Origin of the sequence: Staphylococcus nepalensis (genome assembly GCF_014635045.1) — a bacterium.
Classification (GTDB): domain Bacteria; phylum Bacillota; class Bacilli; order Staphylococcales; family Staphylococcaceae; genus Staphylococcus; species Staphylococcus nepalensis.
The window spans coordinates 1-57671 of record NZ_BMCF01000004.1 but is presented as its reverse complement, the minus strand read 5'-3'; the positions used below and the strand labels follow the sequence as shown (position 1 = coordinate 57671).

Annotated in this window: 56 protein-coding genes and 2 pseudogenes (1 of these 58 running past the window's edge); 49 read left to right on the top strand and 9 right to left on the bottom strand. The window is 32.7% G+C overall.

What is annotated here, in order from left to right; genetic code table 11:
• From yfmF to rny, 9 genes are all read left to right on the top strand, one after another.
• On the top strand, positions 1-604 hold the 3' end of the coding sequence (gene yfmF, locus IEU88_RS07390) for an EF-P 5-aminopentanol modification-associated protein YfmF (RefSeq protein ID WP_103372876.1). It extends 686 nt beyond the left edge of the window; only the last 604 of its 1290 coding nucleotides appear in the window; its start codon lies off the left edge, out of view; its stop codon occupies positions 602-604.
• Entirely contained in the window at positions 604-1890 is a 1287-nt protein-coding gene (gene yfmH, locus IEU88_RS07385; protein ID WP_096810046.1) for an EF-P 5-aminopentanol modification-associated protein YfmH, read from the top strand. The genes yfmF and yfmH overlap by 1 nt, the downstream gene beginning before the upstream one ends.
• A gap of 3 nt (positions 1891-1893) precedes the next feature.
• The gene (gene ymfI / locus IEU88_RS07380) at positions 1894-2598 is read left to right on the top strand and encodes an elongation factor P 5-aminopentanone reductase (protein WP_096810044.1); all 705 of its coding nucleotides are present in this window, start codon (positions 1894-1896) and stop codon (positions 2596-2598) included.
• A 141-nt stretch (positions 2599-2739) separates the two neighbouring features.
• Positions 2740-3570, top strand: a complete 831-nt coding sequence (locus tag IEU88_RS07375; protein ID WP_096810042.1) for a DUF3388 domain-containing protein — start codon at positions 2740-2742, stop codon at positions 3568-3570.
• Between the two features lie 30 nt (positions 3571-3600).
• Entirely contained in the window at positions 3601-3993 is a 393-nt protein-coding gene (locus IEU88_RS07370) for a helix-turn-helix domain-containing protein (protein WP_096810040.1), read from the top strand.
• 48 nt (positions 3994-4041) lie between these two features.
• Positions 4042-4620, top strand: a complete 579-nt coding sequence (gene pgsA / locus IEU88_RS07365) for a CDP-diacylglycerol--glycerol-3-phosphate 3-phosphatidyltransferase (protein ID WP_103372875.1) — start codon at positions 4042-4044, stop codon at positions 4618-4620.
• A gap of 230 nt (positions 4621-4850) precedes the next feature.
• Positions 4851-5996: a CinA family nicotinamide mononucleotide deamidase-related protein gene (locus tag IEU88_RS07360; RefSeq protein ID WP_103372874.1), complete on the top strand. Its 1146-nt coding sequence runs from the start codon at positions 4851-4853 to the stop codon at positions 5994-5996.
• Positions 5997-6167: 171 nt separating this feature from the next.
• Positions 6168-7223, top strand: coding sequence for a recombinase RecA (recA, locus tag IEU88_RS07355; RefSeq protein WP_096810034.1), 1056 nt, complete (start codon positions 6168-6170; stop codon positions 7221-7223).
• Positions 7224-7562: 339 nt separating this feature from the next.
• Positions 7563-9122 carry a ribonuclease Y gene (rny, locus tag IEU88_RS07350; RefSeq protein WP_096810032.1) on the top strand — a complete coding sequence of 520 codons (1560 nt, stop codon included), beginning with the start codon at positions 7563-7565 and terminating at the stop codon, positions 9120-9122.
• Positions 9123-9631: 509 nt separating this feature from the next.
• Here rny and IEU88_RS07345 read toward each other — a convergent pair.
• Positions 9632-9847: a hypothetical protein gene (locus IEU88_RS07345; RefSeq protein WP_096810030.1), complete on the bottom strand. Its 216-nt coding sequence runs from the start codon at positions 9845-9847 to the stop codon at positions 9632-9634.
• A 165-nt stretch (positions 9848-10012) separates the two neighbouring features.
• Here IEU88_RS07345 and IEU88_RS07340 point away from each other — a divergent pair, with 165 nt between their 5' ends.
• The 20 genes from IEU88_RS07340 (at position 10013) to hfq (ending at position 32934) form a co-directional block, all read left to right on the top strand.
• Positions 10013-10801: a TIGR00282 family metallophosphoesterase gene (locus tag IEU88_RS07340; protein ID WP_096810028.1), complete on the top strand. Its 789-nt coding sequence runs from the start codon at positions 10013-10015 to the stop codon at positions 10799-10801.
• Between the two features lie 115 nt (positions 10802-10916).
• Positions 10917-12677 (top strand): 2-oxoacid:acceptor oxidoreductase subunit alpha, encoded by a 1761-nt coding sequence (locus IEU88_RS07335; protein ID WP_103373196.1) that lies wholly within the window; start codon positions 10917-10919, stop codon positions 12675-12677.
• Positions 12678-13544: a 2-oxoacid:ferredoxin oxidoreductase subunit beta gene (locus tag IEU88_RS07330; RefSeq protein WP_103373195.1), complete on the top strand. Its 867-nt coding sequence runs from the start codon at positions 12678-12680 to the stop codon at positions 13542-13544.
• A gap of 206 nt (positions 13545-13750) precedes the next feature.
• Entirely contained in the window at positions 13751-14386 is a 636-nt protein-coding gene (locus IEU88_RS07325) for a poly-gamma-glutamate hydrolase family protein (protein ID WP_103373194.1), read from the top strand.
• Positions 14387-14490: 104 nt separating this feature from the next.
• Positions 14491-14874 carry an RrF2 family transcriptional regulator gene (locus IEU88_RS07320; RefSeq protein ID WP_096810020.1) on the top strand — a complete coding sequence of 128 codons (384 nt, stop codon included), beginning with the start codon at positions 14491-14493 and terminating at the stop codon, positions 14872-14874.
• Positions 14875-14946: 72 nt separating this feature from the next.
• A complete protein-coding gene (locus IEU88_RS07315) occupies positions 14947-15843 on the top strand; it encodes an NAD(P)/FAD-dependent oxidoreductase (protein WP_103373193.1) in 897 nt (298 codons plus the stop codon).
• 108 nt (positions 15844-15951) lie between these two features.
• Positions 15952-16248, top strand: a complete 297-nt coding sequence (locus tag IEU88_RS07310; RefSeq protein WP_096810016.1) for a thiamine-binding protein — start codon at positions 15952-15954, stop codon at positions 16246-16248.
• Positions 16249-16473: 225 nt separating this feature from the next.
• The gene (gene miaB / locus IEU88_RS07305) at positions 16474-18015 is read left to right on the top strand and encodes a tRNA (N6-isopentenyl adenosine(37)-C2)-methylthiotransferase MiaB (RefSeq protein WP_096810014.1); all 1542 of its coding nucleotides are present in this window, start codon (positions 16474-16476) and stop codon (positions 18013-18015) included.
• On the top strand, positions 18015-18374 hold the full coding sequence (locus IEU88_RS07300; protein ID WP_096823876.1) for a YlbF/YmcA family competence regulator: 360 nt from the start codon (positions 18015-18017) through the stop codon (positions 18372-18374). Before miaB ends, IEU88_RS07300 begins: the two co-directional genes overlap by 1 nt.
• A 34-nt stretch (positions 18375-18408) precedes the next feature.
• Positions 18409-18897, top strand: a complete 489-nt coding sequence (thiW, locus tag IEU88_RS07295) for an energy coupling factor transporter S component ThiW (protein ID WP_103373192.1) — start codon at positions 18409-18411, stop codon at positions 18895-18897.
• 386 nt (positions 18898-19283) lie between these two features.
• A complete protein-coding gene (gene mutS, locus IEU88_RS07290; protein WP_103373144.1) occupies positions 19284-21926 on the top strand; it encodes a DNA mismatch repair protein MutS in 2643 nt (880 codons plus the stop codon).
• 15 nt (positions 21927-21941) lie between these two features.
• Positions 21942-23903, top strand: a complete 1962-nt coding sequence (mutL, locus tag IEU88_RS07285; RefSeq protein WP_103373143.1) for a DNA mismatch repair endonuclease MutL — start codon at positions 21942-21944, stop codon at positions 23901-23903.
• A 13-nt stretch (positions 23904-23916) separates the two neighbouring features.
• Positions 23917-24450 carry a glycerol-3-phosphate responsive antiterminator gene (locus IEU88_RS07280; protein ID WP_096810004.1) on the top strand — a complete coding sequence of 178 codons (534 nt, stop codon included), beginning with the start codon at positions 23917-23919 and terminating at the stop codon, positions 24448-24450.
• 177 nt (positions 24451-24627) lie between these two features.
• The gene (locus IEU88_RS07275; protein ID WP_103373146.1) at positions 24628-25662 is read left to right on the top strand and encodes a S66 family peptidase; all 1035 of its coding nucleotides are present in this window, start codon (positions 24628-24630) and stop codon (positions 25660-25662) included.
• 172 nt (positions 25663-25834) lie between these two features.
• Positions 25835-26653 (top strand): MIP/aquaporin family protein, encoded by an 819-nt coding sequence (locus tag IEU88_RS07270; protein WP_096810002.1) that lies wholly within the window; start codon positions 25835-25837, stop codon positions 26651-26653.
• Between the two features lie 178 nt (positions 26654-26831).
• The gene (gene glpK, locus IEU88_RS07265; RefSeq protein ID WP_103373142.1) at positions 26832-28334 is read left to right on the top strand and encodes a glycerol kinase GlpK; all 1503 of its coding nucleotides are present in this window, start codon (positions 26832-26834) and stop codon (positions 28332-28334) included.
• A gap of 146 nt (positions 28335-28480) precedes the next feature.
• The gene (locus tag IEU88_RS07260; protein WP_096809998.1) at positions 28481-30154 is read left to right on the top strand and encodes a glycerol-3-phosphate dehydrogenase/oxidase; all 1674 of its coding nucleotides are present in this window, start codon (positions 28481-28483) and stop codon (positions 30152-30154) included.
• Between the two features lie 674 nt (positions 30155-30828).
• Positions 30829-31761 (top strand): alpha/beta hydrolase, encoded by a 933-nt coding sequence (locus IEU88_RS07255; protein ID WP_103373141.1) that lies wholly within the window; start codon positions 30829-30831, stop codon positions 31759-31761.
• A gap of 5 nt (positions 31762-31766) precedes the next feature.
• Complete coding sequence (gene miaA, locus IEU88_RS07250; RefSeq protein ID WP_103373145.1) at positions 31767-32714, top strand: tRNA (adenosine(37)-N6)-dimethylallyltransferase MiaA; 948 nt, start codon at positions 31767-31769, stop codon at positions 32712-32714.
• Between the two features lies 1 nt (position 32715).
• Entirely contained in the window at positions 32716-32934 is a 219-nt protein-coding gene (gene hfq / locus IEU88_RS07245) for an RNA chaperone Hfq (RefSeq protein ID WP_096809993.1), read from the top strand.
• A gap of 102 nt (positions 32935-33036) precedes the next feature.
• Here hfq and IEU88_RS07240 read toward each other — a convergent pair whose 3' ends face one another.
• Complete coding sequence (locus tag IEU88_RS07240; RefSeq protein WP_096809991.1) at positions 33037-33510, bottom strand: glutathione peroxidase; 474 nt, start codon at positions 33508-33510, stop codon at positions 33037-33039.
• A gap of 103 nt (positions 33511-33613) precedes the next feature.
• Between IEU88_RS07240 and hflX the strand changes: the two genes are divergently transcribed.
• The 8 genes from hflX (at position 33614) to IEU88_RS07200 (ending at position 40871) form a co-directional block, all read left to right on the top strand.
• Positions 33614-34849: a GTPase HflX gene (gene hflX, locus IEU88_RS07235; RefSeq protein WP_103373140.1), complete on the top strand. Its 1236-nt coding sequence runs from the start codon at positions 33614-33616 to the stop codon at positions 34847-34849.
• 15 nt (positions 34850-34864) lie between these two features.
• Complete coding sequence (locus IEU88_RS07230; RefSeq protein ID WP_103373139.1) at positions 34865-36097, top strand: methionine gamma-lyase family protein; 1233 nt, start codon at positions 34865-34867, stop codon at positions 36095-36097.
• Between the two features lie 252 nt (positions 36098-36349).
• Positions 36350-36718 carry a MerR family transcriptional regulator gene (locus IEU88_RS07225; protein ID WP_170006890.1) on the top strand — a complete coding sequence of 123 codons (369 nt, stop codon included), beginning with the start codon at positions 36350-36352 and terminating at the stop codon, positions 36716-36718.
• Between the two features lie 20 nt (positions 36719-36738).
• On the top strand, positions 36739-38079 hold the full coding sequence (glnA, locus tag IEU88_RS07220; RefSeq protein WP_096809985.1) for a type I glutamate--ammonia ligase: 1341 nt from the start codon (positions 36739-36741) through the stop codon (positions 38077-38079).
• Positions 38080-38499: 420 nt separating this feature from the next.
• On the top strand, positions 38500-38697 hold the full coding sequence (locus IEU88_RS07215; protein WP_096809983.1) for a hypothetical protein: 198 nt from the start codon (positions 38500-38502) through the stop codon (positions 38695-38697).
• Positions 38698-38939: 242 nt separating this feature from the next.
• Positions 38940-39488 carry a GNAT family N-acetyltransferase gene (locus IEU88_RS07210; protein WP_103373700.1) on the top strand — a complete coding sequence of 183 codons (549 nt, stop codon included), beginning with the start codon at positions 38940-38942 and terminating at the stop codon, positions 39486-39488.
• Between the two features lie 255 nt (positions 39489-39743).
• Positions 39744-40157: an SRPBCC family protein gene (locus IEU88_RS07205; RefSeq protein WP_103373699.1), complete on the top strand. Its 414-nt coding sequence runs from the start codon at positions 39744-39746 to the stop codon at positions 40155-40157.
• Between the two features lie 441 nt (positions 40158-40598).
• Positions 40599-40871 carry a hypothetical protein gene (locus tag IEU88_RS07200; RefSeq protein WP_103373698.1) on the top strand — a complete coding sequence of 91 codons (273 nt, stop codon included), beginning with the start codon at positions 40599-40601 and terminating at the stop codon, positions 40869-40871.
• Positions 40872-41634: 763 nt separating this feature from the next.
• Here IEU88_RS07200 and isaB read toward each other — a convergent pair.
• Both isaB and IEU88_RS07190 read right to left on the bottom strand, forming a co-directional pair.
• Positions 41635-42144, bottom strand: a complete 510-nt coding sequence (isaB, locus tag IEU88_RS07195) for an immunodominant staphylococcal antigen IsaB family protein (RefSeq protein WP_096809978.1) — start codon at positions 42142-42144, stop codon at positions 41635-41637.
• A gap of 285 nt (positions 42145-42429) precedes the next feature.
• Positions 42430-42621, bottom strand: coding sequence for a hypothetical protein (locus IEU88_RS07190; RefSeq protein WP_096809976.1), 192 nt, complete (start codon positions 42619-42621; stop codon positions 42430-42432).
• Between the two features lie 210 nt (positions 42622-42831).
• Between IEU88_RS07190 and nucI the strand changes: the two genes are divergently transcribed.
• Positions 42832-43362: a thermonuclease NucI gene (gene nucI, locus IEU88_RS07185; protein WP_096809975.1), complete on the top strand. Its 531-nt coding sequence runs from the start codon at positions 42832-42834 to the stop codon at positions 43360-43362.
• Positions 43363-43469: 107 nt separating this feature from the next.
• Here the strand turns inward: nucI and IEU88_RS07180 are convergent, their stop codons facing one another.
• Positions 43470-44333: an NERD domain-containing protein gene (locus IEU88_RS07180; protein WP_096809973.1), complete on the bottom strand. Its 864-nt coding sequence runs from the start codon at positions 44331-44333 to the stop codon at positions 43470-43472.
• A 285-nt stretch (positions 44334-44618) separates the two neighbouring features.
• Between IEU88_RS07180 and IEU88_RS07175 the strand changes: the two genes are divergently transcribed.
• Positions 44619-45065 (top strand): sugar phosphate isomerase family, encoded by a 447-nt coding sequence (locus tag IEU88_RS07175; protein WP_229719048.1) that lies wholly within the window; start codon positions 44619-44621, stop codon positions 45063-45065.
• A 111-nt stretch (positions 45066-45176) separates the two neighbouring features.
• Positions 45177-45770 carry a hypothetical protein gene (locus IEU88_RS07170; RefSeq protein ID WP_103372566.1) on the top strand — a complete coding sequence of 198 codons (594 nt, stop codon included), beginning with the start codon at positions 45177-45179 and terminating at the stop codon, positions 45768-45770.
• Positions 45771-45863: 93 nt separating this feature from the next.
• Here IEU88_RS07170 and IEU88_RS07165 read toward each other — a convergent pair whose 3' ends face one another.
• Complete coding sequence (locus IEU88_RS07165; RefSeq protein ID WP_096823874.1) at positions 45864-47231, bottom strand: aspartate kinase; 1368 nt, start codon at positions 47229-47231, stop codon at positions 45864-45866.
• Between the two features lie 192 nt (positions 47232-47423).
• Between IEU88_RS07165 and IEU88_RS07160 the strand changes: the two genes are divergently transcribed.
• From IEU88_RS07160 to tnpA, 5 genes and pseudogenes are all read left to right on the top strand, one after another.
• A complete protein-coding gene (locus IEU88_RS07160) occupies positions 47424-48707 on the top strand; it encodes a homoserine dehydrogenase (RefSeq protein ID WP_103372567.1) in 1284 nt (427 codons plus the stop codon).
• 5 nt (positions 48708-48712) lie between these two features.
• Entirely contained in the window at positions 48713-49774 is a 1062-nt protein-coding gene (thrC, locus tag IEU88_RS07155) for a threonine synthase (RefSeq protein ID WP_103372568.1), read from the top strand.
• Position 49775: 1 nt separating this feature from the next.
• Positions 49776-50696 carry a homoserine kinase gene (thrB, locus tag IEU88_RS07150; protein WP_096809964.1) on the top strand — a complete coding sequence of 307 codons (921 nt, stop codon included), beginning with the start codon at positions 49776-49778 and terminating at the stop codon, positions 50694-50696.
• A 45-nt stretch (positions 50697-50741) separates the two neighbouring features.
• Positions 50742-51545: a Cof-type HAD-IIB family hydrolase gene (locus IEU88_RS07145; RefSeq protein WP_096823872.1), complete on the top strand. Its 804-nt coding sequence runs from the start codon at positions 50742-50744 to the stop codon at positions 51543-51545.
• 244 nt (positions 51546-51789) lie between these two features.
• Positions 51790-52255 (top strand): annotated as a pseudogene (gene tnpA, locus IEU88_RS07140) (IS200/IS605 family transposase).
• 512 nt (positions 52256-52767) lie between these two features.
• Here the strand turns inward: tnpA and IEU88_RS07135 are convergent.
• The gene (locus IEU88_RS07135; RefSeq protein ID WP_103372569.1) at positions 52768-53406 is read right to left on the bottom strand and encodes an HD domain-containing protein; all 639 of its coding nucleotides are present in this window, start codon (positions 53404-53406) and stop codon (positions 52768-52770) included.
• A gap of 199 nt (positions 53407-53605) precedes the next feature.
• On the opposite strand from IEU88_RS07135, the gene IEU88_RS07130 reads away from it, so the two are divergent.
• The 3 genes and pseudogenes from IEU88_RS07130 to IEU88_RS07120 all read left to right on the top strand — a co-directional run bounded on the left by IEU88_RS07130 (position 53606) and on the right by IEU88_RS07120 (position 55214).
• The gene (locus tag IEU88_RS07130) at positions 53606-54058 is read left to right on the top strand and encodes a MarR family winged helix-turn-helix transcriptional regulator (protein ID WP_103372570.1); all 453 of its coding nucleotides are present in this window, start codon (positions 53606-53608) and stop codon (positions 54056-54058) included.
• A 17-nt stretch (positions 54059-54075) separates the two neighbouring features.
• On the top strand, positions 54076-54582 hold the full coding sequence (locus tag IEU88_RS07125) for a GNAT family N-acetyltransferase (protein ID WP_103372571.1): 507 nt from the start codon (positions 54076-54078) through the stop codon (positions 54580-54582).
• Between the two features lie 15 nt (positions 54583-54597).
• Positions 54598-55214 (top strand): annotated as a pseudogene (locus IEU88_RS07120) (FMN-binding negative transcriptional regulator).
• Between the two features lie 273 nt (positions 55215-55487).
• On the opposite strand, the gene IEU88_RS07115 reads toward IEU88_RS07120, so the two are convergent.
• Both IEU88_RS07115 and IEU88_RS07110 read right to left on the bottom strand, forming a co-directional pair.
• A complete protein-coding gene (locus tag IEU88_RS07115; protein WP_103373412.1) occupies positions 55488-56624 on the bottom strand; it encodes an MFS transporter in 1137 nt (378 codons plus the stop codon).
• Between the two features lie 12 nt (positions 56625-56636).
• The gene (locus IEU88_RS07110; RefSeq protein WP_103373413.1) at positions 56637-57398 is read right to left on the bottom strand and encodes an MBL fold metallo-hydrolase; all 762 of its coding nucleotides are present in this window, start codon (positions 57396-57398) and stop codon (positions 56637-56639) included.
• A gap of 117 nt (positions 57399-57515) precedes the next feature.
• Between IEU88_RS07110 and IEU88_RS07105 the strand changes: the two genes are divergently transcribed.
• Positions 57516-57671: Lrp/AsnC family transcriptional regulator (locus IEU88_RS07105; RefSeq protein WP_188350416.1), on the top strand; the 156-nt coding region annotated here is incomplete at its 3' end.

The following is a 57671-nucleotide window of genomic DNA, read 5'->3' as shown; positions in this document are numbered from 1 at the left end:
CAAACCTTTCCAATTCAAATTATCACATGCGACGCCTGTGCCACAAAGGGATAAAGTGCCGCAAGAAATTGTTGAGACAGATGAAGTAGACCAAGCTAAATTAAATATGGGGTTTAAACTACCAGTACAATTTGGCGACAGACAGTATTTTGCTAGTGTTGTGTTTAATACAATGTTTGGCGGAGACCCATCTTCCGTATTATTTAATGAAGTACGTGAAAAGCAAAGTTTAGCTTATTCTATACATTCACAAATTGACGCAAAAAACGGGTTTATGTTTGTACTTAGTGGCGTTTCTATTGATAAATACGAGGTGGCTAAAGACACAATTATTGCTGAATTTGAAAAATTTCAACGAGGGCAATTTAACGAAGAGAAACTTGAACTTGCTAAAAAGGTCATTGTGTCACAACGTCAAGAATCGTACGACAGACCTAAACGTATGATTGAAATATTGAATAATAATATTTTACTAGAAAATGATTTGTCAGAATCAGATTATATTAAACATATTCAAAATGTTACTAAAGCAGAAATTATAGATTTAACAAAACATATAGAGTTAAATACAATCTATGTGTTAACGAAAGGAGGTAATGATTAATGCAAAGTACATATTATGAACAAATCGATGAAACAGTCTACGAAGCTGAGTTAAATAATGGCTTGAAAATGTTTATTATACCTAAAAAAGATTTCCAGAAAACATTTGTTACTTATACCACCCAATTTGGGTCGTTAGATCGCAAATTTAAGCCACATGAAAGCGATGATTATGTTACAGTCCCAGATGGTGTGGCGCACTTCTTAGAACATAAATTATTTGAAAATGAAGAAGAAGACTTGTTTACAGCTTTTGCCGAAGACAATGCCCAAGTGAATGCTTTTACTAGTTTTGACCGCACAAGTTACTTATTTAGCGCGACAGATCATATTGAAAGTAATATTAAACGTTTACTAACAATGGTTGAAACCCCATACTTTACAAAAGACACAGTAGACAAAGAAAAAGGTATTATTGCTGAAGAAATTAAAATGTATCAAGAACAACCTGGTTATAAACTAATGTTTAATACTTTAAAAGCAATGTATGATTCACATCCGATTAGAACTGATATTGCTGGCAGTGTAGAAAGCATTTACGAGATAACTAAAGAAGATTTGTATTTATGTTATGAAACATTTTATCATCCTTCTAATATGGTTTTATTTGTGGTAGGTGATGTTGATGTGGAACATATTTATAATGTTGTTGTAGATCACGAAGCGCAGAGAGATAAAATAAATCAGCCTCAAATAGTAAGGGATCCTTTAATAGAACAAGATAATGTGAATGAAACAGCAGTATCTGAAACGATGAAATTGCAATCACCTAGAATCATGCTTGGTTTTAAAAACAAGCCGTTATTGGATGTGCCTGACGAACTGTTTGTTAAAAAAGATTTAGAAATGAGCTTATTCTTTGAAATGCTCTTTGGTGAAGAAACTGATTTTTATCAATCTTTACTTAATGACGAATTGATTGACGAAACATTCGGTTATCAATTCTTACTAGAACCCACATACAGTTTTTCGTTAATCACCAGCGCAACCCAATATCCTGATAAATTAAAAGCATTATTATTGCATGAATTAGAAGAGAAACAAGGCAAATTAACAGATGAAGAAGCATTTAATTTATTGAAAAAGCAGTTTATTGGTGAGTTTATATCCGGTTTGAATTCTCCTGAATATATTGCTAATCAATATACTAAACTTTATTTTGAAGGCGTTAGTTTATTTGACTTATTAGATATCGTCGAAAGTATTACATTAGAAAGCGTAAATGAAACTTCTAAATTATGCTTAAATTTATCTCAAGTTGTAGATAGTCGTTTGGAGATGAAATAAATAATGAAAGCATTAGTCATAGGTGGGTCCGGATCGATAGGGTCTGCGATTGTTAATCGTTTATTAGAGGATGGTTATGAGGTTATTGTGCATTATAACGCTGCAAATATTGAACAACTGAAATTCCAATTTGAATATAGCCCAGTACAATTTGTACAATGTGATTTACGTCAAGTAGTTAACTTTGACAGCTATTTCAATTTTATTAAAAACTTAGATTGTCTTATATATGCAAGTGGGACTGCGCTTTACGGCCAATTACAAGAGATGACAGATACAATGATTGACGAACATTATCAAATACACGTTCGACAATTTATTAGGATTTGTAGATACTTTATAGATCAATTAAGACAAAGTCACAATGGTAGAATTATAGTTATTTCCTCCATATGGGGAGAGACAGGCGCAAGCATGGAAACAATATATTCAGCGATGAAAGCGGCTCAAATCGGTTTTGTAAAAGCGTTAAGCCAAGAGTTATCGATGACTTCAATAACTGTGAATGCGGTTGCGCCTGGTTTTGTAAGTGGTAATATGCTTAAAGTTTGGGGAGAAGACGAACTTGAAACGTTAACTCAAGATTTACCTCAACAAAGATTTATCCAACCTGAAGAGGTAGCACATACATGTAGTTACCTTTGTAATCCATTAGCTAAAAGCGTTACTGGCACTGTACAAAAAGTGAATGGTGCTTGGTATTTATAAATTTAAATGTAATAGAAAAAATAAACCACCTATGAAACATTCAATGATATAATATTAATATCATACATTAAATGTAATAAACTTGATTGATATTAATTTAAACCAATCGCTGTTATTTATAAACTAAGGGGTGCGTATTCCATGACAGTTGCTACAAAAAAAGAATGGTATCTAGAATATGAAATAACAATGAACAGAGCTGGTTTATTAGGTGATGTTTCTAGTTTGCTAGGTATGATGGGTATCAGTATTGTTACGATTAATGGCATAGATGAAGGCCGTAGAGGTTTATTAATTAAATCTGATAATCTGGAAAAGGTTAGCAGGTTTGAAAATATTGTTACTGAAATTGATGATATCTCTATTACTAAATTACGTAAGCCTGAATTGAGAGACCGTTTAGCAGTACGACATGGTAGATACATAGAACAAGATGCTGATGATAAAAAAACGTTTCGTTTTGAAAGAGAAGATTTAGGTTTATTAGTAGATTTTATGGCAGAACTATTTAAGGAAAAGGGGCATAAATTAATAGGTATAAGAGGTATGCCTAGAGTTGGTAAAACAGAATCCATTGTTGCAGGTAGTGTTTGTGCGCACAAACGTTGGCTGTTTATTAGTTCCACTTTAATTAAACAAACAGTCCGTAGCTCGTTGATAAAAGGGGAATATGACTCTGATCATGTATATATCATTGATGGTGCAGTCACAGGAAGAGAATCTAACCAAAAACATCAAGAGTTAGTTAAAGAAGTGATGAGTTTACCGGCAATTAAAGTAGTAGAACACCCGGATTTATTTGTAGAAACTAGTGATTATGAAATGAGCGATTTTGATTATATTATTGAATTAAGAGAAAACAAAAATCAAGAAATCCATTATGAAGAAATGAAAAAACAAACTGTAAAAAGTAAAAACAACCTTGATTTCGGAGATGATGTTTTTGGCGGTGGTTTTGGATTTTTTGAATAGTGATGGATAATACTGAGGAGGACTAACATCGTGAGTTTAGTTGGTCAAACTTTAAAAGGGCGTCGTGAAAGACTAGGTATGACGTTAACTGAATTAGAAAATCGAACAGAAATAAAGCGCCAAACATTAACATTAATTGAAAATAATGATTTTGATTCACTTAAAAATGCAGATTATGCTGAAGGATTCATACGAAAATATGCAAAAGCTGTGAATATTGATTCGGAACAGCTTATTCATGCACACAGAGATGAAATTCCCAATCATGACAATAATTTAAAACAAACGATGGAAGCTTTTTCTTCTGGTAATCAGCCGACGTATCGTAGTAAAAATAAAGAACCCTTACAATTAGCAGTTATTATAAGTCTTGTTATTATTATTACTGCGATACTATGGATATTAGCAGTATTATTTTTGTAAAAACAGCAGCGCAGTATTAAGTTATATATAGAAATGAGGACACTACATATGAATATACCGAATTGGATAACTGTTTTTAGAGTTATATTAATTCCAGTATTTCTATTATTTGCGTTATTAGATTTTGGTTTTGGTAACGTGAGATTTGTTGGCGGATATGAAATAAGAATTGAATTGTTAATTAGTGGTATTATCTTTATCATTGCGTCATTAAGTGACTTTGCAGACGGTTATTTAGCAAGAAAGTGGCAGCTTGTTACAAATATGGGAAAATTTTTAGACCCCTTAGCAGATAAGTTATTAGTCTCAAGCGCACTTATTGCGCTTGTAGAAATAGGCTTAACAAATTCATGGGTAGCTATTATCATTATTGCCCGCGAATTTGCAGTAACAGGTTTACGATTGTTACAAATTGAACAAGGATTTGTAAGTGCAGCTGGGCAATTAGGTAAAATAAAAACAGCTGTTACAATGGTAGCGCTTGTTTGGATTTTGCTAGGTGATCCACTAGCCACTTGGATTGGCTTCCCTATAGGACAAGTGCTGTTATACATTGGTGTGCTCTTCACTATCCTTTCTGGGATTGAATATTTTTATAAAGGTAGAGATGTATTTAAAGCCAAATAAAGTAATTTAAATTGTAAAATGAATTTTAACTGGAAAGTGTCTTTATCAACACATTTCCAGTTTTTTGATGCTGAAAATGCTTGTTATTCTAAAAATATAAACAAAAGCGAAAGCATTGATGTATATAAAAACGAAATCTTAGGTTTTGAACTAATTTAGATTTATAATTAATATAAAGGGTTAAAAAGCGTATTGAAGAAAAGGTTACTTGCTATCGAGGAGGCAAAATTGTGAACATATCAATTATAGCAGTTGGGTCTGAATTATTACTCGGTCAAATTGCAAATACAAATGGCCAGTATTTATCAAAACAATTAAACGATATCGGTCATAATGTCATCGAACACACCGTGGTTGGGGATAATCCAGAAAGATTAAAAAAGGCTGTGCAAGCAGCTTTAAATCAATATGATGCTGTTATTCTTACGGGAGGGTTAGGCCCAACAAAAGATGATTTAACAAAACATACTGTGGCTGAAATATTAGATAGAAAGTTAATTACTGATGCAAAATCACTTGAATATATAGAACAATATTTCCAAGAACAAAATATTGAAATGACGCCTAACAATAAACAACAAGCATTAGTGATAGATGGAGCTCAAGTGCTAGATAATAAAGTGGGTATGGCGCCAGGGATGCTTATTGAACAAAATGATAAACGCATCGCTTTATTACCTGGCCCACCTAAAGAAATGCAACCGATGGCTAAAAATGAATTACTACCTCACTTCTTAAACGGAGAAAGTACTATTTTCTCAGAGTTATTACGTTTTGCAGGTATAGGTGAATCTAAAGTTGAAACCATATTAATCGATTTAATTGATAAACAAACTAATCCGACAATTGCGCCATTAGCAGGAACACATGAGGTGAATATTCGATTAACAGCGAACGGTGATACAAAACAAGCATGTGAGAAACGCATCGCTCCAGTCAAACAAGAAATATTGTCACGTATCGGTAAATATTATTATGGCTCAGATGATATTACATTAGAAGCATCATTTATGGATAATATGACGCAATCGTTTGCCATATACGATGGAGTGACAGATGGGATATTGTATTCTAGAATGAAGGATTATGATGAATCTAACAAACTAGTAGGTATGTTGCCGCATCACGAACAGTTTGTTAATACTACTGAAGATATTGGGCATCAACTTTCAATTACAGCGGGGATAGTCAAATCATTGTATGACGTTGAAACAGGCATTTCAGTTATCCAAAAAAATGGCACAGTATATTTAGGTATTTTAGAAAAAGAGCATATTGCGATTGAGTCGTTTAAAATGCCTCAAAAAAGGAATTTAATTAAAAATAGGACTCAAAATCATGTGTTAATAAGATTATTGAATTATTTTAAACAATAAAATGTGAAAATGAAAACTTTGAATTTTAGTACGTATGTTCTCTATTTAAGAGAATGCGTACTATAATAAGCGAACAAATATTCGCAAAATACTTGCAGAAAGATTAAAATCAATGTATAGTATGGTTAAGATATTTTACAGAGATAAATCTCATTTAGGAGGTCCAGCGTTTTGGATAATGATCGTCAAAAAGCTTTAGATACAGTAATTAAAAATATGGAAAAATCATTTGGTAAAGGTGCAGTAATGAAACTTGGTGATAACGAAGCACGTAAAGTTTCAAGTGTATCAAGTGGTTCAGTAACTCTAGATAATGCGCTCGGCGTGGGTGGCTACCCTAAAGGTAGAATAATTGAAATTTACGGTCCAGAAAGTTCTGGTAAAACTACTGTAGCTTTACACGCAATCGCCGAAGTACAAAAAAATGGTGGTATTGCAGCATTTATTGATGCGGAACACGCGTTAGACCCAGTTTATGCAGAAGCATTAGGTGTCGACATAAAAAACTTATATTTATCTCAACCAGATCACGGTGAACAAGGTTTAGAAATTGCAGAAGCATTTGTTAGAAGTGGTGCAGTAGATATTGTGGTTGTTGACTCCGTAGCAGCTTTAACACCAAAAGCCGAAATTGAAGGTGAAATGGGAGATACTCATGTTGGTTTGCAAGCACGTTTAATGTCACAAGCGCTTCGTAAATTATCCGGTGCCATCTCTAAATCAAATACAACAGCCGTATTTATCAATCAAATCCGTGAAAAAGTCGGTGTTATGTTTGGTAATCCAGAAACGACGCCAGGCGGACGTGCATTGAAATTCTATAGTTCAGTGCGTTTAGAAGTACGTCGTGCTGAACAACTAAAACAAGGGCAAGAAATTGTTGGTAATAGAACAAAAATTAAAGTAGTTAAAAATAAAGTCGCACCCCCATTTAGAGTGGCAGAAGTAGACATGATGTACGGTAAAGGTATCTCTAAAGAAGGAGAGCTAATCGATCTTGGCGTTGAAAATGAAATTGTGAATAAATCTGGCGCTTGGTACTCATATAATGGTGAACGTATGGGACAAGGTAAAGAAAATGTTAAACTTTATTTAAAAGAAAATCCTAAAATCAAAGAGGAAATTGATCAAAAATTACGCGAAACATTAGGTATTTTTGATGGAGATGTAGAAGAAAAAGAGCAAGAAGAAACACAAGGTACTCTGCTTGATGAAAAAGAAGAGTAAATTATATTTAAAATTTTAAATATAATAAATTTTCTTGATAAAATAAGCGTGTATATTTAAATATACGCTTATTTTTTATGATTATATATAGCTTTGAAAAAAATTAAATAAAAAAATTTACGATATAAAAACGAGATGAAATAAGTAACAGCAATAACTAAAACAAGTTTAGTGTTTAGGGACTTATTCAAATATTGAATTAATGTAGTTGCACACCTTGACACTTCTTAGTTTAAGACCGTACAATTACATTGTATGATTCTTATATAACTTCATATAATCATATTGAATTAAATTTGATATACAGAGCAAAATCCTAGAAAAAAAGGGGGTGTTTGTGTGAATTTATTAAACCTCCTACTCATTTTGCTAGGTATTATTCTCGGAGTTGTTGTAGGGTACGTTGTTGCCCGAAAAGTATTGCATCAAAAGCAATTACAAGCAAGACAAACTGCAGAAGATATTATCGAACAAGGTAATAAAGAAGCAGAGAATGTTAAGAAGGAAAAGCTCCTTGAAGCTAAAGAAGAGAATCAAATCTTAAAAGAACAAAGTGAAAATGAGCTTCGTGAAAGACGTGGTGATCTTCAAAAGCAAGAAGCACGACTTCTTCAAAAAGAAGAAAACTTAGAGCGAAAATCTGATCTACTAGATAAAAAAGATGAGATTTTAGAGCAAAAAGAGTCTAAACTTGAAGAACGACAACAACAAGTAGATGCAAAAGAGAGTAGTGTTCAGTCATTAATAAATAAGCATGAACAAGAATTAGAACGCATCTCTGGTCTCTCTCAAGAAGAAGCTGCTAATGAGCAACTTCAAAGAGTTGAGGAAGAATTGTCACATGATATTGCAATACTTGTTAAGGAAAAAGAGAAAGAAGCAAAAGAAACAGTCGATAAAAATGCAAAAGAACTATTAGCAACTACTGTTCAAAGATTAGCTGCAGAACATACTTCAGAATCTACAGTATCTGTTGTTAATTTACCAAATGACGAAATGAAAGGTCGAATCATTGGTAGAGAAGGAAGAAACATTAGAACGCTAGAAACGTTAACTGGTATTGATTTAATCATAGACGATACACCAGAAGCAGTCATTCTCTCAGGTTTTGACCCAATTAGACGCGAAATTGCAAGAACTGCATTAGTAAATCTTGTTTCAGATGGACGTATCCATCCTGGAAGAATTGAAGATATGGTTGAAAAAGCTCGAAAAGAAGTAGACGACATTATTAGAGATGCTGGTGAACAAGCCACATTTGAAATTAACGTACACAACATGCATCCAGATTTAGTTAAAATCTTAGGTCGCTTACAATATCGTACAAGCTATGGACAAAATGTACTGAAACATTCTATAGAAGTTGCTCACTTAAGTGGTATGTTAGCAGCTGAATTAGGAGAAGATGTTACATTAGCTAAACGTGCTGGTTTACTTCATGACGTTGGTAAAGCTATCGATCATGAAGTTGAAGGAAGCCATGTTGAAATTGGTGTAGAATTAGCTAAAAAATATGCTGAAAATGATACAGTCATTAATGCTATACATTCTCACCATGGAGATGTAGAACCAACTTCTATTATTTCTATCTTGGTCGCTGCGGCAGATGCATTGTCGGCTGCAAGACCAGGTGCTCGTAAAGAAACATTAGAGAATTATATTAGAAGATTAGAAAGACTAGAAACACTTTCTGAAAGCTATGAAGGTGTTGAAAAAGCGTTCGCAATCCAAGCAGGTAGAGAAATTCGAGTTATTGTATCGCCTGATACTATCGACGACTTAAAGTCACATCGCTTAGCAAGAGATATTAAGAGCCAAATTGAAGATGAACTTCAATATCCTGGACATATAAAAGTGACAGTTGTTCGTGAGACTAGAGCAATTGAATACGCAAAATAATGGATGATTAACTTAACCAAGTTAGTCATTGACTGTCAGCAGAGTTATATCGCTTTGTTGGCAGTTTTTTAATTTAATTGTTATCCGTAACACAATAACATTAAAAAAATAAAGATATCATAAAAAAATTTAGGGGATCAATTCCCGTATTCAAAATAAAATACGCCTTCATTTTGAATGAAGGTGTATTTCTGTATTTAAAATCCTACGATTTTGAACATATATTCTCATTTGGGGCACTTTTCAACCCTTTAGTCTTTCGCCCATGCTAATTTTCCTGAAGTGCTACTTCTTAATTTATTAAGTGAGTAGCATAACAGCATTTGTGTGTGAACTTGGCCCATTTATTTTATTATCATCTTTACTGAGGCGAGACAACTAAAAATATAGTGTCCCCCACGGCACTTCCTCTTTAATCTAAAAATCAGTAAAAATTCAATTTTCAAAATGAATTTCTACTGATTTTTAGCATATTTATGACCTAAGTGTTTTCATTTAAAATAATATAATTATTTTAGTTCTAGATCTGCGTTATTTACTTCTTTAATTACTTCAGCGGTGTCGTAACAATTAGTGGAAATATTTGCGTAGCGTTCGGCGAGTCTATACGCATTGATATATAATTCTAAACTTTCTTTTGCGATATCTTCTGGTTTTTCGCTATTGGCAGGGTTAGCTGAAACAACTAAATCAGCAAAATGCTGTGGATCAATATTGATTGACATATCTTACTTACAACTCCTAATTTTTTTGAAATGATACTTAACTACTATCATTATTACCACTAACGAACCTTTTAAAACAAATGAATTTTTATAAATATTTTTGAAAGCACCTTTTCATCACTCATAAATTCAATTAAACTAGCATTAAGAGAGGATGACACGTAAATGAGAATATTATTTATTGGTGATATTGTTGGTAAAATAGGTAGAGAGGCTATTACTAATTATTTACCCAAACTAAAGCAAACATACCGTCCTACCGTTACAATTGTAAACGCAGAAAATGCTGCACATGGCAAAGGTTTGACTGAAAAATTATATAAGTCATTATTAAGAGAAGGCGTTGATTTTATAACTATGGGTAACCACACTTATGGACAACGTCAAATTTATGATTTTATAGAAAATGCTAATCGTATGGTGCGTCCTGCCAATTTTCCGGACGAAGCGCCAGGTGTTGGCATGCGTTTTATTCAAATTAATGAAATTAAATTAGCGATTATAAATTTACAGGGTCGGGCATTTATGCAAGATATTGATGACCCTTTTAAAAAGGCGGATGCATTGATAGCTGAAGCGCAAAAAGAAACTGATTATATATTTGTTGATTTTCATGCAGAAACAACTTCAGAGAAAAATGCAATGGGGTGGTATCTAGATCATAGAGTCAGTGCGGTCGTTGGTACGCATACACATATCCAAACGTCAGATGAAAGAATTTTACCTGGGGGAACAGGGTATATCACAGATGTTGGCATGACAGGTTATTATGATGGCATTCTCGGTATTAATCGTGATGAAGTCATCACGCGCTTTATTACCAGTTTACCTCAACGGCATGTAGTGCCTGATGAAGGACGTAGTGTCTTGTCTGGTGTGATTATAGATTTGAATAAAGAAGGCAAAACAACGCACATAGAACGTATCCTTATTAATGACGATCACCCATTTTAAAATAATCGTCCATTAGTATGAATTTTTAAATAAACCGCGCTTTTCGTAGTAAAAGGGTGGTTTTTTTTGGTATGATGAAATATGAATTATTATAACCACTAGGAGGCTAGATGATATGAAAGCTCAAGTATCATGGAAAGTGGGCGGTCAACAAGGTGAAGGCATCGAATCCACTGGAGAAATCTTCGCCACTGCTATGAACCGTAAAGGATATTATTTATACGGATACCGTCATTTTTCAAGTAGAATCAAAGGCGGACATACTAATAATAAAATTAGAGTATCTACATCACCTGTACACGCGATTAGTGATGATTTAGATATATTAATAGCATTTGACCAAGAAACGATTGAATTAAATCATCATGAAATGCGCGAAGATAGTGTTATTATTGCTGATAGTAAGGCTAAACCAGAAAAGCCAGAAAACTGTCGTGCGCAACTCGTTGATTTACCTTTTACGGCAACTGCAAAAGAATTAGGTACTACTTTGATGAAAAATATGGTTGCTGTAGGCGCGACTTGTGCATTAATGAATTTAGATATTCGCGCGTTTGAAACACTAGTCACAAATATGTTTAATAAAAAAGGCGACAAAGTCGTTGAGATGAATATAGAAGCGTTGAATGAAGGTCACCGCTTAATGACAGAACAATTAAATGAAGTTAAAGGCGATTTCGTATTAGAAGAAACAAATCATTCACCACATCTTTACATGATTGGTAATGATGCAATTGGATTAGGGGCATTATCAGCAGGTTCAAGATTTATGGCTGCTTATCCAATTACACCTGCCTCTGAAATTATGGAATATATGATTGCAAACTTACCTAAAGTAGGCGGCACAGTCGTACAAACTGAAGATGAAATTGCTGCTGCAAATATGGCCATTGGCTCTAACTATGCTGGCGTGCGTGCTTTTACTGCAAGTGCTGGTCCGGGGCTTTCTCTAATGATGGAAGCGATTGGACTGTCTGGTATGACAGAAACGCCATTTGTAATTATCAATACACAAAGAGGTGGCCCATCTACAGGATTACCAACTAAACAAGAACAATCAGATCTTATGCAAATGATTTATGGCACACACGGTGATATACCTAAAATTGTTGTAGCACCTACAGATGCTGAAGATGCATTTTATCTAACAATAGAAGCTTTCAACCTTGCTGAAATATATCAATGTCCAGTTATTGTATTAAGCGATTTACAATTGTCATTAGGTAAACAAACAGTAGATGCTTTAGATTATAACCAAATTGAAATAAATCGTGGCGAAACCATTCAGTCCGATATAGAACGCGACGAAGATGACAAAACATACTTTAAGCGTTATGCATTAACTGAGAGCGGGATATCGCCAAGACCACTACCTGGTGTCAAAGGTGGTATTCATCATGTTACGGGCGTCGAACATAACGAAGAAGGCAAGACAAGCGAAGCAGCAGAGAATAGACAACAACAAATGGAAAAACGGATGCGCAAAACAGAACATTTGTTAATAAACGATCCAGTAGAAAGCGACGCGCCGCATGAATCAGCAGATATTCTTTATCTAGGCTTTATTTCAACTAAAGGTGCGATACAAGAAGGTAAGGAAAGATTAGAACAACAAGGTTTAAATGTAAACCATTTACAAATTAGACAATTACATCCTTTCCCAAGCAAAACAATACAAGCAGCAGTTGATAAAGCTTCCAAAGTGATAGTGGTTGAGCATAATTATCAAGGACAACTTTCTAATATATTAAAAATGAATGTGAATGTTGGGAACAAATTAGTTAATCAAACTAAATATGACGGTACGCCGTTCTTACCAAAAGAAATTGAAACTAAAGGATTAGAAATTGCTAAAAATTTGAAGGAGTTGGTATAAGTGGCAACATTTAAAGATTTTAGAAATAACGTGAAGCCCAATTGGTGCCCTGGTTGTGGGGATTTCTCTGTTCAAGCAGCCATTCAAAAGGCAGCTGCCAATGTGGGTTTAGAGCCTGAAGAAGTTGCTATTATAACAGGCATCGGTTGTTCAGGTCGCTTGTCTGGCTATGTTAATTCTTACGGCGTACATGGCATTCACGGTCGCTCATTACCATTAGCTCAAGGTGTGAAAATGGCCAATAAAGATCTAACTGTTATCGCGTCTGGTGGCGATGGGGATGGCTATGCCATAGGTATGGGTCATACGATTCACGCCTTACGTAGAAATATGAATATGACGTATATTGTCATGGATAATCAAATTTATGGTTTAACTAAAGGCCAAACATCTCCTTCATCCGCACAAGGATTTGTCACTAAATCAACACCAAAAGGTAATATTGAGAAAAACGTTGCGCCATTAGAACTTGCTTTGTCTTCAGGTGCAACGTTTGTAGCACAAGGATTTTCTAGTGATATTAAAGGATTGACTAAAATGTTAGAAGATGCGATTAACCATGACGGCTTTTCGTTTGTTAACGTCTTTTCACCATGCGTAACATATAATAAAGTAAATACTTATGATTGGTTTAAAGAAAATCTTACTAGTATTGAAGATTTAGAAGATTACGATATGACAGATAAAAATAAAGTCACTCAAAAAGTGCTTGAATATGATTCATTACTTAAAGGGATTGTATACCAAGATACAGAAACACCTTCATATGAATCACAAATAGAAGCGATAGAAGGTACAGCATTAGCTAAAAAAGACATACATCTTGATGAGAACCAGTTTAAGGAATTAACAAAACAATTTGTTTAAATCGGAGAAAATAAGCGCCATGATTAGAGTTGAAACAGATAAATAAATAATAATATGTATATGTAAGCTGATTACTTACGTTAATGGATTAAGAAGTTTTCCAATATCGTATAGGATCAGCTTTTTTAATGAAATTAATTTATATAATAGTAAAGTTTATAGTATCATATGAGTTAAGTAGCGTTAGATATTTTGGAGGGAACGACATGATAGACCAATTTAATTCAATGAGTGAATTATTGTCTCATACAATTGAAGGTATAGATTGGGAAATTAGTACAAGACAAATGAAACATCCAGTCATAATAACTGCAGTCCATGGCGGCGCTATTGAACGTGGTACTACTGAAATTGCTCAATCTATTAGCGAAAAAGGGAACTATAGTTTTTACACATTTAAAGGCGTACGAAAAAATAAAAATAATAAACTTCATGTCACGTCTAGGCATTTTGATGAACCTAAACTGTTGGAAATGATTAAAAATCATCGATACACTATCTCTGTGCATGGTTGTATGGGTGACACACCAGAAGTATATATTGGAGGGAAAGATAAAAGTTTAATAAAACACATTAAAAAGCGACTATCTGAAATCGACATTATTGTTAAAGATGCGCCAGCTCATATTTCTGGTATGCATGATGATAATTTTGTTAATTGTAACCAAAACAAAGCTGGCGTACAATTAGAACTTACAGCTAAGCTTAGAAAAAGTTTCTTTAAAAATAAGAAGTACAACCTTTATGATAGGGAAAATCGAGACAACTGGTCTTCAACCATGAGTGAATTTACTGAAGCAATTATTTTAGCCATGAATTTTTATCAACAAGGATTCAACTAAATTTTAACAGCTAATTTTAATGCACATCGTAAATAATTATTGCAAAAGACATCTTCATAAGATATTATAGACTTATAATATCTATAATAGGAAGTTGATCACTCATGAAATGTTCAAAAGCAACAGATTATGCATTACATGCATTATTATTTATGATAAAAAGTAATGGAGATTCAAAAAGAATTCCTGTCCAAGATTTAGCTTCAGCATTAAAAGTGTCTACTACTTATTTATCTAAAATATTAACACGTCTAGTAAAAGCGAATATTATTTCAGCCAATAGTGGTGCTAAGGGTGGCTACCAACTGAAAGAGGGTTGGCAAAACGTTTCAATTTATGAAATTATCGTAACAATAGATGGTAAACAAAGTTTGTTAGAAGATAGTTTTAGTCATGGCGATGGTTGCCCAATTAAAACAATAATGGACGAAGCCGAAAGTACTTTAATAAATAATTTAGAACGAAAAACTTTAAAGAACTTAGTGTAATACTAAGTTCTTATATTATTAGATATTTTGTAGATATTAAGAATCTATAAAAGGCTTAAAGGAGGAAATGAAATGGATTATGAAGTAATCGTTATTGGTGGAGGACCAGCTGGTTTAAGCGCAGCATTAAACTTTGGTAGAGGTATGAAACGTACATTAGTGATAGATGAAGACAAACCACGGAATAGAGTGACTAATGAGTCGCACAGTTACTTAACACAGGATGGCATTTCACCAATTGAGTTTAAGCAAAAGGCTAAGCGAGATGTTGCCAAATATGAAGATGTGTCATTTTTAGAAGATAGTGTATTAGATATTCAGCAATGTGCAACAGGCTTTGAAATTGTTACGCAACGCCGTTCCTTTAAAGCAAAACAAGTATTAATTGCTACGGGATTAAGGGAAAAAGGACCTAATATCTCAGGTTTTAATGAGTTTTATGGGCAATCTATATTTTATTGTCCTTGGTGCGATGGTTATGAAATGCGCAATAGAACATTGGCCATTATTTATGCGGATGAAATGATGATTCATATGGTTAAACTGTTAAGCAATTTTTCAAAAAAACTGATCGTTTTTACAAATGGTGAAAATAACATTGCTTTAGAAGACAAAGTCATCCTTGATAAAAAAGGCATCGATTTATATACGGAACCTATTACTCAATTTATTGGAGATAATGGCGACTTAGACGCTATTAAGTTAGCTAATGAGAAAACCGTCAAAGTTGAGGGCGCATTTACTAAGATGGATTGGGATACACATTTCAGTTTTTTAGAAAACTTAAGTATAAAGCGTGATGAAAATGACAAAATTGAAATTTCACCTTTTGGAGAAACATCTGTTGAAGGTATATATATAGCTGGAGAAACAAAAGATAACTTTGCAGGCCAATTAATAGATGCTGCATCAAATGGCGGTATGGTTGCTAAAATGATGATGATGACACAAATAAATGAAGATTTTTAATGAATGTAGAGATAAATATAAAACAGTTTGGTAGTTAATATGTATACCTTTATCCTCATATTTGATAAACTGAAATATAAACAAATGATTAAAAGGGGCTGAAGCGGTATGCATGATACTTTAATGAGTGTTCAAATTATTCCTAAAACTGCTAATGGTGCAGACGTTGTGCCTTACGTAGATGAAGCAATCAAAGTCATTGATGATTCTGGTCTATCCTATAGAGTTGGACCATTGGAAACAACAGTACAAGGCGAGATGAATGAATGTTTAATCTTAATTCAAAAATTAAACGAACGTATGGTTGAATTAGAAGTGCCAAGTACAATAAGTCAAGTTAAGTTTTACCATGTCCCTGAAGGTATTACAATTGAGACACTCACTGGGAAATATGACGAAATTTAAGAATATACAATACAAATTCAACCGATTCGACACACAAAAGCTGTTGAATCGGTTTTTATTTATTTATAAGACTTTTTGCACTTTAGAGTTAAATTTAATATAATGAAGTAATGATTATAGATAAAGTTATGGAACTTTGAACAACTCGGCTGCAATATACGGAAATAAGGCATATGTTTAGACGTTTGTTCATAGTTTTTATGATATAGAAAGGGTTTTGTTAGCGTGAATGAAGAACAAAGAAAGCGTACTTCTATAGATGTTTTAGCCGAACGCGATAAGAAGACAAAAGATTATAGTAAGTATTTTGAACATGTTTACCAACCACCAAGTTTAAAAGAAGCACGTAAACGTGGTAAAGAAGAAGTACACTATAATCGTGATTTCCAAATAGATGAAAAATACCGTAATATGGGGAAAGGTAAAACCTTTTTAATCAAAACATATGGTTGCCAAATGAATGCGCATGATACAGAAGTTATGGCAGGTATTTTGGGGGCTTTAGGTTATCAACCAACAGAGGAGATAAATGAAGCGGACGTTATTTTAATCAATACGTGTGCTATCCGAGAAAATGCAGAAAACAAAGTTTTTAGTGAAATAGGAAATTTAAAACATTTAAAAAAAGAGAAACCTGAGACAGTTATCGGTGTTTGTGGTTGTATGTCACAAGAAGAATCTGTAGTTAATAAAATATTAAAATCATATCAAAATGTAGATATGATTTTTGGTACACATAATATACACCGATTACCTGAAATTCTTGAAGAAGCTTATTTATCAAAAGCAATGGTTGTCGAAGTTTGGTCTAAAGAAGGCGATGTCATAGAAAATTTACCAAAAGTTAGAAAAGGTAATATTAAAGCTTGGGTAAATATCATGTATGGTTGTGACAAATTCTGTACATATTGTATCGTTCCATTTACTAGAGGGAAAGAACGTAGTAGAAGACCTGGAGATATTATTGACGAAGTCAGAGATTTGGCCCGCCAAGGATATCAAGAAATTACATTATTAGGTCAAAACGTAAACTCATACGGTAAAGATATCGATGATTTAACATATGGACTGGGTGATCTATTGGAAGATATTTCAAAAATTGATATACCAAGAGTTCGATTTACAACAAGTCACCCGTGGGACTTTACTGACCGCATGATCGAAGTTATCGCTAATGGTGGAAATATCGTGCCACATGTTCATTTACCAGTACAATCAGGAAATAATGCTGTACTTAAAATAATGGGTCGTAAATATACTAGAGAAAGCTATTTAGATTTAGTAGATAGAATAAAAACTAGAATACCTAACGTTGCGTTAACTACAGATATTATTGTCGGCTATCCAAATGAGACAGATGAGCAATTTGCAGAAACATTAACGCTATATGACGAAGTTGAGTTTGAACATGCATATACTTATATTTATTCACAAAGAGATGGTACACCAGCAGCTAAAATGAAAGATAACGTTCCTTTAGATGTGAAAAAAGAACGCTTACAACAATTAAATCAAAAAGTAGCTCAATATTCAGAACAAGCTATGAACCAATATGAAGGGCAAACTGTACAAGTGCTTTGTGAAGGTGCTAGTAAAAAAGATGACACTGTACTAGCAGGCTATACAAATAAAAATAAACTTGTTAATTTTAAAGCACCCAAAGATATGATTGGAAAAATTGTGGATGTCAAAATTGATGAAGCTAAACAATTTTCATTAAATGGCACATTTTTAAGTGTTAGTGACAAAGCAGTGGTGACACAATAATGTATGAAAAAGATGAAATATTAGCTGAAGCGGAGTTACTAAGCCAACGCATTAAGTCATTAGATACAGTAAAAGATTATCAAGCTATAGAACAACAAATCCATCACAATAAAAATATTGAAACGCGTATGAAAGATTTAAAAAGAACCCAAAAACAATCTGTTAACCTACAGAACTATGGCAAACATGAAGCATTACGCCAATCTGAAGGTAAGATTGAAGACATTGAGCAAGACATCAATGTTATACCTATCGTAGAAGAATTTAGAGAATCACAATCTGAAGCAAATGAATTATTACAAATGATGATCAGCACGATGTCAAACCGTTTAAATCAGAATCAACAAGGCGAAGATTAATACGTAATCTGCTTGTAGAAAGGAAATGAACGCTATGAAGACTAGAAAATTAACATTAACTGCCATATTTATAGCTATTAATATAGTTCTAAGTAGTATTATAGTCATTCCATTAGGGCCCATAAAAGCAGCACCTATACAACATTTAATCAATGTTTTATGTGCAGTATTTGTTGGACCTTGGTTTGGTTTGGCACAGGCGTTTATATCGTCAATACTCCGAATGCTTTTCGGAACAGGTAGTTTCTTTGCATTTCCTGGTAGTATTGTTGGCGTATTATTAGCAAGTGGATTTTATTATTATCGAAAACATCTCTTTATGGCAGCGATTGGCGAGGTAATAGGGACAGGTATTATTGGCAGTATCATGTGTATACCGTTAGCGTGGATACTTGGCTTTACGAATTTTGCTGTTAAGCCACTCATGGTAGCATTTATCGCATCAAGTGTCATTGGTGCCATCATCAGTTATATCATATTGATGACTATGAAAAGAAAAGGTATTTTAAAACGTTTCTTATAAATATGACGAGATTAAGTTTCATTACTTTGGACATATAAAAGTATTAATTATAATGCAATGTTGTAATTAAATACTTTTATATGACTATGAGGCTTAATCTCGTTTGTTTGTTATATCAAATTGATAATAGCTTAGAAACTTATATAACTTGTAAGCATAGGCGTAAAAGCTAAAGTTATGTTAAAATTTAAGAGTTAAATGAGCTGTAAAATGTTAATCATAATTGTGTTCCTACAAAAACGTAGCGTGTAAAAGATATAGAAATAAGTCATATAAAGTAATAAGCTTTTAAAATAACATAACGACGAATCATACATAAGAAATTGATAGTTTGAAATAAGTATAAATCAAAGTAAGAAACTAATAGAAGGATTGTGAAATATTAAATGACGAATCAAACTCCAATGATGCAACAATACTTAAAAATAAAGTCACAATATCAAGATTGTTTATTATTTTTTAGGTTAGGCGATTTTTATGAAATGTTTTATGAAGATGCCAAAGAAGCTTCAAGAGTACTTGAAATAACTTTAACAAAACGTGATGCTAAAAAAGAAAACCCGATTCCTATGTGTGGGGTGCCGTATCATTCTGCAGATGGTTATATTGAAACATTAATCAATAATGGATATAAAGTTGCTATTTGTGAACAAATGGAAGACCCTAGACAAACTAAAGGTATGGTAAAGCGTGAAGTCGTAAGAATTGTTACACCAGGGACAGTCATGGATCAAGGCGGCGTTGACGAAAAACAGAACAATTATATTTTGAGCTTTGTCCAAATTAATGGAGTTTATGCGCTAAGTTATTGTGACGTATCCACTGGTGAATTAAAAGTTACATCATTTGATGATAATGCTACATTAATCAATGAAATTACAACAATTAATCCAAATGAAATAGTTGTAAACGCACCGATTAGTGAGGTATTAAAAAGACAAATTAGCTTAACAACAGAAACAATTACGGTTTTATCTGAAATATCTGATGCACAATATAACATTAATACAAATAATGACCTACCACTATTTAACGCTACGCAACTATTACTTGATTATGTTTTCCATACGCAAAAACGAGATTTATCCCATATTGAAAGCGTAGTTCAATATGAAGCTGTCGATTTTATGAAAATGGATTTTTATGCAAAGCGTAATTTAGAATTAACAGAAAGTATACGGCTTAAAAGTAAAAAAGGTACACTGTTATGGTTGATGGATGAAACTAAAACGCCAATGGGCGCTAGAAGATTAAAACAATGGATTGATAGACCATTAATTCACAAAAACCAAATTGAATCACGACTAGATACAGTGACACAGTTTATTGATTATTTTATAGAGAGAGATACCTTAAGAGAACATTTAAATCAAGTTTATGATATTGAACGTTTGGTTGGTCGTGTAAGTTATGGCAATGTAAATGCGAGAGATTTAATTCAACTTAAACATTCCATTTCTGAAATACCCAATATTAAACAGTTATTAGACAGCTTAGATACTAAAACGACAGCACAATTTAATGCATTAGAGCCTTTAGATGAATTACTAGCACTATTAGAAAACAGTCTCAAAGAAGAACCACCAATTTCTGTGAAAGAAGGTGGATTATTCAAGCAAGGATTTAACGAGACACTTGATGAATACTTGGAAGCATCTAAAAATGGTAAGTCTTGGTTAGCTGAACTACAGACTAAGGAGCGTCAACGAACAGGAATTAAATCGCTGAAAATTAGTTTTAATAAAGTCTTTGGATATTTTATTGAAATCACAAGAGCCAATTTACATGGCTTTGACCCTGCGGCATATGGTTATCATCGTAAACAGACATTATCAAATGCGGAGCGCTTTATTACTGATGAATTAAAAGAAAAAGAAGACATGATATTAGGCGCTGAAGATAAAGCAATAGAATTAGAATATCAACTGTTTGTCCAATTACGTGAACAAATCAAGACCTACACCGAACGTTTACAAAAACAAGCGAAAGTTATTTCTGAACTTGACTGTTTACAAAGTTTTGCTGAAATAGCACAAAAATACAATTATGCTAGACCTTCATTTAGTGAAAATAAAACGTTAGAATTGACAAATTCTAGACATCCAGTTGTAGAACGTGTAATGAACCACAATGATTATGTACCAAATGATTGTAAATTAGATCAAGACACCTTTATTTACTTAATTACTGGCCCTAACATGTCTGGTAAATCTACTTACATGAGACAAGTAGCTATCATAAGCATCATGGCACAGATGGGTGCTTATGTACCATGTGAATCAGCTACGCTACCAGTATTTGACCAAATATTTACGAGAATTGGTGCAGCCGATGACCTTGTTTCCGGTAAAAGTACATTTATGGTAGAGATGCTTGAAGCACAAAAAGCACTTGCAAATGCCACAGAAAATAGCTTGATTATCTTTGATGAAATCGGAAGAGGTACATCTACTTATGACGGTTTAGCGTTAGCACAAGCAATGATTGAGTATGTTGCACATACTTCACATGCTAAGACTTTGTTTTCAACGCATTATCATGAATTAACAGCGTTAGATCAGTCATTATCAAGTTTAAAAAATGTACACGTGGCTGCAAATGAATATAAAGGTGAACTTATCTTCTTGCATAAAGTTAAAGATGGCGCTGTAGATGATAGTTATGGTATACAAGTAGCTAAATTAGCTGATTTACCTGACGAAGTGATTTCACGTGCGCAGGTTATTTTAGATGCTTTTGAAGAGCATAATACGCAAAAACAAGCGACGAATGAAGAAGTAAATCTCATTAAAAATGGGATAGATGCACAACCTCTAGAAGATGATTTAGTAGAAGAAAGTGCAATGACTTATAAAGAAAAAGTACAGGATGACACTCAATCTCAATTTGAACAAGCTGCATTTGATTTGTTTGAAACCCCTGTAAAACAAAGTGAAGTAGAAAGTGAAATTAAACAATTAAATTTATCAACTATGACGCCAATAGAAGCCCTAGTAAAACTAAGTGAATTGCAAAATCAGTTAAAGTAGAGGTGAAGTCATCCAATGGGTAAAATAAAAGAGTTACAGACATCATTAGCAAATAAAATCGCAGCTGGAGAAGTGGTTGAACGACCTGGTTCTGTCGTGAAAGAATTATTAGAAAACGCCATAGATGCACAAGCGACTGAAATTAATATAGAAGTAGAACAATCTGGTGTAGCTTCTATTCGTGTGGTTGATAATGGAACTGGTATAGAAATCGACGATTTAGATTTAGTATTTCATCGACATGCAACAAGCAAATTAGATGTAGACGACGATTTGTTTCATATTCGTACGTTAGGCTTTCGTGGTGAGGCATTGGCCAGTATTTCGTCAGTTTCTAAAGTGACTTTAAAAACTTGTACAGATAACCAAGAAGGACAAGAAGTTTATGTAGAAAATGGCGAGGTTTTAAACCAAAAGCCAGCAAAAGCCAAGCGCGGCACAGATATTTTAGTGGAATCTTTATTTTATAACACGCCAGCACGCTTAAAATATATTAAAAGTCTATATACCGAACTCGGTAAAATAACAGATATTGTTAATCGAATGGCGATGAGTCATCCAGATATTCGTATTTCGTTGGTTTCAGATGGCAAGACTATTATAAAAACAAATGGATCTGGTAGAACCAATGAAGTTATGGCGGAAATTTATGGTATGAAAGTTGCGAAAGACTTAGTCCATGTTACTGGAGATACAAGTGATTATCATTTAGATGCTTATTTCGCTAAACCAGAGCATTCTAGAAGTAATAAACACTATATTTCTATTTTTATTAATGGGAGATATATTAAAAACTTTTTATTAAATAAAGCGATTTTAGAGGGATATCATACTTTGTTGATGATTGGTAGGTACCCAATATGTTATATCAACATTGAAATGGACCCTATACTTGTAGATGTAAACGTTCATCCGACCAAGCTAGAAGTTAGATTATCAAAAGAGGATCAACTTTATGAACTCATTGTTGAAAAAATTCATGAAGCTTTTAAAAATAGAATTTTAATCCCTCAAAATGATATGGATAAAATGACGAAGAAGCATAAAGTGTTAGATAAGTTTGAACAACAGAAAATGGAATTTGAAAAACGTCAACAACACAATACCCCGAACCCTAACACACTAGAGCACCATAACGTATCATCTGAAAACAATAACGTTTTAAACGATGAACATCAATTGAACTATTCCAATTTAACGGATACCTTTCCTGATAGTATTCAAGAATCCGCAAATGGTTATGATGAATACAAAAAAGCACAAAACGAAATACTTGATGATATGGAGACAAAAGGCGTAAGTAATAATGAAGAAACAACGACGCATGGAAATCATTTTTCAGAAAGCAATATCAATAAGGATATCAAAGAGCCTGTGGGGGGTACGTCGTCTCGTAGAGTACCTTATATGGAAATTGTTGGCCAAGTACATGGGACTTATATTATAGCGCAAAATGAAAATGGCATGTTTATGATTGATCAACACGCCGCTCAAGAACGCATAAAGTATGAATATTTCAGAGAGAAAATTGGTGATGTTGCAAATGAAAGCCAAAACCTATTGATTCCATTGACCTTCCATTTTTCAAAAGATGAGCTGATGATTATCAACCAATATAAAGGAGAATTGGATAAAGTAGGCGTACATTTAGAACCATTTGGTGGGCATGACTACATTGTTGATAGCTATCCAGTTTGGTTTCCAAAACAAGAAGCGGAAGAAATTATAAAAGATATGATCGAATACGTACTAGAGCATAAAAAAGTAGATGTTAAGAAAATTCGTGAAGAAGCTGCAATTATGATGAGTTGCAAAAAATCTATTAAAGCAAATCATTATTTAAAAAATAATGAAATGGCTGATTTAGTTAATCAATTAAGAGAAACAGAAGACCCGTTTACTTGTCCGCATGGAAGACCCATTATCATTAATTTTTCAAATTATGAATTAGAGCGCTTGTTTAAACGCATTATTTAAGGAGGGCGTCGTATTGAAACCACATATTTTACCAGCAGTAAGGTCAATGAAAGATCTAGAAAAATTGACGAAGACTGATTATAAAGAATGTGTGATGTTGGATGCACATATTGGGCATGTCAAAAGCATTATGGATTTATTAAATAAACATCATATAGAAACTTATATGCATATCGATTTAATAAAAGGCATGAGCCATGATGAGTATGCTTGTGAATATATTATCCAAAATTACCACCCGAAAGGGATTGTTTCAACGAAAACTAAAGTGATTAATAAAGCGAAATCATTAAATACTATAACTGTTTTTAGAGTATTTGTATTAGATAGCCATGCGCTGTCTAGAAGTATAGAATTAATTAAACGTGTGGAGCCTGATTTTGTTGAAGTGTTACCAGGTGTCGCTACAAAAGCGATTAGGATTATTAACGAAGAAACGAATACTTCAGTGATCGCTGGTGGATTGATTAATAGTAAAGAAGAAGTCGATATTGCAATTGAGAATGGCGCTAAACATATCACCACGAGCGACCGCTTATTATGGTAAATAAAGATATGAATGTGCTTAAATAAAAACAAAGTGTATAGATTATAAAATTCATTAATCGTGCTGCTTCCTCTCCATGAGATATTGAAACGTATCAAAATGATGGCGAGGGAGTTTTTTATAAGAATCTATTTTCGGTCTAAATAATGATAACTACCTATTAAGGAGATGATCATCATAATAAAACCTAGTAAATTAAAGAAAGGCGATACTGTAGCGATTGTTTCTTTATCTTCTGGTTTAGCTGGCGAAGCTGAAATTTTATGGAGGACTAATCAAGGGGTCCAACGCTTAGAAAATGAATTTGGATTAAATGTAAAAGTGATGCCGCATGCGCTTAAGGGCTTAGCATATGTCCGTGAGCATCCAGAATGTCGCGCTGAAGATCTAAATGAAGCGCTCAAAGACCAAGAGGTCAAAGCCATTATTTCTTGTATTGGTGGAGAGGATGCTAGACGAATTTCACCTTACGTCGATTTAAAAACTATTGCTGCAAATCCTAAAATATTTAGTGGCTATTCAGATACTACAACGATACATTTAATGTTTTATAAAATGAACGTAGTCAGTTTCTATGGCCAGGCATTATTAACTGATTTTGCAGAAAATGTCGAAATGGATTCTTATACGGTAGAGAATATTAGAAAATGTTGGTTTACTTCAAATGAAATAGGTGAAATAAAAACAGCAAACTATATTAGGCCTTACGGGTTAGAATGGGATATTAAAAACAAAGCTATTTCAAGACCCATTTTAAAGCAAAAAGGCCTTGAAGTATTAAATGGTAATCAAAAGGTTAGTGGCAAACTTGTGGGAGGTAATTTAGAAACGTTTGTGGATTTAATGAGCACCTCGTTTTTTCCTGATTTAGAAAATTTTAATAACGCCATATTATTTTTAGAAACATCAGAAGATACACCGACACCAAAAGTGTTCTCAGCATATTTAGAGCAATTGTTGAAGAAAGGAATTTTAGAACGCATAAATGGTATGCTCTTTGGGAAACCTTTTAACAATATATACTATGAAAGTTACAAAAAAGAAATTTTAGAAATTATCTCAAAATGTAATAATCCTAAAATGACAGTTTTTTATAATTTATCATTTGGCCACAATGAGCCTAAACATATGATACCTTATGGCTTAACGGCAGAAATAAACGCTTTAACAGGCCAATTTAGTATCAATGATAGCGGCGTACAATCAAATTAAATTGTGACAAGTTTTTCACGAAAAGATTTGACAACGCTTACAACATCGGTGTAAGATGAACTCAAGTTAATATTTAGAACAGAGATGGGAGATTTCTACAGTCATTAAGCCGGTGGTTCGAAACTGGGTATAATTGTAGGGATCTCCCTGTCTTATTTTAGGAGGAGTCTTTATGAGTGTATATTTTGCTGAATTTTTGGGAACAGCAATACTTGTGTTATTAGGCGGCGGCGTTGTTGCCAATGTCAATTTGAAAAGAAGTAATGGTAATGGTGCAGATTGGATTGTTATCGCTACAGGATGGGGTCTAGGCGTAACGATGGGCGTTTATGCAGTAGGAGAAATTTCTGGCGCCCATTTGAATCCCGCTGTCACCTTGGCTTTTGCGATGGACGGAGCAATTAGTTGGGGAATGGTACCTGGTTATATTATTTGTCAAATACTTGGCGGCGTTGTTGGTGGCGTTTTAGTTTGGTTAATGTATTTAGCGCAATGGAAAGCAACAGAAGACCAAGATACTAAGTTGGCTGTGTTTTCTACAGCGCCTGCAATTAAAAACTATTTCGCCAATTTTATGAGTGAAATTATTGGTACTGGCGTTTTAACTATGGGTCTATTATTCATTGGTATGAATAAAATAGCTGATGGATTAAATCCATTAATCGTTGGTAGCTTAATCGTCGCAATTGGGTTAAGTTTGGGTGGACCAACTGGTTATGCGATCAATCCTGCCCGTGATTTGGGGCCTCGTATTGCTCATGCGATTTTACCGATTTCAGGTAAGGGTGGTTCTAATTGGTCATATGCAATCGTGCCAGTATTAGGACCAATAACTGGTGGTATGATTGGTGCTGTAATTTATAGATTATTCTATAAAGGTGCATTTGATACGTTATCAGTAATTGCAATTGTATTATTGATTATTACACTTGTGTTAGGTGTCACTTTAAATAAAGCAAAAAATGCAAAAGGCATTGAATCTATATATTAATTATATTTAATCTATATAGAATATACGTTAAACTGTTAACAGATAATATTTTAGTTGGTTTACCATTAGATGTTTGTTGTGTGAATCAGTTAAAAATGGGTACAGTGAAAGTATGCATGTAAATTTGGATTACATAAGTAATTCGTTTTACTAACATTAGAAGAGGGAGATAATAATTATGGAAAAATATATTTTGTCAATCGATCAAGGCACTACGAGTTCAAGAGCCATTCTTTTTGACCAAGAAGGTAAAATAAAAGGAGTCGCACAACGCGAATTTAAACAATATTTTCCTAAATCAGGATGGGTAGAACATGATGCAAACGAAATATGGACATCAGTTTTAGCAGTTATGGCTGAAGTTTTAAATGAAGAAAACGTGGGCGCAGAGCAGATTGCAGGCATCGGTATTACAAACCAACGTGAAACTACAGTCGTGTGGGACAAAAAAACATCTAGACCCATTTACCATGCAATTGTGTGGCAATCACGCCAAACACAAAGCATCTGTCAAGATTTAAAAGAACAAGGTTTAGAAGACAAATTCCGTGAAAAAACAGGCCTTTTATTAGATCCTTATTTTGCAGGAACAAAAGTTAAATGGATACTAGATAACGTGGATGGAGCAAGAGAAAAAGCTGATAATGGAGATTTATTATTCGGTACCATCGATTCATGGTTAGTTTGGAAATTATCAGGTGGTAATGCACATATTACTGATTACACGAATGCAAGCCGTACATTAATTTATAACATCCATGATTTAGAATGGGATCAAGAATTACTAGACATTTTAGAAATTCCAAACTCTATGTTACCTGAAGTTAAAGAATCTAGCGAAGTTTATGCAAATACAATTGACTATCATTTCTTTGGCCAAGAAGTCCCAATTGCTGGTATCGCAGGCGACCAACAAGCAGCATTATTTGGTCAAGCGTGTTTTGAACGAGGCGATGTTAAAAACACATATGGCACAGGTGGCTTCATGTTGATGAATACAGGCGAAGAAGCCGTAGCATCTAAAAGTGGACTATTAACAACCATTGCATATGGCCTAGATGGTAAGGTTAACTATGCACTGGAAGGTTCTATTTTTGTTTCAGGTTCAGCCATCCAATGGTTAAGAGATGGCTTGCGAATGATTAACTCTGCACCACAATCAGAGAACTACGCAGAACGTGTAGAATCAACTGAAGGTGTTTATGTTGTGCCTGCTTTCGTTGGATTAGGAACGCCATACTGGGATGCTGACGCGCGAGGTGCTATCTTTGGTTTAACTCGTGGTACAGAAAAAGAACATTTTATCCGTGCTACATTAGAATCATTATGCTATCAAACACGTGATGTACTTGAAGCAATGGAAAAAGATTCTGATATTACTGTCAACAATCTGCGCGTTGACGGAGGTGCTGTAAAAAACAACTTTATCATGCAATTCCAATCAGACCTGTTAAATGTGAGCGTTGAACGACCTGAAATCAACGAAACCACAGCTCTAGGTGCAGCTTATTTAGCAGGTTTAGCTGTCGACTTCTGGAATAGCAAAGATGAAATTGCTAATCGTTGGAAACTTGAGAAAGAGTTTAATCCAGATATGGAAGAAGAAGAAAGAAATAAATTATATAAAGGCTGGAAAAAAGCTGTAGAAGCAACACAAGTCTTTAAATTAGATGAAGCATAAAAGAATTAGACTTTATTTAGTTTTTTATGCTATAATAAGGGTAAGTTAATAATACCGAGATGAGAAATGAGAGACTCTGTTCGTACAATAATATATGTATGGGATAGGTCTCTCTTTTTTTATTATTACTAGGAGGCGCTAGATTTATGAGTTTATCAACTTTGAAAAGAGAACAGATTAAGAAAGAGTTAAAAAATGATACATTTGACGTTGTGATTATTGGTGGCGGAATTACAGGTGCAGGCATCGCTTTAGATGCAACACAAAGAGGTATGAAGGTTGCATTAGTTGAAATGCAAGATTTTGCACAAGGCACTAGTTCACGTTCAACAAAATTAGTTCATGGTGGTTTACGTTATTTAAAACAACTACAAGTTGGTGTGGTAGCTGAAACTGGTCGAGAACGTGCGATTGTATACGAAAATGGTCCTCATGTAACAACACCAGAACGCATGCTATTACCAATGCATAAGGGCGGTTCAATGGGCAAATTCACTACTTCTATTGGCCTAGCTTTATATGATAGATTAGCAGGTGTAAAAAAATCAGAACGTAAAACAATGTTAAATGCTAAAGAAACATTAGCAAAAGAACCGCTTGTTAAAAAATCAGGCTTAAAAGGTGGCGGCTCATACGTGGAATACCGTACTGATGACGCTCGTTTAACAATTGAAGTAATGAAGCGTGCAGCTGAAAAAGGTGCAACCGTAATTAACCATACTAAATCAATACACTTCACGTATGATTCAAACGAACAGGTAAATGGTATTCACGCCGAAGATCAAATTAGCGGAGAAACTTACCCAATTAAAGCTAAAAAAGTAATCAACGCAAGTGGGCCATGGGTAGATGAAGTACGTAGTGGCGATTATGCGCGTAATAATAAACAATTACGTTTAACAAAAGGTGTGCATATTGTTATTGATCAATCTAAATTCCCATTAGGTCAAGCAGTGTATTTTGACACTGAAAAAGATGGACGTATGATTTTTGCTATTCCTCGTGAAGGCAAAGCTTATGTAGGCACAACAGATACTTTCTATGATAATGATAAAACATCGCCATTAGCTACACAAGAAGATAGAGATTATTTAATTGAGGCAATTAATTATATGTTCCCAGATGTAAATGTAGCTGATGAAGATATTGAATCTTCATGGGCTGGCGTAAGACCATTGATTTTAGAACAAGGAAAAGACCCTTCAGAAATTTCTCGTAAAGACGAAGTTTGGGAAGGTAAATCAGGGCTATTAACTATCGCCGGTGGTAAATTAACAGGCTATCGTCATATGGCGTTAGAAATTGTAGATTTATTATCTAAACGCTTAAAAACAGAATATGGTATGAAATTTGATAAATGTGCTACCAAACATTTACCTATTTCAGGTGGAGATGTTGGTGGCAGTGCTAACTTTAGCGACTTCATAGATAAAAAAGTAGAAGATGCAAAAGCTTATCAAATTGATGACGCAACTGCACGTCATTTTGCTACTAAATATGGTTCAAATGCAGAAGAATTATTCAAAATTGCACAAACAGCACAATATCAAGATTCTGGTTTGCCATTAGATATTTATACTGAATTGATTTATTCTATTCAAAATGAAATGGTTCACCGTCCAACAGATTTCTTTATTCGCCGTACAGGCAAACTATATTTCAAAATTGACGATGTATTAAATTATAAAGATCAAGTTATTAATGTAATGGCTGAGTTACTTGGCTACACAGACGTTCAAAAAGAACTATTTACAAAAGAACTTCAAACTGCCATTGACGAAGCACAAACAGGCAACAATCAACCCGCAGTAAAAGAATAAGAAAAATAATATTTAAATGACTGATATGAGAGCTAGTTAGGGAGTATAAATGCCTACACTCAAAATAAAACTATCTGGGACATAAATCCCAAAATTTAGCCCCAAAAGGATTTCTAGTTAACGAAATCTTTTTGGGGTTTATTTTATAATGATACTTTGTATTATTGCTGCGAGTGTGTCTTGAACATTAAGTTTCAAGACCATGTTATTCTTTCAGATATGCCGCAGTTAAAAAAGTGTTTATTTCATCACCGTTTTATGCTACAAAAAGCATGGTGCTTTTTATGAGTTAAGTTAGAACATAGATAAAGGCCTTGGGTTTTAAATATGAGATTGATAGTGCATGATTACCATAAAATGTAAAGTGTTATTTCTGAACTAATTGAGTTAGCGGCCTTTTCGCAATGAGCTTTAGTCGATGTAACCATTTTAACTTTAATACGATTTATGGTTGAACTATAATAATTTGTATTTTTTAGTTATTTTTGTCTGCGTCGGACTGCGAAATCGTTTGAAAAAATACGGTTTCTGTTCTAGTCCGATATTAAAATTAGAAAATTTAGGGTTACACATTTTCAAATACATACTAGCATTGTATTTGAAAACAATACATTTTGAAGTTATATTGTATAATATATGATGAGTGAATCGAAGTGTGATTTGGAGGCTATAACATGAGTGTAAATGAATTTAAAATCACAGTTGCAGATGGGACAACATTGGAAGTTAAATTGAATAAAGCTAAAAAAGAAAGGGTAGGCATCGTCCACCTACTTCATGGTATGGCAGAACATATGGACAGGTATGATTCACTTATTGAGTCACTGAATCAGCAAGGTTATGATGTGTTACGCCATAATCATAGAGGTCATGGTAAGGATATTGAAGTGTTTGAACGTGGTCATATAGATAATATGGAGCATATAGCTGACGATACTTATGAAATTGCTCAAACATTGTATTCAAATGATACAAATACGCCTTATATTATTTTAGGTCATTCTATGGGGTCTATTGTTAGTAGAATATTTACACAGAAATATCCAGATGTTGCACAAGGTATGATTTTATCTGGGACAATGCAATACCCAAAATTTTTAGGAAAGTTAATACAAATATGTTTGAAAATAGTCACTTTAATAACAGGGAAACGACGTCGTTTAAAATGGTTAAATCAAATCATGTACAAATCCTTTAATAAAAATATTAAAAACAACAAATCTAATAGTGATTGGTTATCCAGCGATGTTGAAGAAGTTAAAAAATTTGAAAAAGACCCTTATACTGGATTTTTAGTCTCAAACCAATTAATTTATGAAACTGTCAAACATATGTTGCTGACAAGCCGTTTAAAAAATATAAAAAAAATGCAATCAGAAATGCCTATTTTACTTATCTCAGGAAAAGAAGATGCCATAGGTAATTATGGAAAAGGGATTAGACATTTAGGTAGACTATATAAGAAGGGTAATATTCAACATATTACAGTTCACTTATATAAAAATAAAAGGCATGAAGTACTTTTTGAAAGAGATAGCATAACGACTTGGCATCATATGTATGATTGGATAGAGAAACAAATTTTAAAAAAGAATAGAGAGAGTTGATACAAGTGCATAGCGACAAGCCTTTTATAGTTGCGTTGGTGGGTCCTACGGCTGTAGGTAAAACAGAATTAAGTATTGAACTAGCCAAAAAATTCAACGGTGAGATTATTAGCGGAGATTCCATGCAGGTCTATAAACATATGGATATCGGAACAGCAAAAATAACAGAAGGTGAGATGGAGGGCATACCGCATCATATGATAGATATGCTCGAACCTAATGAAACATTTTCTGCATATGACTTCAAAAAAAGCGCACAGCGATTAATAAAAGAAATTATCAATAGAGGGCGTATACCTATTATTGTAGGTGGTACTGGCTTATATATTCAATCATTAATTTATGATTACGCCTTTGAAGATGAGGCTATTTCAGAAGAAAGACAAAAATACGTAGACGCAACTTTAAGTGAATTAGATTCACTTTCTAATGTACATTTGCATGGTTATTTAGCTTCGTTTGATAAAGCCTCAGCTGACAATATCCACCCAAACAATCGAAAAAGAGTACGTAGAGCGATAGAATATTACTTAAAAACAAAAAAACTTTTAAGTTCTCGTAAGAAAAGTCAACAATATACGGTGAATTATGATACATTATTAATAGGGATAGAAATGTCACGCGAAACTTTATATCAAAGAATTAATAAACGTGTAGATATAATGTTGGAACGCGGATTACTTAATGAAGTGAAACAACTCGTTGAAGATGGTTTTGAAACTTGTCAAAGTATGCAAGCTATCGGATATAAAGAGATGTTACCTGTAATTAAAAATGAGTCTAATCTAGATGAAGCAACAAATAAATTGAAAAAGCATTCTAGAAATTATGCAAAACGACAAATGACTTGGTTCAAAAACAAGCTCGACGTAGTATGGTTAGATAGAGAGAAAATGTCACTTTCATTGATGTTAGATGAAGTTTCAGTCCAAATAAATAAAAGGAGTACATAACATGAATACAACAGAAAACATCCAAGATAAATTCCTAGGACAATTTAAAAATGATCAAACTAAAGTCATTGTTTTTTTAGTTAATGGTTTTCAAATGAAGGGAATTATTGAAGATTATGATGATAGCTTAGTTTGTTTATTAACACAAGGTAAGCAACATCTAATTTATAAACATGCAATCAGTACATTTACAATTGATGATACAGTTGACGAAGCATAATTTTTCTAACAATATATTTTGCATACTTTAAATAATAAGAAGCTACGCTTGATTTTTAATAATCAAGCGTAGCTTTTTTAATTAATTCATAATTGGTTAAGTTTAAAGCAGTGATTCAATTTCAGATTCAATTTGACTTGGTTTTTTTTGAGGAGAGAAACGTTTAACTACGTTACCATTTCTATCAATTAAAAATTTAGTGAAGTTCCATTTGATTTTTTCATTGAAGAAACCATTTTGTTGTTCTGTTAAGAATTGGTATAAAGGATGTTGATTTTCCCCTTTAACGTCAATTTTTTCGTGCATTGGAAATGACACACCATAATTGATTTTGCAACTTTGTGTAGCTTCTTCCCCTGTCCCTGGTTCTTGACCACCAAACTGGTTGCATGGGAAACCTAAAACAACGAAACCTTGGTCTTTATAATTTTCGTATAACGCTTGCAAGCCTTCAAACTGTGGTGTGAAACCACATTCACTTGCAGTGTTAACAATTAACAGTACTTTATCTTTATATGCTTCTAATTTATAAGTCTCTCCATTTGGTTTCTGAACTTCTATATCGTATATAGTCATATTGCGTCACCTCTTATTATTAATCTAACATAATTTAAGTTTATAGTCTTTATATTAACACTATGATAGAATAGCTAAGAAAACTTTGAAAGAGGTGCATGTTATGAGCCAACAACACACACATACGACTAAAAAAGAATTAGAATCAGCCATTTTAGTCGGAGTTCATGCTCAATCCGATGAAGTATTTGATTTTGAATCCACAATGGAAGAACTAGCTTCATTGTCAGAAACGTGCCAACTTAATGTACAAGCGCAGTTTACGCAAAATAGAAATCATTTTGATAATAAATACTACGTAGGTAAAGGAAAATTAGAAGATATAAAAGCATATGTTGAAATGAATGACATAGACGTTGTAGTAGCCAATGATGAATTGACGACGGCACAGTCAAAAACATTGAATGGTAACCTGAATGTCAAAATTATAGACAGAACACAGTTGATATTAGAAATCTTTGCATTGAGAGCGCGAAGTAAGGAAGGTAAATTACAGGTAGAGCTTGCGCAATTAGATTATTTATTACCACGCCTCCAAGGCCATGGTCGTAGCTTGTCGCGTTTAGGTGGCGGTATCGGTACAAGAGGTCCAGGTGAAACCAAATTAGAAATGGACCGTCGTCACATTAGAACGCGGATGAATGAAATCAAACATCAATTAGAAACAGTTGTTGAGCATCGTGAACGATATCGTAATAAGCGTGAACAGAATAATGTGTTCCAAGTAGCCCTTGTTGGTTATACCAACGCCGGTAAATCATCATGGTTTAATGTATTAGCTGATGAAGTGACTTATGAAAAAAATTTATTATTTGCTACATTGGATCCTAAAACGAGACAGATTCAAATTAACGAGGGATTTAATTTAATTATTTCTGATACTGTTGGCTTTATACAGAAACTGCCCACAACTTTAATCGCTGCTTTTAAATCTACCTTAGAAGAAGCGAAAGGCGCAGATTTGTTATTGCATGTGGTTGATAGTAGCCATCCAGAATACCGTGTTCAATATGATACTGTCAATCGAATTGTTGATGACTTAGACATGGGGCATATCCCACAAGCAATTATATTTAATAAAAAAGATTTACATGAGGGGCCACTGCCCACAACGAACTTACCATCCGTTTTTGTTTCTAGTAAAAATGATGAAGATAAAGACAAAGTGAAACAAATGCTGATTGAGCAAGTGAAAGCAGCGCTCACTTATTATGAAGAAAGTGTGCCAAGCAACAATGCTGATAGGTTATACTTCTTAAAACAGCATACACTCGTCTCAGAATTGAATTTTAATGAAGATGATGCAACATATGAAGTGAAAGGTTTTAAAAAAGAATAGAAAGAAGAATGGGTAATGGAGAAGATAGAGCAATTAATAGCAGACACTGAAACGATGTTAGACCCCTATTTTAAGAAAATAGAAGCAACAGCTTATAGAAATCAAGAAAAAGTGTTAGATGCTTTTCATGCTGTTAAAGCAACAGAAAGTGATTTACTCGGCACCACAGGTTATGGTTACGATGATATTGGTAGAGATCATTTAGAAGCAATTTATGCACATACATTTAAAGCAGAAGACGCAATCGTGCGCCCACAGATTATATCTGGCACACATGCTATAACTATTGCGTTACAAAGCCTCTTAAAACATGGGGAAGAATTATTATATATTACTGGTAATCCATATGATACATTATTAGAAGTGATAGGCATCAATGGCAATGGTATAGAAAGTTTAAAAGAACATGGTATTGCATACAGTAAAGTGGATTTAAAACAAGATGACATTGATATTGACGCTGTTTTAAATAATATTAAACCTCAAACTAAAGTCATTGCGATTCAACGTTCTAAAGGTTATGATCAACGACCATCTATTGATTTAGCAAAAATTGAAAGAGCTATTAATCAAATCAAAGCGAAACATCCGGAAGTGATTGTCTTTGTTGATAATTGTTATGGAGAATTTGTTGAGAAACGTGAACCTATTGAATGTGGTGCTGATTTAATGGCAGGTTCATTAATTAAAAACCCGGGCGGCGGACTGGCTAAAATCGGCGGATATATTGTTGGAAAAGCTGCATTAGTTGAAAGATGTGGATATCGTTTAACAGCACCTGGTATTGGAAAAGAAGCCGGTGCTTCATTATATTCCTTGCAAGAAATGTACCAAGGGTTTTTCTTAGCACCTCATGTTGTAAGCCAGAGCTTAAAAGGCGCGTTATTTACAAGCTTATTATTAGAAAAAATGAATATGCGCACAACACCAAGATACAATGAACTGAGAACAGATTTAATTCAAACAGTTGCATTTGATACAAAAGAACAAATGATTCAATTTTGTCAAAGTATTCAAGAAGCATCTCCTATCAATGCACATTTCAGTCCTGAACCTTCATATATGCCAGGGTATGAAGACGATGTGATTATGGCGGCCGGTACTTTTATTCAAGGATCTTCAATTGAATTATCAGCGGATGGTCCCATTAGACCACCATATGAAGCTTATGTGCAAGGCGGTTTGACATATGAACATGTTAAACTAGCTGTGGCAAGAGCTGCACAAAAATTACAACAACAAATTTAAGATAAATTAAATCCACAATGATTCGCGTGTTCACTTATGTAATTTATATTTTGAGTGAAACGGGATTATCATGTGGATTTTTTATTTAATTTTAAGATTTTTTGGAATATTCAATGTTATAAAATAAAGAACATTGCTTAAAACTGTTCGTATCAAGGATTAACTGCTGATGTTAGAAAACCTAACATATTTTTGAAATCATTTATTAATTATGCTAAATTATATACAAGTTCAAAAATAGAGGTGATTGGATTGGAGTCAAAAGATACGATAAGACGCAACATGCCAGTCTTCTCTATGAGTGTTGTTACAAAATTAAGCGAATTAAGCGCTAGACAAGTTCGTTATTATGAAACACATGAACTGATTAAGCCAGAAAGATCAGAAGGAAATAAACGACTTTTTTCGTTAAATGATTTGGATCGCCTTTTAGAGATAAAAAGACTGAATGAAAAAGGTTTTAACTTAAAAGGAATCAAACAAATTTTAAACAACGAACAAGATCACCTATCTGACAATGAACAAGAAACAAGAAAACAAATGATAGTTGATGCTACACAGAAACCACAACGAGAAGCGATTCCGATAAATCGTGGAGATTTATCTCGATTTATCAAATAAAATTAATGGGGGACATTATAATGGCAAAACGTTCATTTACAAAGGAAGACATTCACAAGTTCGCTAAGGAAGAAAATGTCAGGTACTTACGTTTACAATTTACTGACATTTTAGGTGTAATTAAAAACGTAGAAGTGCCAGTTAGCCAATTAGAAAAAGTTTTAGATAATCAAATGATGTTTGATGGATCTTCAATCGAAGGCTTTGTGCGTATTGAAGAATCAGACATGTATTTATATCCAGATTTAGACACTTGGGTTATTTTCCCGTGGACAGCTGGTCAAGGCAAAGTGGCTCGTCTAATCTGTGATGTATATAAAACAGACGGTACACCATTTGAAGGTGACCCACGCGCAAACTTAAAACGTGTATTAAAAAATATGCAAGACTTAGGTTTTTCTGAGTTAAATTTAGGACCTGAGCCAGAATTCTTCTTATTCAAATTAGATGAGAAAGGTGAACCAACATTAGAATTAAATGATAATGGCGGTTATTTCGACCTTGCACCTACAGATTTAGGTGAAAACTGTCGTCGTGACATTGTTTTAGAGTTAGAAGATATGGGCTTCGATATTGAAGCAAGTCACCATGAAGTGGCACCAGGTCAACATGAAATTGATTTTAAATACGCAGATGCAATCACTGCATGTGATAACATTCAAACGTTCAAATTAGTTGTCAAAACAATCGCACGTCAACATAATCTACATGCAACTTTCATGCCAAAACCGTTATTCGGTGTAAATGGAAGCGGAATGCACTTTAATATGTCACTATTTAAAGGTAAAGAAAATGCCTTTTATGATCCTGAAGGTGATATGCAAATGACTAAAGATGCTTACCACTTTATTGCCGGAATTCTTAAAAATGCACGCGGTTTAACAGGTGTATGTAATCCTTTAGTTAATTCTTATAAACGTTTAGTTCCAGGTTATGAAGCGCCTTGCTATATTGCTTGGAGTGGTAAAAACCGTTCTCCATTAATACGTGTACCAACTTCACGTGGTTTATCAACACGTGTGGAAGTCCGTTCTGTTGACCCTGCAGCTAATCCATACTTAGCATTAGCAGCTATCTTGCAAGCAGGCTTAGATGGTATTGAAAATAAATTAGAAGTACCTGAACCCGTAAATCAAAATATTTATGAAATGAATCGTGAAGAACGTGAAGCAGTGGGTATTCAAGATTTACCTTCAACTTTATATACAGCTATCAAAGCGATGAGAGAAAATGATTCTATTAAAGAAGCTTTAGGTAACCATATTTATAATCAATTTATCAATTCTAAATCAATTGAGTGGGATTATTACAGGACCCAAGTTTCTGAATGGGAAAGAGAACAATATTTAAAACAATACTAGGTGCTAAGCAAAAGGGGCAAAACACTAGTAATATCAGCAATCCGAATCTTCTTCTATACGAATAAATTCGGATTGCTTTTTTTGCGCCTTTTTTTATCAATATTAGTATTTGGGGGCAATTTGTATGTGCAAATTTTACAATACTTCTTTGTCTTGAATAATTTTTTCTAATTTTCTGCACCTACCTTTGTTTGTATAAGTGGTTTAGATTGTATTTATGTGTCATGTTAAAAATATGTATTTTTAACATATTTATTAGATTCTAAATCATGCGTGATATGTAATATAATTTTGAAAAATAAGATTAAATTCATTGATAAAGTGTATAATGTATATATGTTTGGAATTATTTTTTAATCATGAGATTTTGTGTTTTTTAAATAATAGAAATATACAATTACAAAAAGGGGATGTATTTAAATGCAAGAAATAAAATTAAGCACTATCAAAGCACATTCTTTAAAAGAATTAGAAAGTAGCATCAACGCATATTTAAAAGATGAAGAAGTTTCAGAATATAAATTATTAAATAGTACAATACGTGAAATCGAAGAGCGCACATTTTCATCGGATGAAGAAGAATTTCATGCGATATTAACTTTTATTAAAGAAATTTAATCAAAAACCATTTTTAAACTGTTGTGTTTGCGGTTTATAAAGCGACTCGGATTGAATAAAGCGCGTGTTAACGCGTTGACTTATTATAACAACCATAATCCATAGCTATATTTGAGACTAAGAAGTTATTTATATCTTAGTCTCTTGTTTTATGTACAACATTTATATTTTTTAGCATAATGCTAAATGATTTTAAAAACACAAGTTTTAATTTGATCGGAGTTATAAGGAGTTAGATAATGATGAAATATTTTAAATTACAGATGCTAAGAGATCAATTAGATCATATACCAGATTACGGATTACCCAATGGTTATAAAATTCGCCATTTTCAAAAAGGTGAACAATTAAAATGGGCTAATGTAGAAACAAGCGTTAACGAATTTAATACTATAAACCAAGCGTTATGCCATTTTAATGATGAATTTGGTCCCTACTTAGACCAAATGGAACAACGATGTTTATTTATAGAAAATGCTAAAGGAGAAGTCATTGGCACTGCAACCGCTTGGTACGGACGATTAACAGATGAACGCCATACAATGGGTCGTATTCACTGGGTAGCAATCATACCTGAATACCAAGGCAAGCATTTATCTAAACCACTATTATCTGCCACAATGAAACTTATAGCCAAATATCATAACCAAGTTTATTTAACTTCTCAAACGACGAGTTACCAAGCGATTAATATGTATCTTGATTTTGGTTTTAGACCGATTCATTTAGATGAGCATTTTTATGAAGCTTGGTCATTATTAGAAGAAAAATTAAATAGGACTATTTTATAATCCATCAATGAAGGTTTTAAAAAGATATAGTTTCACCAAATACAGTTTTGTCTAAAGAAAAATACAATATTTAATTTTGATAAGTTTAATAGATAAGTTTTTTAAAATTATTTTTTATAAATAGAATAATAATAGGGAAATAGTATGGTTTTTGAAAGAAGTATTATATATTTAAATAAAATAACTATGCTGAATATAACACTAAAAGGTGTTACATCAAACACGGAGGTGTCATAGATAAACAATAGTAACAAAATGTCACAAATAGAAAAAGTAGTTATGCTCAAAGCAAGTAAAGATAAAGTTTGGCACGCCATTTCAACATCAGAAGGTATAACTTCTTGGTGGATGCCAAATGATTTTGAAGCTAAGTTAGGCAAAGAATTTACGCTTTACGCTGGAGAATATGGGGCATCCCCATGTAAAGTAACAGAACTAAACCCTAAAGATAGCTTAAGTTTTGATTGGGGAAAAGATTGGACCGTAACATTCCAACTTAAACAAATAGATGATAGTACAACAGAATTTATACTGATACATTCTGGTTGGGATGAAGAAAAAGAAACAGAGTTTGGCCAACCACACTCTGTTGTACAAGGATTTATGGATGACGGCTGGGAAGAAATAGTGAAGATGAACCTTCCTAAGTATCTAAATGCTAATGAATAATACAAAAACTATAATGTGTTTCAAGCAATGGTGGAGCCCCAACGTCGTAAAATAATAAAATTACATGCAGATAACGAAATATCCATTAAATCAATCACTGAAGATTTTAATATATCTATTTTACTTTTGGATGCGTAGAGCTAAATTTATGAAAATGTAAAAAGCGTACGTTTGGTTACTGTTCACTGTATGGTTTAACTTTTTTTGAGCAATACGTAGGCTGAAGGTAGGGCGTTTGCTTATTATTTAATTTAGAAAATAAACTTTTTCTAAAACCAAAATTTTAGTTTTATGTGTTTAATATACTTTTTTGAGGTTATTGAATTTATAAGCAGAATATGTAAGTTGTATTCTTATAAATGTTAGGCATCGTACCATGTTCTGGTGTGTTTAAATAAATGGTATACGCAGATAGAAACACTATACTATAGGAGGGATTTGATGGATTTTATTATTACAATCGTAATAGGTGTAATCGTTGGGGTGACATTTTCAATTTGGTTAACTAATAATAAAATGACTAACCTTATTATTAGCACGATTTCAGCAGTAATTGGCGCATTCATTGGAGTAACCATGTTAAATTCTACAGGTGAGGCTATATCAAACTCGACAGCCATGTTCTTTATTATCCCAACGCTTGTTGGTTCTGTTTGCCTGACTTTACTTGTTTTATTTATTATTGAAACGAGTAAAGATATTGTGAGAAATTAATTATGTTACATTGTTGTGTCAATGTAACAAATAAACATTCATATTAAGTAGTATTGTAAATGACTTTTCAAATAACTATGGTCATACTATATAAAGTTTAATTTAAATCAGACAGTTTTTTCTAATTGGGATTACACTTGCAGTTCATATGCCAGGCACAACCCTCATATTCAGTTGCTGAGTAATTTAAGCTTAAAAAATGATAGCAATTATACTATAGGTATACAAAATTTAATGTAAAGGCAACGTCTTTTGGACGGCACTCATATAGGACGACATGCAGTAGCATGTTGTCCTTTTTACGATAACTTTATAAACGCTCAATTAATGATGAGAATGGTGTAATAGCTGTTAGGACATACTTAATTATATTAAAATTAAAGATTTTAAATTCTGTTTAATATATTGAAATTTATCGGAAGCGGACATGTTTCTAAAGGATTAACATAATCGTTTTTGATCACTGCAAACATCAGTTGGTATATCAAAAAGAGGGTTAAAAAGCGACAGTTATTCTAATTCATATCATGATCACAGCAGCACGTAATTGGGTTGTCACATCATATGTATATTACCTTTGCAAACCTGAAGATGAGATGAGCAAATAGGCGGCTAAACTACAAATGAAAGCCCTCACTAATTAACGATAGCGAGGGGCGGTGCGTGGCGTACAGATATGTTTGTTAATTGCATTATATAGTGAGTAACAATGTAAAATATTTGTTTGTGAAGTGTCATTAGCGTTGATTTATAAAGTGAACTATTAAGAAACCACAGCACTTGTTACATAACCATCACTGACATGGAAAACAATATTACCGTCGCCAACTTGGTATCCATAAAGTCCGTCACTACTAGTTTCTTTATCTCCATTTATTGGCTGTTGGTACTTATAATTTTCACCATACTGCACACGTATATCTTTTAAACTTACTGATTTATTTTGTATACTAAATGTTACACTATTTGCGGTTTTACCATTTGTTTGCTGAAAAGTTTGATCGTAAATCACCTTACTGCTAGATCCAGAATGGTACTTGCTGTTGACTTTAATTTCATTAAATGTCATATTTCCAGCTTTTAACCCATTAAAAAAAGATTGATCTAATACAAAATCACCACCCTCTGAAGTATATCCACTATAAGTATACCAAGGTTGCGTCGTTATTGCTTGCGCTTCGTTATGTGATTCTTCTTCATTAGAAATATTTATACCTAATGCAGTTCCAAGCGTAACCGTACCTGCTACAAAAATCTTTGAAATTTTATTCATACTATATCACTCCAAATAGAAATTTTGAATCACATTACGATTCAGTTACACTATAACAAAATATTACAAGTAATGTGTATATTTACTTTTTTGATAAAAGTTTAATGGAAGCAATTAAAATACTACTATATTAAAGTAGGCTATTTAATGAAAGGAAAATTGGAAGTAGAAAAAATGCTGAAGTATAATAAACAATCATAGACAAAGTATGTTTACAAAACTATAATAATATTATGTTAACTAGATGCCAAAAAAACTGCCGACTCAATTGTGCGGCAGGAAATACTATTTTTTCTTAATTTTAGTTACAATAACTTGAATGACAAAGACAATAAATCCAATGAAAATGCCTAGAAATATAGCTACAGCGGCTGACACAAGGGGAGGAAATTGATATTGGTATTGTAATATCAATCCAACGATGATTGCTATAACAATTGCAATAACTGTAATCATGTTTTCTTTAAATATGCTCAAGTGTTTCACTCCTATCGTTGTTTATTATAGCACGAGAAAACAGATAAGATAAAATAAATTACCATCATATTATTTAACAATCATGTAGACATTATAAAGTAGTAAATATTTATTGCGTAAATAATACATTTGTTTTTGTATAGCTATCTTGACGTATAGTTTTATATTCTATATGATAATTTGGAATATGCTTAAGGAGTAGGTGCAACAATGAAATCGACAAAGAAAATCACTATATTAGTTGTGAGTATCGTTATTTTAGGTGTTCTCGTATTTCAATTTATCAATGGCACCGGCCCGTTTTCATTCAATGATTCAAATGATGCTTCTGGTCCAGAACAAACTGAAACAGTACATGTAGAGCGTGTGGTAGATGGTGACACGCTTGTAGCAAGAAGTAATGATAACGAACAAATGAGAGTGAGGTTAATAGGCATAGATACGCCAGAAACGGTTAAACCTAACACGTCTGTGCAGCCATATGGAGAGGCAGCTTCTGGTTACTCTAAAGCACATTTAACTGATAAAGATATACATTTAGAATATGATAAAGAAAAAGAAGACCATTATGGGCGAACACTTGCTTACGTTTGGTTAGATAAAGAAACACTATTTAACGAAGAACTAGTAAGAAAAGGATTGGCTAGAGAAAAATATTATGCTCCAAATGGCAAATATAGAGACTTATTTGAAAAGGCGGAACAAGAAGCAAAAAATAATAAAGAAAATATTTGGAGTTAATTTAATTTTTACTATTTTAAAATATAAAAAAGGCTAGTGGCTCAACTTTTAAAATTGAGTACTAGCCTTTTTCAATTAATAATTTAGAGTGTTTTATTAATATTTAATTAATGAAAATGTGAAAGTAATGCATTATATTGTTCTTCAGACAATGATTCAGGTGCATGAGTCACAGTTTCACCAATGACTTCTTTTAGTGAGGATTTAGAAGACACTGTTTCTACAAAATCTTGTCTTTCTGTAGGGCCATCAATTAAATTTACACTTCCATCTGTGAAGTAAACTAAACCGATGTTATGGATTCTATGATTTAATTTTTCTGCAATTCTATCTTCTAATGCTTTTGTATTTTTTGAAGATTGTTCATATGGGTCGTAATTATAAAAATCATACGTAACAGAATTGTTTCTGATTCTTTCAATAAATGTGTACGTTGTAGGGCGCGTTGATTGGAATTGACTATGAAATTGATCAGCTATATAACGGCCTACAGTTTGGTTTACAGTATCTTCCTGATTATTTTCTAACGCAGTAGATGGATCCACAGTGAAATGGTAAAATGTCTTTTGTTTCCAGTTTTTCACATTAATATTAAATAAACCTTTTTCTGTAATGACAATATAATCAAATGCTCTAGCATATTCAAATAATGGATGTTTAACAGCTAAGTTACCAGTGGTAATAATATCAAAGAATGAAATGGCCCCTTCTTTTTGATATTGTGATAATATCTCTTGTAATTCTTGTTTTGCTTTTCTTAAACCATGATGATGCGTGTCATTACTAGCATTTTTTTCAAGCATTTGGTTTTTCAAGTACGTGTTTTCACGAGTGATGAGACTTATTTTATTTACTAATTGGTCTTTAGCATAAGTTTCAGTTTCAAGTTTATGATTCATCACTCTTCGTTCTATAATAATAACTAAAATTAGTATTACAATAATAATTGCTAAAATAATCGGAAAAAACATTGATATCATCCTAATCTTAATAATTTTTTAACAAAGTATATTTTACTCTTTTATTTCTATTAGCACAAATACTATTAACTAATTAATAGTGGGTGATAAGCATACAGTTTTAATCTTAAATTATAAGGTGTAATGGCCTATAATTCAAGGTGAAGTAGCGTGCATTTAAAAAATGAAATAAGCCACAAATATAAAGAAGTAACTAGCGCTTATTTAGGTAATACGTATATTATGTACTACATTTATTTTCGAAAAATCTATTTGGAGGACAAAGATTTGACTACTATGAAAAAATATATTAACTATACTATCGAAAATATAAATAATAATGAAGTGATTGCATTTGATAATCATCCAGTATCTTATAAAATCATTGATGAACTATATGAAGCGCATACCAAAATTTCAATCATTAGTTTTTCGACAGATATTATAAAATACGTGGCAAAATATACAAATTTTAATATTATTATGCCTAACGGAAAAGTAAACAACGCTTTACATATTATTACTGGTCCTGATGTTAACCAAACATTTGAGAAGTATCATATTCGTTATTATTTCGCTACTGCCCCATATATGGTAGATAATGCATTATATCAAACTTTGCCAGAAATTGCTGAAATTCAACTAGCGATATCTAATAGTACTCAAGAATTATTACTTGTTAATAGACCAGATACTTTAAAGCAACAAGATAGACAAGACTATAGCTATATTGGTAAATTTTAAATAAATTTGTGTTTGGTTTCACAATTTTAAATATTTTACGTTGAAAAATAAACTTACTAATACTATAATAATTGTTAATGGAAACGCTTACTTTTGATTGGAGGTACAGATTTGGCAGTTAGTAATAGTAGTAAAATTAAAGACGTTGTAAATAATTTAACTGAAAATGTACCTGATTTGTTTAAATATAATGGTGAAATTGCGAAACAACTTTTTCTTCATGATGAATTTAACTTAAACGATAAGGTTGATATCAGTGTGGAAAGGAAATTTCTTGGTGAAGTTCTAAAGTTCATACCTAAAGATAGTATAATAAAGTTACATGACGGTAAAAATGAGACACCTGACTTTTCAAACGTTCATTTTTCAGATGTGACCCATGCTAATATATATGCAGATGATGAATTAGTAATGACAGTTATTGTTTATGACGTCGAAAACGATGAATGGATGTTTAGATGGAATCACAACATTCGTTTACCTGAAAAACATATTTATTTCCATTCTATTAAGTGGGATGTCGATTACATTAAACCAGAAATTGTTTTAATGTACGAGTTATTAGATCCGATTGATTATCATCAATTGCCTAATTACAGAAATGTCATAGATTCATTAAGTTATTATCAATTTGTTATTTTACGTTTAGTGGTTGGAGACGAACGTATCAATCAAGCACTTATTTCTGAGAACAGAGCCATTTAAAAATCCTTCAAATCATTCAATAGTATTCATCAGCTTTCAAATGAAACTATACGATTTGAAGGATTTTGCTTTTTATTTTTTACATGCTGTTATTTAAACGTTTAAACATTTTTTAGTATAACAATATTCATAAGTCGCATTTACTGCTCTTTCAGCATCAGTTACATCAATACCAAACATCATAGAAATTTCTGACGCACCTTGGTTCATCATTTTTAGATTGATATTAGCTTCTGCAAGTGCATGCGTAATCGTGTTAGCTGTGCCAACAATTCTATGCATACCTTCCCCAACTACCATTAATACTGCTAAGTCATGTTCAATGCTTAATTCGTCAACATCACAATGCTTACGTATATCATTAAGTACTTTTTCTTCTTTGTTCTGTATTTCTTTTGAACGCATAATGATACTGATGTTATCAATACCTGATGGCATATGGTCAAATGAAATATCGTAATCTTCTAACACTGCCAATATTTTACGTGTGAAACCAATTTGTCTATTCATTAGATATTTTTTAATATTTAACACTGTAAAATCTTTATCGCAACTAATACCACTTACGACACTCGTTGAATCGATTTCTCTATCATGTCTAATATACGTTCCAGTATCGTTCGGTTTATTTGTATTTTTAATTACCACTGGGATTCTATCTTTATGCAATGGTTGTAACGCTTCATCATGAAACACACCGAATCCTGCATAGGATAACTCTCGCATTTCGCGATAAGTAATTTCATTAATAACTTCAGGATTTTTTACAATAGAAGGGTTAGCTTTAAAAATACCAGAAACATCAGTGAAGTTTTCATATAAATCTGCTCTGACACCTCTAGCTACAATTGCCCCAGTAATATCTGAACCTCCGCGTGGGAATGTAACTACGTAATTTTGTCTTGAAATACCGAAAAATCCTGGGATGATTAATTTTTCTTTATACGATCTTAGGTTATAAAGTGTTTCATATGATTGGTCTAAAATTTGAGCATTTTGTGGTAAATCCGTAACAGTAATACCAGCTTCTCCAGGAGAAACATAACGTGTTGGTATGCCTTGACTATTATTGTATTCTGCAATCAGTTGAGCATTAAAGTTTTCGCCACATGAAAGCAATGCGTCTAATAACCTTGAAGGTTTGTTTTTTAATGTATTGATATAGTTTTCTAATGTTTCGTCTATTGTTTTTAATAAAGTATGGCTCATATTAAGTTCGTCAATAATATCAGCGTAGCGTTGAACGATTTCTTCTTTTTTAGAAACGTGATCCAATTGTTCTATTACTTTTTCATATAGACGAATCAATAAATCGGTTGTTTTTACATCCTCTTTATACCTTTTTCCTGGTGCTGATACAACTACAATTTTTCTTGCTTCATCTGAATTAACGATGTCTAATACTTTTTTAATTTGTTCTGCATTGGAAACAGAACTTCCTCCAAATTTTGATACTTTCATAATGTCATACAACCTTTCTAAAAAATCAGAAAATTTAGTTTAGTTTTTATCACAGGAGTGATAATATAAATATACGCTTTTAATATTCATAGGCTTTACAAAAAGAATGAATGAATTTATACTATACCATATTCAAGTATTTTTCAACTGTACAATTGTATTTTTTAGAAGAACAAACGGAGGAATGAAGACATGAAAGAATTAAACGTAGCACTACTTGGTTTAGGAACTGTAGGTTCTGGTGTAGTAAAAATAATAGAAGAAAATAGAGAACAAATTAAAGACACTATGAATAAGGACATTAATATTAGACATATTTTAGTCCGTGATAAGACTAGACAAAGACCTATTAATGTTTCGAAATATCATTTAACTGAAAATATTGATGACATATTAAATGACACTTCAATTGATATTGTTGTCGAAGTACTTGGGGGAGTTGAACCCACAGTAGAATGGTTGAAACGTGCGTTAAGCCAAAAGAAACATGTTATTACAGCTAACAAAGATTTATTAGCTGTAAATTTAAATGAATTAGAGAGTTTAGCGCAAGAAAACGACGTTGCCTTAAAATATGAAGCAAGTGTTGCGGGCGGCATTCCAATTGTAAATGCTATAAACAATGGCTTAAATGCCAATAATATTAGTAAGTTTATGGGTATTTTAAATGGAACATCTAACTTTATATTAAGTAAGATGACACACGAAAAAACGTCATTCGAAGATGCTTTAGCAGAGGCACAACGCTTAGGATTTGCTGAAGCAGATCCGACTGATGATGTTGAAGGTATTGATGCAGCTAGAAAAGTTGTCATCACTTCATATCTATCATTCAATCAAGTAATTAATTTAGATGAGGTAGATAGACATGGTATTAGTGACGTGACATTGTCAGATATTAAAGTTGCAGACCAACTTGGCTATAAAATCAAATTAATAGGTAAAGGGACGTATGAAAATGCTCAAGTAAACGCATCCGTGGCGCCAACGTTCATCAATAAGGACCATCAGCTTGCAGCAGTTGAAGATGAGTTCAATGCGATTTATGTGATTGGCGATGCAGTCGGGGAAACGATGTTCTATGGTAAAGGCGCAGGTAGTTTAGCTACTGGTAGTGCGGTAGTAAGTGATTTATTAAATGTCACGTTTAATTTTGATACTAACTTGCATACGTTGCCACCTCATTTTGAATTAAAAACAGAAAAGACAAAAGAAATGATGAACGATGAAGAAGAGACTATTACAATTAAAGGTAAAGAAAGTTATTATGTTGTAGTACAAACAGATGGTGAAGATATAAATCAAGTAGAAACATTATTAAAAGGAGAATTACCTGTACACAAATCATTAACTGTGGCTGAACGTGATGCTCGTACTGCCGGTATAGTTGTTATTGGTGTTGATGAGTCACCAGTATCTGCTATTAAAGAATCAGGTTATGTTGTTCAGAAAATCTACCCAGTTGAAGGAGTTTAAAATTTATGAAAAATTGGCAAGGACTTGTAGAAGAATTTAAAGCGTATTTACCAGTTACATCTGATACCCCTAAAGTGAGCTTGAATGAAGGCCAAACCCCTTTAATTTATTGTAAAAATATGTCAGAAATGCTGGGTATTGAATTACATGTGAAATACGAAGGAGCTAATCCAACAGGATCCTTTAAAGATAGAGGTATGGTTATGGCTATGGCCAAAGCGAAAGAGGAAGGCAAAAAAATTGTTATTTGTGCTTCTACTGGTAACACTTCTGCTTCCGCAGCTGCATATGCTGCAAGAGCAGGTTTGAAAGCAATCGTAGTCATTCCAGAAGGCAAAATTGCTTTAGGTAAATTGTCTCAAGCAGTGATGTACGGTGCTGAAATTGTTTCTATAGAAGGGAATTTTGATGAAGCACTCGAAATTGTACAAGAAGTTGCAAAAAATGGTGAGATTGCACTCGTTAATTCTGTTAATCCATACCGTATTGAAGGACAAAAAACAAGTGCATTTGAAGTAATCCAACAATTAGATGGTCAAGCACCTGATATTTTATCCATCCCAGTTGGCAATGCGGGTAACATTTCTGCCTATTGGAAAGGCTTTAAAGAGTATCATGATGCACATGGCACACAATTACCTAATTTATATGGTTTTCAAGCTGAAGGCGCATCGCCTATTGTACAAAATAAAGTAGTTAAAGAGCCAGATACAGTTGCTACTGCAATTAGAATTGGTAACCCAGCAAGTTGGGATAAAGCAACGAGTGCGTTGGAAGAATCTGAAGGCTTAATAGATAGTGTCACAGACGAAGAAATTTTAGAAGCGTATCAATTAATGGCTAGAAAAGAAGGCGTGTTCAGTGAACCTGCTAGTAATGCTTCAATTGCAGGTTTAATTAAGCTACATCGTGCAGGTAATTTACCTAAAGGTAAACGTGTCGTATCAGTGCTTACAGGTAATGGATTAAAAGATCCAGATACAGCTATTTCATTATTGGACGATCCAATTAAACCTTTACCAAATGATAGAGAAAGCATTCTAGAATATATTAAAGGAGCACTATAGCATGTGTGAAAGCTTAAGTTTAAAAATCCCGGCATCTACTGCAAATTTAGGTGTCGGTTTTGATTCTATAGGTATGGCATTAAATAAATTTTTATATCTAAATGTACAAATCAATAATAGTGATAGGTGGTCATTTAAACATATTGGGCCCAATGTTGAAGGTTTACCAATTGATGAAACACACTATATTTACCAAATTGCACAGCAAGTTGCTAATAGATATGAAGTTACTTTACCTCCCTTAGATATAGAAATGAGGAGTGAAATCCCATTAGCAAGAGGACTAGGCTCGTCTGCTTCTGCATTGGTTGGTGCACTTTACATAGCAAATTACTTTGGAGATATAGAGCTTTCTAAATATGAATTATTGCAGTTAGCTACCGAGTTTGAAGGACATCCTGACAATGTGGCACCGACGATTTATGGAGGGCTCGTATTAGGGTATTATGATCCACAAACGAAAGTGACGGACGTATCGTATATTGATCCACCTAGAGCAGACATGATCATCACAATACCATCTAATGAATTAAGTACTACACTTTCGAGAAATGCATTGCCAGAGACTTTTTCGCATAAGGATGCCGTTAGAAATAGTGCAATTAGTAATACCATGATTAGTGCATTGATTCAACATAACTATGAATTAGCAGGTAAAATGATGGAACAAGATGGTTTTCATGAACCTTATCGTCAACATTTAATTCCTGAATTTCAAACAATTAAACGGATTGCGAAACGGTATCATTCATATGCTACTGTTATCAGTGGCGCAGGACCAACTGTTTTAACAATGATAGCGCCTGAACGAAGCGGAGAATTAGTAAGAGAACTTAAACGTGAATTTATCCATTGTCGTTCAGAACTTGTTACTATTAATGTGACGGGTGTAGAATCTGAAGTATTGTACCAACGTCATTAATTTGTTGTATTATAGTTGAGTAGACGTTGAAAGGAGATTAGGAAGATGGGATATAAGTTAATAGTTATGGATATGGATGATACATTAATGACTTCAGACAATGAAGTGAGTACTGATACGGCCAATTATTTAATTGATATACAACATCAAGGTTATACAGTTGTGCTAGCATCAGGCAGACCAACTGAAGGTATGTTACCAACTGCAAAACGATTAAAACTAGATCAATTTAACAGTTATGTTATAAGTTATAATGGCGGTAAGACAGTAAACGTAGCAAATGAAACAGTTGAAGTTAGTCGTACAGTATCAAAATCAGACTTTGATGAAATTGTAGATTTCTGTAGAGATAACCAATTATTCGTGTTGACTTACCAAGATGGCTATATCGTATATGAAGGTGAACATGAATATATGAATATTGAATCAGAGCTGACAGGTTTACCAATGAAAGCAGTAGATGATTTAAAATCATATATTCAAGAGGATGTACCTAAAGTTATGGGTATTGATTATATTCCTAAAATTACGAGTATTAGAAATGATTTAGCTGGTCATTTTAACGAAACGATTGATGTCACAACAAGTAAACCTTATTTCTTAGAATTTATGGCACAAGGCGTTTCTAAAGGTAATGCAATAACTGATCTTAGTAATAAATTAGGTTTGAATTTATCTCAAGTTATTGGCTTTGGTGATAGTTCAAATGATATATCAATGTTAAAAGTTGTTGGTAAAGCAATCGCTATGGGGAACGCTAATGATGACGTGAAAGCTGTTGCTGATGAAGTGACTTTAACAAATGACTATAACGGTATTCCTTACAGTTTAAAAAAATTATTAAATTAAAATAAATGAAGCATAGCAAGATAGCCAAAGTTTGATATGTGAAGGAATAAGATGCAAATTCCAAAATTTTGCCCCAAAAAGATTTCATTAGTTAGAAATCTTTTGGGGGCTTATTTGTATAAAAGCATAAGCTATGCGTGTGGGTTCGGTATGGTTATACCATTGTATTAAAAATTGCATCTCTTCACGTTAAAATAATATTTAGGCAGCCAACCAAAATTAACACCACGAGGAGATGCAACTTATGTCATCAGACACAAATAGGTTAGCACATACAAAATGGGATTGTAAGTACCCTATAGTCTTCGTACCTAAATATATAAGGACAATTATTTATGGGAAAATCAAGAAAGATATTGGAATAATATTGAGGTAGTTGTGTGAAAGAAAAGGTGTAGAAATTATTGAAGCTGAAGCATGTAAAGACCATATTCATATGTTAGTTAGTATTCCTCCAATATTAAGTGTTTCAAAATTTGTAGGATATTTAAAAGGAAAGAATAGTTTAATGATTTTTGACAGATATGCTCATTTAAAATATAGATAAGGTAATAGAAAAATTGGGTGTAAAGGGTTTTATACGGATACAGTTGGAAGAAACAAAAAATTATATTCGTAATCAATTACAAGAGAATGCCATTGCAGAGCAATTAACACTTGTTGGATATAAAAATCCTTTCACTGGCGAAGAAATTAGGAAGAAAAAATAAACACTCCTTTTAAAGGGTTACTGAGAAAGTAGTCCATTTGGCTGATCTCTTTATATAAGGGGCGACATGAAATGTGGTGTTACTCCTAGAAAGGAGTAGTATTGACTGATTATGAAATGCTAATGCTTGTCATGGCAATTATTAGCTTAGTATTAGTTAGTAAGGCCAACCATAAAAATAACCATCACTAACTTTGGCAAGAAGAAGATGGTTATTTTAATAAAATATCATTTTTAAAGTCACCGTTTTTTAACGGAATTACTGGGGCAGTAAACTTGTGTGTTGTCTCTTTTCTATATATAAATTGCCACAACGTAAAAATATTATCAAATATTTAAGTGGCCATATTCATATCATCTATTTATTATGAGTAGCTAAAATTTATAAATTCTGTCTAGTTTTTTGGCATAAAGCTTTATAAAGTTAAAGGAAACGTCATTTCTATATTATTTCAATAGAATTTGGCGTTTATTCTTTAATTAGAGATATTTATCTCTTGGGCTCTCATTAGTTTAACGCTCCCATTTAGATCTTAAAATACAAGAACAAAAATTATTTTGTGGGTATTCTGGTTCAAAATATTTTATAACATCTGATTTAATATTTCCAAAAGTAGTTTCTGGTTTATGTTTAAACCCGTTATAAAAAGATTCTATTACATCATGTTTAAAATTACCTCTTGGAAATTTATTAACGATTGCTTTTCTAATCTCATCAGAATATTGGTTCCAATTGTCTCCCATAACATCCATTCCCACGCCATGATATAGTAATGCAACATTATTCTCTTTATGTTCTGCGACACCTAAAGTTGTATGTAAAGCGATAGAATCCCAAGCTAATTGTAAATCTCCCTTCTTATAGTTATATGTGGTTAAAAACTGTCTAACAGCGTTAGCCCCATCCACTTCAAACCTTAAATCATCGCTACTATATTTTTCTGTTAATCCTAAATCATGGAACAATGCTGTAATGTATAACAGTTCTTTATCATAAGTTAAATTATCTTGTGTTCCCTTAACTTCTCCAAATAAATAAACTCTATTAGAATGGTTCCATATTAATTCATTACCATATTCTCTAACAATGTTTTGAGCATCTTCTATTATTTTACTATCTGGAACTCTAACTTCGTTAATATTTTTAAGCAAAATAATTCCTCCTTTACTTTTCTAATAGCCTTCCCTACTTTATTTAAATTAACCACATTTTAAAATAATATATAGTGAAATATGGTTATAGATACTTTTTCTCATTTCTCTTCATTTTTCTATCTTTTTTAAGTGTAATTGTGTTAGAATATCACTATGTTAATTTTATTGTAATTGCAATAAAAAGAAAGGGATATTAATGAAAGATATATTAAGAGATATAGGAATTATTGCAAGAGCTTTGGATTCAATAAGTAATATTGAGTTTAAAGACATCAATTTATCAAAAGGACAATTTGTTTATTTAGTTAGAATTTATGAGAACCCAGGTATTATTCAAGAACAATTAGTAGAAATGTTAAAAATTGATAGAGCAACAGCCTCTAGAGCTATTAAGAATATGGAAAATAATGGACTAATCACGAAAAAAAGTCAAAAAGAAAATAAAAAAAACAAATTATTATATGCTACTGAAAAAGGAGAAGAACTTTATTCTTTTATAATTAGAGAGAATGAGCATTCTAATTCTGTGGCTTTAGAAGGGTTAACAGAAACAGAAATTACAACTTTAGTAAAATTGCTAGACAAAGTTAAAAATAATATATCAGAGGATTGGCTTTATGTTAAAAAAGGCAATAAAAGAAACTATTAGAAAATAGGAGGGTAGCGATGATTAGAACATGTAACGAGAGTGATACAGAAGCATTGAAACAAATTGGGAAAAAAACTTTTGGCGAAACCTTTAGGTCTCAAAACAAAAAAGAAAATATTGAAGAATACTTAAAAACAGCTTTTACTTCGGAAAGAATGACTGAAGAGTTAAAAAATCCCAATTCATATTTTTATTTCATTTATTTTGAAAATGAATTAGCCGGTTATTTGAAGCTAAATCTAAGTAATGCACAAACTGAAGAAATTGAAGGTAACAATATAGAAATTGAACGAATTTATATATTGAGGGAATTTCAAAAACATGGATTAGGGAAGGAATTATATAAACAAGCAATAAAACTAGCGAAAGATTTAGAGTGTGAGAATATATGGTTAGGGGTTTGGGAAAAAAATGAAAATGCGATTCAATTTTATAAAAAATTAGGTTTCTATAAAATTGATGAACATGTATTTTTTATGGGAGATGAGAAACAAATTGATTTCATTATGTTAAAAGAATTATAAAAGGGGAGATAATCTATGTACATACCAAATTATTATCAAATTAATGATTATCAGGAAATTAAAAGCTTTATTGAGAAAAATAATTTTGCCGTTATAGTATCGACTGATAATGGATGTCCCATAGCTACACATATTCCTGTTATGATTACAGAGAAGGACAATGATTTATATATTTCTGGTCATTTTGCAAGAGGGAACCAGCAATGGGGAACTATAGACGACAACGATAACATATTAGTGATATTTCAAGGAGCACATAGTTACATATCGTCAACATGGTATCATCAAGAAGATGTTCCGCCTTGGAATTATCAAAGTGTTCATATCTATGGAAAGGGTAAGACTTTAAATGAAGATGAATTAGAAGCAGATCTAGAACAATTATTGGATAAATATGAAAAATATCGTGAAAATGTGCTACGTGGGATAACATGTCAGATAAAACGAAAAAACAGATTAAAGGTATTGTAGGTTTTAAAATTAAAGCAACTAAAATTTTAGCTGCCTACAAGCTAAGCCAAAAACGTAGTGAGAGTGAAAAAAATAATATTATTAATGAGTTGAGTAACTCTAACGAATTGTCAGATAAAAAATTAGCAGAAGAAATGAAAAGAGTCATTCGAAATGATTAAAGAAAAAAACAGCTATATATCTTGATGGTAAAAGAATATAGCTTTTATTAATTTGAAAATACTACAATTTAACCAATAAGTGACCGTAATAACTATTTACTAACTATAGTATATGTCATTTTACTTAATATATAAGGAAGGTTTTACCTAATAAATGAAAAACAACATACATTATTAAGCGTATGTTGTTTTTCTACTATATTATTCAATTTGATTGGTAATGTCATTTACATCAATGCACTAGTCCATTTTTAACCTAAAATATCTATATAGTTATTTTAGGTTTTTGGCATGTAAAAAGTAATATAAAATAAATGTTAATAGAATAATAACCGCAAGGATTTTATACATTCCCGCATAACCTAAAATGGGAATCCCAAATCCTAATATATAAGGTCCTAATCCATTTCCTAAATCCATAAAAATCATAAATGTTGAAGTAGCTAGTCCTACATTTTCTGGTTTAGCTTCACTGACAGCGATCGTTTGAGTGATTGAAGAAATGTTACCAAAACCAAGCCCAATAAATAGACCTGACAATAACATCATCCAGTCATCACTGCTGATACTTAGTAAAAGTAAGCCAACAAAAAAGAATATAAGGGCTGGATACATAATTTTATTTGCTCCATAAATATCAGCAATTTTTCCTGTGAAAGGTCTAGACACTAATACTGAAACTGTATATATTATAAAAAAGAAACTTGCTGCTTGTACTAAATCAATTTGGATTGCGTACAAATTAATGTACGATACTATACCTGAAAAAGAAAATGCACTCAAAAATATAATAAATCCAATTGGTATTGTTGATTTATTCATTAAGTTTTTTATAGATATTTCTTTCTTATTTTCGTTATAAGGCACTTTGATTAAAAATGACATAAGTAAACTTAATATCGCAAAGATTAAACTGGCATAAAAAATATTCATTAAACTAGAATTCTGTGTTAAAGATATTCCAATAAATGGACCGAATCCTGTAGCCAGTGCAGTACTTAACGCAAAATAGCTAATCCCTTCGCCTTTACGCGATTGAGGGATTACTAAGGCAACAATAGTACCTACTATCGTTGTAGTGATACCCGTAGAAAGCCCATGTAATAATCGAACAAACACTAAAAAATATTCGTCTAAGTTCACAAAATATAAAACAATTGATACGAAATAAACCACCATATTTAAAATAAATATTTTCTTCGTTATTTTGATAAATCCAGTGAGTACTCTACCAATTAGCGCACCTACTATGAAAACACTTGCTATAAAGCCCATCATTATACTAGATGAATTATATTCAGTTTGCGCATAATTAGTGATGGTAGAGTTTAGTAAAAAATATACGAGTATCAATAAAAAGTTTATGATAGAATATATCACAAAATCTTTCGACCATATTTTGTTATTCATAATGGCTCCTTTCTACATATGATAACTGTCACCGTCATCTGGGATTAGTACTTGATCTTCTAATCCTTTTTCATTTACAAATTGTTTTAATCTGTTTCTAGATAAATTCCAATGAGTTACTGCTTCCATATGCACTACAATAATTTTTGAATTAGGTGCTTCTTTTGCTACTTTATATACATCATATTCGTTCATAATTAATGAGCTGCCTTCATAAAATTGGTTGTCGCCACCATTTACAATGATAACTTCAGGCTCATAGTGTTTTATTACGTTTTTAATCTTGCTATACCATACGGTATCTCCTGCTATATATAATCTTTGTTCTGTAGGATGATCAAAAATAACGCCACAAACAGAACCAATGATTTCTAAAATTTCACCTCTACCATGCTCACCAGGCGTTTTTATTAGTTTAACACCCTCAAACGTTGTATACTCGGTTAATATTTCTACATCTTTAAAGCCAACACCTTTAATTTCTTCTGCGTCGTTTTCGTCTTGTACAAATACCTTGATATCTTTTGGTAAATGTTTTTGTGCCGTTTCATCAAAATGGTCAATATGCAAATGTGTTAAAATAATCGCGTCAATATCTTTAATGATGTCTTCTAGAGATATAGGTAAGTCGACAAGTGGATTCTCTAACTCTTCTCCAGGAGCATCAGGAAAACTTGCAAAAGACCCTTTTTCGCCTAACATCGGGTCAACTAAAAACTTTTTATCTGCATACTCAATGATGCTTGTAGCATTTCTTATATGTGTTATGTTCATAAATAATTCCTCCAAATTTTTGTATATATTTATCTTAATTGGATGGTCTATGTGTTTAAATATAAATTTCAAAGAGTTTTTAACTAAATACTTGAAAATTGAAAGTGAGTGATAAAAATGGACGAATTAGACAAAAAAATAATTAGCGAATTAAAAAATAACAGTAAAATTTCAATGAAGCATTTAGGAGCAAAAGTAAATCTAACTGGTCAAGCAGCAACAAATAGAGTGAAAAAATTAGAGGATGACAACGTTATTACTGGATACACGATT

What these genes read in the sequence shown, in the direction of transcription:
- IEU88_RS07270 (WP_096810002.1), top strand. Translation starts at nt 25,835, where the DNA reads ATGAGTGTATATTTTGCTGAATTTTTGGGAACAGCAATACTTGTGTTA.
- IEU88_RS07110 (WP_103373413.1), bottom strand. Translation starts at nt 57,398, where the DNA reads ATGAACATAACACATATAAGAAATGCTACAAGCATCATTGAGTATGCA.
- IEU88_RS07345 (WP_096810030.1), bottom strand. Translation starts at nt 9,847, where the DNA reads ATGTCAATCAATATTGATCCACAGCATTTTGCTGATTTAGTTGTTTCA.
- ymfI (WP_096810044.1), top strand. Translation starts at nt 1,894, where the DNA reads ATGAAAGCATTAGTCATAGGTGGGTCCGGATCGATAGGGTCTGCGATT.
- IEU88_RS07125 (WP_103372571.1), top strand. Translation starts at nt 54,076, where the DNA reads ATGATTAGAACATGTAACGAGAGTGATACAGAAGCATTGAAACAAATT.
- hflX (WP_103373140.1), top strand. Translation starts at nt 33,614, where the DNA reads ATGAGCCAACAACACACACATACGACTAAAAAAGAATTAGAATCAGCC.
- IEU88_RS07320 (WP_096810020.1), top strand. Translation starts at nt 14,491, where the DNA reads ATGAAATGTTCAAAAGCAACAGATTATGCATTACATGCATTATTATTT.
- hfq (WP_096809993.1), top strand. Translation starts at nt 32,716, where the DNA reads ATGAATACAACAGAAAACATCCAAGATAAATTCCTAGGACAATTTAAA.
- IEU88_RS07300 (WP_096823876.1), top strand. Translation starts at nt 18,015, where the DNA reads ATGTATGAAAAAGATGAAATATTAGCTGAAGCGGAGTTACTAAGCCAA.
- IEU88_RS07215 (WP_096809983.1), top strand. Translation starts at nt 38,500, where the DNA reads ATGCAAGAAATAAAATTAAGCACTATCAAAGCACATTCTTTAAAAGAA.
- IEU88_RS07200 (WP_103373698.1), top strand. Translation starts at nt 40,599, where the DNA reads ATGGATTTTATTATTACAATCGTAATAGGTGTAATCGTTGGGGTGACA.
- thrC (WP_103372568.1), top strand. Translation starts at nt 48,713, where the DNA reads ATGAAAAATTGGCAAGGACTTGTAGAAGAATTTAAAGCGTATTTACCA.
- nucI (WP_096809975.1), top strand. Translation starts at nt 42,832, where the DNA reads ATGAAATCGACAAAGAAAATCACTATATTAGTTGTGAGTATCGTTATT.
- IEU88_RS07165 (WP_096823874.1), bottom strand. Translation starts at nt 47,231, where the DNA reads ATGAAAGTATCAAAATTTGGAGGAAGTTCTGTTTCCAATGCAGAACAA.
- IEU88_RS07175 (WP_229719048.1), top strand. Translation starts at nt 44,619, where the DNA reads ATGAAAAAATATATTAACTATACTATCGAAAATATAAATAATAATGAA.
- IEU88_RS07115 (WP_103373412.1), bottom strand. Translation starts at nt 56,624, where the DNA reads ATGAATAACAAAATATGGTCGAAAGATTTTGTGATATATTCTATCATA.
- IEU88_RS07325 (WP_103373194.1), top strand. Translation starts at nt 13,751, where the DNA reads ATGATAGACCAATTTAATTCAATGAGTGAATTATTGTCTCATACAATT.
- IEU88_RS07240 (WP_096809991.1), bottom strand. Translation starts at nt 33,510, where the DNA reads ATGACTATATACGATATAGAAGTTCAGAAACCAAATGGAGAGACTTAT.
- IEU88_RS07310 (WP_096810016.1), top strand. Translation starts at nt 15,952, where the DNA reads ATGCATGATACTTTAATGAGTGTTCAAATTATTCCTAAAACTGCTAAT.
- thrB (WP_096809964.1), top strand. Translation starts at nt 49,776, where the DNA reads ATGTGTGAAAGCTTAAGTTTAAAAATCCCGGCATCTACTGCAAATTTA.
- mutS (WP_103373144.1), top strand. Translation starts at nt 19,284, where the DNA reads ATGACGAATCAAACTCCAATGATGCAACAATACTTAAAAATAAAGTCA.
- glnA (WP_096809985.1), top strand. Translation starts at nt 36,739, where the DNA reads ATGGCAAAACGTTCATTTACAAAGGAAGACATTCACAAGTTCGCTAAG.
- IEU88_RS07230 (WP_103373139.1), top strand. Translation starts at nt 34,865, where the DNA reads ATGGAGAAGATAGAGCAATTAATAGCAGACACTGAAACGATGTTAGAC.
- IEU88_RS07255 (WP_103373141.1), top strand. Translation starts at nt 30,829, where the DNA reads ATGAGTGTAAATGAATTTAAAATCACAGTTGCAGATGGGACAACATTG.
- mutL (WP_103373143.1), top strand. Translation starts at nt 21,942, where the DNA reads ATGGGTAAAATAAAAGAGTTACAGACATCATTAGCAAATAAAATCGCA.
- IEU88_RS07315 (WP_103373193.1), top strand. Translation starts at nt 14,947, where the DNA reads ATGGATTATGAAGTAATCGTTATTGGTGGAGGACCAGCTGGTTTAAGC.
- IEU88_RS07145 (WP_096823872.1), top strand. Translation starts at nt 50,742, where the DNA reads ATGGGATATAAGTTAATAGTTATGGATATGGATGATACATTAATGACT.
- pgsA (WP_103372875.1), top strand. Translation starts at nt 4,042, where the DNA reads ATGAATATACCGAATTGGATAACTGTTTTTAGAGTTATATTAATTCCA.
- thiW (WP_103373192.1), top strand. Translation starts at nt 18,409, where the DNA reads ATGAAGACTAGAAAATTAACATTAACTGCCATATTTATAGCTATTAAT.
- IEU88_RS07130 (WP_103372570.1), top strand. Translation starts at nt 53,606, where the DNA reads ATGAAAGATATATTAAGAGATATAGGAATTATTGCAAGAGCTTTGGAT.
- IEU88_RS07160 (WP_103372567.1), top strand. Translation starts at nt 47,424, where the DNA reads ATGAAAGAATTAAACGTAGCACTACTTGGTTTAGGAACTGTAGGTTCT.
- IEU88_RS07335 (WP_103373196.1), top strand. Translation starts at nt 10,917, where the DNA reads ATGAAAGCTCAAGTATCATGGAAAGTGGGCGGTCAACAAGGTGAAGGC.
- glpK (WP_103373142.1), top strand. Translation starts at nt 26,832, where the DNA reads ATGGAAAAATATATTTTGTCAATCGATCAAGGCACTACGAGTTCAAGA.
- isaB (WP_096809978.1), bottom strand. Translation starts at nt 42,144, where the DNA reads ATGAATAAAATTTCAAAGATTTTTGTAGCAGGTACGGTTACGCTTGGA.
- IEU88_RS07340 (WP_096810028.1), top strand. Translation starts at nt 10,013, where the DNA reads ATGAGAATATTATTTATTGGTGATATTGTTGGTAAAATAGGTAGAGAG.
- yfmH (WP_096810046.1), top strand. Translation starts at nt 604, where the DNA reads ATGCAAAGTACATATTATGAACAAATCGATGAAACAGTCTACGAAGCT.
- IEU88_RS07375 (WP_096810042.1), top strand. Translation starts at nt 2,740, where the DNA reads ATGACAGTTGCTACAAAAAAAGAATGGTATCTAGAATATGAAATAACA.
- IEU88_RS07205 (WP_103373699.1), top strand. Translation starts at nt 39,744, where the DNA reads ATGTCACAAATAGAAAAAGTAGTTATGCTCAAAGCAAGTAAAGATAAA.
- IEU88_RS07180 (WP_096809973.1), bottom strand. Translation starts at nt 44,333, where the DNA reads ATGTTTTTTCCGATTATTTTAGCAATTATTATTGTAATACTAATTTTA.
- IEU88_RS07210 (WP_103373700.1), top strand. Translation starts at nt 38,940, where the DNA reads ATGAAATATTTTAAATTACAGATGCTAAGAGATCAATTAGATCATATA.
- IEU88_RS07260 (WP_096809998.1), top strand. Translation starts at nt 28,481, where the DNA reads ATGAGTTTATCAACTTTGAAAAGAGAACAGATTAAGAAAGAGTTAAAA.